54 protein-coding genes are annotated in these 55,747 nt (G+C 70.9%); 26 read left to right on the top strand and 28 right to left on the bottom strand.

The annotated features are described in order from the left end of the window. Positions 1–670: 670 nt before the first annotated feature. A complete protein-coding gene (locus ACIBKX_RS11760) occupies positions 671–1,252 on the bottom strand; it encodes a helix-turn-helix domain-containing protein (RefSeq protein WP_363277207.1) in 582 nt (193 codons plus the stop codon). 122 nt (positions 1,253–1,374) lie between these two features. On the opposite strand from ACIBKX_RS11760, the gene ACIBKX_RS11755 reads away from it, so the two are divergent. Beyond that, complete coding sequence (locus ACIBKX_RS11755; protein ID WP_363277208.1) at positions 1,375–1,809, top strand: VOC family protein; 435 nt, start codon at positions 1,375–1,377, stop codon at positions 1,807–1,809. A gap of 6 nt (positions 1,810–1,815) precedes the next feature. On the opposite strand, the gene ACIBKX_RS11750 is transcribed toward ACIBKX_RS11755, so the two are convergent. Together ACIBKX_RS11750 and ACIBKX_RS11745 are read right to left on the bottom strand one after the other, a co-directional pair. Beyond that, positions 1,816–3,297, bottom strand: a complete 1,482-nt coding sequence (locus ACIBKX_RS11750) for an FAD-dependent monooxygenase (protein ID WP_363277209.1) — start codon at positions 3,295–3,297, stop codon at positions 1,816–1,818. Between the two features lie 194 nt (positions 3,298–3,491). Continuing rightward, a complete protein-coding gene (locus ACIBKX_RS11745; RefSeq protein ID WP_363277210.1) occupies positions 3,492–4,058 on the bottom strand; it encodes a calcium-binding protein in 567 nt (188 codons plus the stop codon). Positions 4,059–4,317: 259 nt separating this feature from the next. On the opposite strand from ACIBKX_RS11745, the gene ACIBKX_RS11740 reads away from it, so the two are divergent. From ACIBKX_RS11740 to ACIBKX_RS11700, 9 genes are all read left to right on the top strand, one after another. Next, entirely contained in the window at positions 4,318–5,556 is a 1,239-nt protein-coding gene (locus tag ACIBKX_RS11740) for a M20 family metallopeptidase (protein WP_363277211.1), read from the top strand. A gap of 175 nt (positions 5,557–5,731) precedes the next feature. Continuing rightward, entirely contained in the window at positions 5,732–6,820 is a 1,089-nt protein-coding gene (locus ACIBKX_RS11735; protein ID WP_399375740.1) for a BMP family protein, read from the top strand. A 304-nt stretch (positions 6,821–7,124) separates the two neighbouring features. After that, entirely contained in the window at positions 7,125–8,180 is a 1,056-nt protein-coding gene (locus tag ACIBKX_RS11730) for a BMP family ABC transporter substrate-binding protein (protein ID WP_363277212.1), read from the top strand. 219 nt (positions 8,181–8,399) lie between these two features. Continuing rightward, entirely contained in the window at positions 8,400–10,001 is a 1,602-nt protein-coding gene (locus tag ACIBKX_RS11725; protein WP_363277248.1) for an ABC transporter ATP-binding protein, read from the top strand. Continuing rightward, on the top strand, positions 9,998–11,149 hold the full coding sequence (locus tag ACIBKX_RS11720; RefSeq protein ID WP_363277214.1) for an ABC transporter permease: 1,152 nt from the start codon (positions 9,998–10,000) through the stop codon (positions 11,147–11,149). The genes ACIBKX_RS11725 and ACIBKX_RS11720 overlap by 4 nt, the downstream gene beginning before the upstream one ends. After that, entirely contained in the window at positions 11,146–12,408 is a 1,263-nt protein-coding gene (locus ACIBKX_RS11715; protein WP_363277215.1) for an ABC transporter permease, read from the top strand. Before ACIBKX_RS11720 ends, ACIBKX_RS11715 begins: the two co-directional genes overlap by 4 nt. Further along, the gene (locus ACIBKX_RS11710; RefSeq protein ID WP_363277216.1) at positions 12,405–12,794 is read left to right on the top strand and encodes a cytidine deaminase; all 390 of its coding nucleotides are present in this window, start codon (positions 12,405–12,407) and stop codon (positions 12,792–12,794) included. Before ACIBKX_RS11715 ends, ACIBKX_RS11710 begins: the two co-directional genes overlap by 4 nt. A 109-nt stretch (positions 12,795–12,903) precedes the next feature. Then, a complete protein-coding gene (locus ACIBKX_RS11705; RefSeq protein ID WP_363277217.1) occupies positions 12,904–14,181 on the top strand; it encodes a thymidine phosphorylase in 1,278 nt (425 codons plus the stop codon). Positions 14,182–14,254: 73 nt separating this feature from the next. Beyond that, complete coding sequence (locus ACIBKX_RS11700; protein ID WP_363277218.1) at positions 14,255–14,614, top strand: STAS domain-containing protein; 360 nt, start codon at positions 14,255–14,257, stop codon at positions 14,612–14,614. Here ACIBKX_RS11700 and ACIBKX_RS11695 read toward each other — a convergent pair. Continuing rightward, the gene (locus tag ACIBKX_RS11695) at positions 14,501–15,508 is read right to left on the bottom strand and encodes a sigma-70 family RNA polymerase sigma factor (RefSeq protein ID WP_363277219.1); all 1,008 of its coding nucleotides are present in this window, start codon (positions 15,506–15,508) and stop codon (positions 14,501–14,503) included. The two genes, ACIBKX_RS11700 and ACIBKX_RS11695, sit on opposite strands and share 114 nt — an antisense overlap. A gap of 119 nt (positions 15,509–15,627) precedes the next feature. Next, positions 15,628–16,935 (bottom strand): MFS transporter, encoded by a 1,308-nt coding sequence (locus ACIBKX_RS11690; RefSeq protein ID WP_363277220.1) that lies wholly within the window; start codon positions 16,933–16,935, stop codon positions 15,628–15,630. A 62-nt stretch (positions 16,936–16,997) separates the two neighbouring features. On the opposite strand from ACIBKX_RS11690, the gene ACIBKX_RS11685 reads away from it, so the two are divergent. Continuing rightward, positions 16,998–17,996 carry a LysR family transcriptional regulator gene (locus ACIBKX_RS11685; RefSeq protein ID WP_363277221.1) on the top strand — a complete coding sequence of 333 codons (999 nt, stop codon included), beginning with the start codon at positions 16,998–17,000 and terminating at the stop codon, positions 17,994–17,996. Positions 17,997–18,032: 36 nt separating this feature from the next. On the opposite strand, the gene ACIBKX_RS11680 is transcribed toward ACIBKX_RS11685, so the two are convergent. Further along, a complete protein-coding gene (locus ACIBKX_RS11680) occupies positions 18,033–18,797 on the bottom strand; it encodes an alpha/beta hydrolase (RefSeq protein ID WP_363277222.1) in 765 nt (254 codons plus the stop codon). Between the two features lie 114 nt (positions 18,798–18,911). On the opposite strand from ACIBKX_RS11680, the gene ACIBKX_RS11675 reads away from it, so the two are divergent. Continuing rightward, positions 18,912–20,081, top strand: a complete 1,170-nt coding sequence (locus tag ACIBKX_RS11675; RefSeq protein ID WP_363277223.1) for an adenosine deaminase — start codon at positions 18,912–18,914, stop codon at positions 20,079–20,081. Between the two features lie 133 nt (positions 20,082–20,214). Next, positions 20,215–20,634, top strand: coding sequence for an ATP-binding protein (locus tag ACIBKX_RS11670; RefSeq protein ID WP_363277225.1), 420 nt, complete (start codon positions 20,215–20,217; stop codon positions 20,632–20,634). Positions 20,635–20,728: 94 nt separating this feature from the next. Here the strand turns inward: ACIBKX_RS11670 and ACIBKX_RS11665 are convergent, their stop codons facing one another. The 5 genes from ACIBKX_RS11665 to afsQ1 all read right to left on the bottom strand — a co-directional run bounded on the left by ACIBKX_RS11665 (position 20,729) and on the right by afsQ1 (position 24,597). Further along, positions 20,729–20,932: a PspC domain-containing protein gene (locus ACIBKX_RS11665; protein WP_363277226.1), complete on the bottom strand. Its 204-nt coding sequence runs from the start codon at positions 20,930–20,932 to the stop codon at positions 20,729–20,731. A gap of 102 nt (positions 20,933–21,034) precedes the next feature. Next, on the bottom strand, positions 21,035–21,583 hold the full coding sequence (locus tag ACIBKX_RS11660) for a VanZ family protein (RefSeq protein ID WP_363277227.1): 549 nt from the start codon (positions 21,581–21,583) through the stop codon (positions 21,035–21,037). A gap of 148 nt (positions 21,584–21,731) precedes the next feature. Beyond that, entirely contained in the window at positions 21,732–22,334 is a 603-nt protein-coding gene (locus ACIBKX_RS11655; RefSeq protein ID WP_363277228.1) for a hypothetical protein, read from the bottom strand. Then, complete coding sequence (locus ACIBKX_RS11650) at positions 22,331–23,923, bottom strand: HAMP domain-containing sensor histidine kinase (protein ID WP_363277229.1); 1,593 nt, start codon at positions 23,921–23,923, stop codon at positions 22,331–22,333. Before ACIBKX_RS11650 ends, ACIBKX_RS11655 begins: the two co-directional genes overlap by 4 nt. Further along, the gene (gene afsQ1, locus ACIBKX_RS11645; protein ID WP_030562528.1) at positions 23,920–24,597 is read right to left on the bottom strand and encodes a two-component system response regulator AfsQ1; all 678 of its coding nucleotides are present in this window, start codon (positions 24,595–24,597) and stop codon (positions 23,920–23,922) included. Before afsQ1 ends, ACIBKX_RS11650 begins: the two co-directional genes overlap by 4 nt. Positions 24,598–24,779: 182 nt before the next feature. On the opposite strand from afsQ1, the gene ACIBKX_RS11640 reads away from it, so the two are divergent. Further along, positions 24,780–25,559 carry a SigE family RNA polymerase sigma factor gene (locus tag ACIBKX_RS11640; RefSeq protein ID WP_363277230.1) on the top strand — a complete coding sequence of 260 codons (780 nt, stop codon included), beginning with the start codon at positions 24,780–24,782 and terminating at the stop codon, positions 25,557–25,559. 194 nt (positions 25,560–25,753) lie between these two features. On the opposite strand, the gene ACIBKX_RS11635 is transcribed toward ACIBKX_RS11640, so the two are convergent. Then, a complete protein-coding gene (locus tag ACIBKX_RS11635; RefSeq protein WP_363277231.1) occupies positions 25,754–26,392 on the bottom strand; it encodes an ATP-binding protein in 639 nt (212 codons plus the stop codon). A gap of 126 nt (positions 26,393–26,518) precedes the next feature. Between ACIBKX_RS11635 and ACIBKX_RS11630 the strand changes: the two genes are divergently transcribed. Then, complete coding sequence (locus ACIBKX_RS11630; RefSeq protein WP_363277232.1) at positions 26,519–26,923, top strand: hypothetical protein; 405 nt, start codon at positions 26,519–26,521, stop codon at positions 26,921–26,923. Between the two features lie 223 nt (positions 26,924–27,146). On the opposite strand, the gene ACIBKX_RS11625 is transcribed toward ACIBKX_RS11630, so the two are convergent. Together ACIBKX_RS11625 and ACIBKX_RS11620 are read right to left on the bottom strand one after the other, a co-directional pair. Continuing rightward, positions 27,147–28,604, bottom strand: coding sequence for an MDR family MFS transporter (locus ACIBKX_RS11625; protein ID WP_363277233.1), 1,458 nt, complete (start codon positions 28,602–28,604; stop codon positions 27,147–27,149). 26 nt (positions 28,605–28,630) lie between these two features. Beyond that, positions 28,631–29,233, bottom strand: coding sequence for an NAD(P)H-dependent oxidoreductase (locus ACIBKX_RS11620; RefSeq protein ID WP_363277234.1), 603 nt, complete (start codon positions 29,231–29,233; stop codon positions 28,631–28,633). Positions 29,234–29,413: 180 nt separating this feature from the next. Here ACIBKX_RS11620 and ACIBKX_RS11615 point away from each other — a divergent pair, with 180 nt between their 5' ends. Beyond that, positions 29,414–30,151, top strand: a complete 738-nt coding sequence (locus ACIBKX_RS11615) for a TetR/AcrR family transcriptional regulator (RefSeq protein WP_363277235.1) — start codon at positions 29,414–29,416, stop codon at positions 30,149–30,151. Between the two features lie 94 nt (positions 30,152–30,245). Here the strand turns inward: ACIBKX_RS11615 and ACIBKX_RS11610 are convergent, their stop codons facing one another. From ACIBKX_RS11610 to deoC, 3 genes are read right to left on the bottom strand one after another with little or no spacing between them, the layout of a single operon-like run. Then, on the bottom strand, positions 30,246–31,133 hold the full coding sequence (locus tag ACIBKX_RS11610) for an aldehyde dehydrogenase family protein (protein ID WP_363277236.1): 888 nt from the start codon (positions 31,131–31,133) through the stop codon (positions 30,246–30,248). After that, entirely contained in the window at positions 31,126–32,562 is a 1,437-nt protein-coding gene (locus tag ACIBKX_RS11605; protein ID WP_363277237.1) for an aldehyde dehydrogenase family protein, read from the bottom strand. Before ACIBKX_RS11605 ends, ACIBKX_RS11610 begins: the two co-directional genes overlap by 8 nt. A 5-nt stretch (positions 32,563–32,567) precedes the next feature. Continuing rightward, entirely contained in the window at positions 32,568–33,524 is a 957-nt protein-coding gene (gene deoC, locus ACIBKX_RS11600; protein ID WP_363277249.1) for a deoxyribose-phosphate aldolase, read from the bottom strand. A gap of 134 nt (positions 33,525–33,658) precedes the next feature. Between deoC and ACIBKX_RS11595 the strand changes: the two genes are divergently transcribed. After that, a complete protein-coding gene (locus ACIBKX_RS11595; protein ID WP_363277238.1) occupies positions 33,659–34,300 on the top strand; it encodes a PH domain-containing protein in 642 nt (213 codons plus the stop codon). An 82-nt stretch (positions 34,301–34,382) separates the two neighbouring features. Here ACIBKX_RS11595 and ACIBKX_RS11590 read toward each other — a convergent pair whose 3' ends face one another. The 5 genes from ACIBKX_RS11590 to ACIBKX_RS11570 form a co-directional block, all read right to left on the bottom strand. After that, positions 34,383–35,636 carry a glycosyltransferase family 39 protein gene (locus tag ACIBKX_RS11590; protein ID WP_399375739.1) on the bottom strand — a complete coding sequence of 418 codons (1,254 nt, stop codon included), beginning with the start codon at positions 35,634–35,636 and terminating at the stop codon, positions 34,383–34,385. A 166-nt stretch (positions 35,637–35,802) separates the two neighbouring features. Next, positions 35,803–37,440 (bottom strand): phospho-sugar mutase, encoded by a 1,638-nt coding sequence (locus ACIBKX_RS11585; protein ID WP_363277239.1) that lies wholly within the window; start codon positions 37,438–37,440, stop codon positions 35,803–35,805. A 91-nt stretch (positions 37,441–37,531) separates the two neighbouring features. Then, positions 37,532–38,356 (bottom strand): purine-nucleoside phosphorylase, encoded by an 825-nt coding sequence (locus ACIBKX_RS11580; protein ID WP_363277240.1) that lies wholly within the window; start codon positions 38,354–38,356, stop codon positions 37,532–37,534. Between the two features lie 105 nt (positions 38,357–38,461). Beyond that, positions 38,462–38,740: a hypothetical protein gene (locus ACIBKX_RS11575; protein WP_363277241.1), complete on the bottom strand. Its 279-nt coding sequence runs from the start codon at positions 38,738–38,740 to the stop codon at positions 38,462–38,464. 52 nt (positions 38,741–38,792) lie between these two features. Beyond that, entirely contained in the window at positions 38,793–39,230 is a 438-nt protein-coding gene (locus ACIBKX_RS11570) for a gamma-glutamylcyclotransferase (RefSeq protein WP_135334523.1), read from the bottom strand. Between the two features lie 137 nt (positions 39,231–39,367). Between ACIBKX_RS11570 and ACIBKX_RS11565 the strand changes: the two genes are divergently transcribed. Then, complete coding sequence (locus ACIBKX_RS11565) at positions 39,368–40,816, top strand: NAD(P)H-quinone dehydrogenase (protein WP_363277242.1); 1,449 nt, start codon at positions 39,368–39,370, stop codon at positions 40,814–40,816. Between the two features lie 208 nt (positions 40,817–41,024). Next, entirely contained in the window at positions 41,025–42,017 is a 993-nt protein-coding gene (locus ACIBKX_RS11560) for a DeoR/GlpR family DNA-binding transcription regulator (RefSeq protein ID WP_363277243.1), read from the top strand. On the opposite strand, the gene ACIBKX_RS11555 is transcribed toward ACIBKX_RS11560, so the two are convergent. Both ACIBKX_RS11555 and ACIBKX_RS11550 read right to left on the bottom strand, forming a co-directional pair. Further along, on the bottom strand, positions 42,003–42,596 hold the full coding sequence (locus tag ACIBKX_RS11555; protein ID WP_363277251.1) for a helix-turn-helix domain-containing protein: 594 nt from the start codon (positions 42,594–42,596) through the stop codon (positions 42,003–42,005). The two genes, ACIBKX_RS11560 and ACIBKX_RS11555, sit on opposite strands and share 15 nt — an antisense overlap. 185 nt (positions 42,597–42,781) lie before the next feature. Then, positions 42,782–44,554 (bottom strand): biotin carboxylase N-terminal domain-containing protein, encoded by a 1,773-nt coding sequence (locus tag ACIBKX_RS11550; protein WP_363277244.1) that lies wholly within the window; start codon positions 44,552–44,554, stop codon positions 42,782–42,784. Positions 44,555–44,904: 350 nt separating this feature from the next. Between ACIBKX_RS11550 and ACIBKX_RS11545 the strand changes: the two genes are divergently transcribed. After that, positions 44,905–45,381, top strand: a complete 477-nt coding sequence (locus tag ACIBKX_RS11545; RefSeq protein WP_363277245.1) for a hypothetical protein — start codon at positions 44,905–44,907, stop codon at positions 45,379–45,381. 9 nt (positions 45,382–45,390) lie between these two features. Here the strand turns inward: ACIBKX_RS11545 and ACIBKX_RS11540 are convergent, their stop codons facing one another. The 4 genes from ACIBKX_RS11540 to ACIBKX_RS11525 all read right to left on the bottom strand — a co-directional run bounded on the left by ACIBKX_RS11540 (position 45,391) and on the right by ACIBKX_RS11525 (position 48,152). Continuing rightward, positions 45,391–46,020, bottom strand: a complete 630-nt coding sequence (locus tag ACIBKX_RS11540; protein WP_363277246.1) for a nucleoside triphosphate pyrophosphatase — start codon at positions 46,018–46,020, stop codon at positions 45,391–45,393. 29 nt (positions 46,021–46,049) lie between these two features. Beyond that, positions 46,050–46,178, bottom strand: a complete 129-nt coding sequence (mmpB, locus tag ACIBKX_RS11535) for a morphogenic membrane protein MmpB (RefSeq protein ID WP_276314365.1) — start codon at positions 46,176–46,178, stop codon at positions 46,050–46,052. Between the two features lie 85 nt (positions 46,179–46,263). Beyond that, positions 46,264–46,470, bottom strand: coding sequence for an acyl-CoA carboxylase subunit epsilon (locus ACIBKX_RS11530; RefSeq protein WP_363275924.1), 207 nt, complete (start codon positions 46,468–46,470; stop codon positions 46,264–46,266). 26 nt (positions 46,471–46,496) lie between these two features. Further along, positions 46,497–48,152 (bottom strand): acyl-CoA carboxylase subunit beta, encoded by a 1,656-nt coding sequence (locus ACIBKX_RS11525; protein ID WP_363275925.1) that lies wholly within the window; start codon positions 48,150–48,152, stop codon positions 46,497–46,499. A 137-nt stretch (positions 48,153–48,289) separates the two neighbouring features. Here ACIBKX_RS11525 and ACIBKX_RS11520 point away from each other — a divergent pair, with 137 nt between their 5' ends. The 6 genes from ACIBKX_RS11520 (at position 48,290) to hutH (ending at position 55,473) form a co-directional block, all read left to right on the top strand. Continuing rightward, on the top strand, positions 48,290–49,204 hold the full coding sequence (locus ACIBKX_RS11520; RefSeq protein ID WP_363275926.1) for a biotin--[acetyl-CoA-carboxylase] ligase: 915 nt from the start codon (positions 48,290–48,292) through the stop codon (positions 49,202–49,204). A gap of 352 nt (positions 49,205–49,556) precedes the next feature. Beyond that, positions 49,557–50,630 (top strand): adenylate/guanylate cyclase domain-containing protein, encoded by a 1,074-nt coding sequence (locus ACIBKX_RS11515; protein ID WP_363276013.1) that lies wholly within the window; start codon positions 49,557–49,559, stop codon positions 50,628–50,630. A gap of 110 nt (positions 50,631–50,740) precedes the next feature. Continuing rightward, entirely contained in the window at positions 50,741–51,538 is a 798-nt protein-coding gene (locus ACIBKX_RS11510; protein WP_363275927.1) for an enoyl-CoA hydratase-related protein, read from the top strand. Between the two features lie 84 nt (positions 51,539–51,622). Continuing rightward, positions 51,623–52,774, top strand: coding sequence for a diguanylate cyclase domain-containing protein (locus ACIBKX_RS11505; protein WP_363275928.1), 1,152 nt, complete (start codon positions 51,623–51,625; stop codon positions 52,772–52,774). A gap of 107 nt (positions 52,775–52,881) precedes the next feature. Beyond that, a complete protein-coding gene (locus ACIBKX_RS11500) occupies positions 52,882–53,826 on the top strand; it encodes a hypothetical protein (protein WP_363275929.1) in 945 nt (314 codons plus the stop codon). Positions 53,827–53,928: 102 nt separating this feature from the next. After that, a complete protein-coding gene (gene hutH / locus ACIBKX_RS11495) occupies positions 53,929–55,473 on the top strand; it encodes a histidine ammonia-lyase (protein WP_363275930.1) in 1,545 nt (514 codons plus the stop codon). Positions 55,474–55,747: the final 274 nt, after the last annotated feature.

Genomic DNA, 55,747 nt, shown 5'->3' with positions numbered 1-55,747 from the left:
TGCCGGACCAGTCCGCAGACGGCGAGACCGCCCGGCCCATGCCCCGGAGCTGAGCCGGTCTGTCGGGCCGTGCCTCATCACGTGACCGAGCTGCACCGAACCAGTTCGCAGACGGCACGACGACCCGGCACCGCCACCGGGGCGGAGCCGGCCTGGCGGGCCCCGCCCTTCTGTGTGACCGAGACTGAAACGAACCAGTCCGCAGACGGCAGGGCGACCGGGCACCGGACCGGTCCTCCCCGTGAGCCCCACCCCCTGGGCCGCCCGGTCAAAAAGGTCTCTGCGGTGGAGGCGGGCCTGTCAAGGGTGGAGCGCAAGCGGAATCGGCGAAGCCGACGCGTAGCGCAGCGGAGCGCCCTTTACAGGGGCGCCGGAAGCGCCACACTCCGGAGCACCGGGCGGCCCCGGCAACCATCAACGACACCGGGCCACCCATAGCAGCCGCCCCTACCCAGCCCCACCCAGTGACCGAGCCCCAAACGAACTGGTCCGCAGACGGCACAACACCCGCCACCGCCACCGCCACCGCCACCGAAGCCAAGCCGGCCCTACCAGGCCCGGCAGTTCACTTCAGTTGCTCCAGGTGGGGCGGGTGGGTGGGGGACAGGCGGCCCCCCGGGCGTCCCGCGTGCGCCTGACGCCCGCGCCCCACCCCGCCTCCACCCCGCCCTCACCCCACCCGCAACCCCTCCAGCAGTCGCGTCAGTGCCGCCTGTGCGTCGGTGAGGTTCGTTGGGGTTGTGGAGGAGGCCAGCCAGAGGGCCGTTTCGTTCATGGCGCCGGAGAGGAGGCGGGTCAGGGGTTCCACCGGCTGGGGAGTGAGGACGCCGCCGTCGATGAGTGTGGACAGCGCCTCGGCGAGGTGGCGCGCCGAGGCTGCCTCGTCCAGCGCGCGCCATTCGTTCCAGCCCAGGACGGCCGGCCCGTCGATCAGCATGATCTGCTGGATGTCCGGGTCCGCGCCCGCCGCCAGGAACGCCCGGCAGCCCGCGAGAAGCTGCTCCCAGGAGTCGTCCTCCGCGTCCGCGGCAGCCGCCACCGTCCGGCCCACTTCCTGCTGGGCCTCCTCCAGGACGGCCCGGAAGAGCGCCGTCTTTCCGTCGAAGTGGTGGTACAGCGCCCCCTTGGTCACCCCGGCCGCGCGGACGATCTCCGCGAGGCCGACAGCGGCGTACCCCCGTGTCGCGAACAGTCGCCGGCTCTCACGCAGCAGCGTCCGGCGGGTGAGTTCGCGTTGCTCGGCCCGGGTCACTCTGGATCTCCCGTCCCCTCACTTCATTGACGTACCGATGGTATGTGAATACGCTGCCGATGGGAATTGACATACCGACGGTACGCGAATGTGAACCTGAACGTGAAGCAGGGAGTCCCCTCATGAAGCTCACCAGCCTGTATCCCGTGATCTGCACGCCCAAGCTCCAGGAGTCGCTGCACTTCTACACCGAACTCCTCGGCTTCGAGACCACCTTCGAAGCCGACTGGTACGTCAGCCTGCGGCGGCCCGGCACCCCCGCGTACGAGCTCGCCCTGCTCGACCCCACCCACCCCACCCTTCCCGAGGCCTACCGCGTCCCGGTCCAGGGGCTGCTGCTCAACTTCGAGGTCGAGGACGTCGACGCGGAGTGGGACCGGCTCGTCGTACGCGGTGGACTCCGCGCCGAACTGGAGCTCCGCAGCGAGGACTTCGGGCAGCGGCATTTCATCGTCGCCGACCCCAGCGGCGTACCGATCGACGTGATCACCCCCATCCCGCCCACCGGAGAGTTCGCCGAGCAGTTCACGGAGCAGGACGGCGCGCCCCAGGGCTAGAGGCGGTCAGCTTTCCGGGCCGAACCAGCGGCGGACGTGGGTGGTCAGGTCCTGTTGGTCCTCGCCCACCCAGGCCACGTGGCCGTCCGGGCGGAGGAGGATCGCCGGGACGGTCAGTTCCTCTGTCGTGTCGACTACGTGGTCGACACGGTCCGACCAGCCCGCCACCGAAAGGCTGCCCGTCTGGTCCAGGAGCAGGCCTCGGCCCCCATGCATCAGCTCATAGAGACGGCCCCGCTTCAGCTGTACGTCCTTGAGTCGGCGGCCCAGCAGTTCATCCCCCTCGCCGGAACCGGAACCGGAACCGGAGCCGGAACCGGTGTCGGTGTCGGTGTCGGAACCGAAGTCGTAGCGGACGTCCACCGCCGTAATCATTCCCGTCACATACCGATTCACCTCCTCGAAGTCCATCAGCCTCGAGAACAGCTCCCGCAGCGCCGTCGCCCCCGGAGACGTACCGAGCAGCGTGATCTGCGCGCGCGTGTTGGCGATGACCGCCGCGCCCACCGGGTGGCGTTCCGCCTCGTAGCTGTCCAGGAGGTCGTCCGGTGCCCAGCCCGCCACCGCCCCGGCCAGCTTCCAGCCCAGGTTGAACGCGTCCTGCACGCCCAGGTTCAGCCCCTGTCCGCCGGTCGGCGGGTGGATGTGCGCCGCATCGCCCACCAGGAACGCCCGGCCGACCCGGTACCGCTCCGCCTGGCGAGTGGCGTCGCCGAAACGGGACAGCCAGCGCGGCGAGTGCACCCCGAAGTCGGTGCCGGCGACCGCGCGCAGCTGCTGCTTGAAGTCGTCCAGGGTCGGCTCCGTCGCCCGGTCCTCGGCCACCCCGTCGGCAGGCACGACCACCCGGCACATCCCGTCCTCGTCGGGCGGCGCGACGCCGAACCGCAGCTGTGTCTTGTGGACTTCCTTGGTGACGGCGGCAATTCGCTCCGGGGTCTCGGTCACCTTCATCTCGCCGAGGAGCGTTTCCACCGTCGCCGCCTCGCCGGGGAAATTCACCCCGAGCAATTTCCGGACCGCGCTGCGGCCACCGTCGCAGCCGACCAGATAGCGCGAGCGCAGTCGCGTGCCGTCCGCGAGTTCGGCCGTCACCGAATCCTCGTCCTGGCTCAGGGCGACCACCTCGCAGCCGCGCCGGATCTCGGCGCCCAGCTCCACGGCGCGCTCGTCCAGGAGCCGTTCGGTCGCCGGCTGCGGCACGGCGACCCCGAACGGGTGCGCCGTGTCCAACAGTTCGGGCCACGGCTTCATGATGCCGCCGAAGAGGCCGCCGGCCTGGAACTTCTCGTGGTCCACGAGGAATCGGTCAAGGAGACCGCGCTGGTCCATCACCTCGACACTGCGCGCGTGCAGGCCCTGCCCGCGCGACTGCTTCGTCGGCTCGGCCGCCTTCTCCAGCACGACCACGTGTACGTCGTGCAGGCGCAGCTCGGCGGCCAGCATCAGGCCGGTCGGTCCGCCGCCCACCACGATCACGTCGATCATCAAGAAATCCCCCACCTGTAAACGCGCTCGTTCTGCTCGCGCTCGCTTCTCGCTTAGGTCGGTGATTCTGCGGTATCCACCGGGCCTTGCCGCAAGCCCCCCGGTGCGCTATAAGTTGAGAGTGGCAAGGAGTGGTCGTACCTCCTTGCCTTTCTCATTTCACCCGCGAGGCGGGACTCACGGATTCAACGGACTCACGGATCCAGCTGGCAGTTCACCTCACTCTCCGCCGCGCACCTGTTCGCCGTACCCGCGCCGCCGTCCGCCGTGTCCGTCCCCGTATTGCCCAGCAGCACGTCGTTCGCCCCCTCGCCGAAGACGCGGTCGTCGCCCGCCATGCCGCGCAGGTCGTCCGCCCCGTTGCCGCCCCTCAAGTCGTCCGCGCCGTCGCCGCCCTGGATGAAGTCCGCGCCGTCGAAGGCGAACACGGAGTCGTCGCCCGGGCCCGCGTCGACCGTGTCCGCGCCCGTGACGAAGGCGAAGTCCGACCCCATCTGGTCGTTGCCGGAGCCCAGGCAGACCAGGTCGTCGCCGCCCGCGTCCGCGTATGTGTCGCTGCCGCCGAGCAGGGCGATGACGTCGTTGCCGGGAGTGCCGGTCTCGAAGTCGCCGCCCTCGGTGCCGATCACCGTGGCCGGACGGCCCATGCAGTAGACCGTCGCGGTGGTGGCGGTGGCCGGTACGGCGACAGCGGACCCCGCGCCCGCTGCGACGAGGGCCAGCGCCGCGAGCGGCGGTCCGAATGATGAACGTATGCGCATGATGTTTCCCCTCCGTGGTAGCTCTGGAGTCGCCGGAACAGCCACTGGTTCGGGGAATCGCGCGGAATGGATTGCGGCGCGCCGGGAGCGGTGGGGGCGGAAGGTTGCGATCCGCTCGAAGAGCGGTGGAGTTTACCCAGCTCAACCAGCAGCCATGCGCCACGAGGCCACTTTTTCTTACCCTATCGGGCTGAACTTTTGTTGATCGTGGGTCAGTTGGCCCCCGTCTCGCCCTACCCTTCAAAGGGTGAACCAACTGATGTCACGAGAGTCCGAGCAGAGTTCCGAGGCTGATCTGCCCGGGGAAGCAGTACTCCCCGGCGCCCTGCCGGATGAGCTGCGTGCCGAACTCATCGCCTTCCGACGCGACTTGCACATGCACCCGGAGCTCGGCAACCAGGAGTTCCGTACCACCGCGGCCCTCAAGGCCCGGCTCGAGCGGGCCGGTCTCGAACCGCGCGTACTCGACATCGGTACGGGGCTCATCTGTGACATCGGCATCAGCGGGGCGGGCGACCGGCGGCCCATGCTCGCCCTGCGCGCCGACATCGACGCGCTGCCCATCCCGGACACCAAGCTCGGCGTCCCGTACCGCTCGACCGTGCCCGACCGCGCCCACGCCTGTGGCCATGATGTGCACACCACCGTCGTGCTCGGGGCCGGGCTCGTCCTCGCCGAGCTGGCGGGGAAGGGTGAACTGCCCCATCCGGTACGGCTGATCTTCCAGCCCGCGGAGGAAGTGTTGCCGGGGGGTGCCCCCGACGCCATCGAGTCGGGTGTGCTCGAAGGCGTCGGCCGCATCATCGGCGTGCACTGCGATCCTCGCGTCGACGCCGGGCGCATCGGGCTGCGGCACGGTGCCATCACCTCCGCCTGCGACCGGCTCGAGGTCTCGCTCGACGGGCCCGGCGGGCACACCGCCCGCCCGCATCTCACGACGGACCTGGTCACCGCCGCCGCGAAGATCGTCACGGATGTGCCGGCGCTGGTCGCCCGTCGCGTCGACGCCCGTTCCGGCCTCGCCGTGACCTGGGGCCGCATCGAGTCCGGCCACGCCTGCAACGTCATCCCGCAGCACGCGGAGCTCTCCGGCACCGTCCGCTGCCTCGACCTCGACGCCTGGCGGCACGCGCCCGACCTCGTGCACGGCGCCATCCAGGAGATCGCCGACCTCTACCGCGCCAAGTCCGAGGTCAACTACATCCGCGGGGTCCCGCCCGTCGTCAACGACCCGGACGTCACCGACCTGTTGCGGGACGCGATGACCCTGCGGCGCGGCGCGCACTCCGTCGAGGACACCGAACAGAGCCTGGGCGGCGAGGACTTCTCCTGGTACCTGGAGCATGTGCCGGGTGCCATGGCCCGCCTCGGCGTCCGCGTGCCCGGCGAGCGCACCGTCCGCGATCTCCATCAAGGGGACTTCGACGCGGACGAGTCGGCGATCACCGTGGGCGTCGAACTCTTCACCGCCGCCGCGCTGCTGGACGTGGAGCGCTAGCCGCGTACCGCTATGGGCCGGTTACGGCGTACCCGTTCACGGGGACGTAACCGGCCCTCGGCACGAATAGGTAACGGCAGCGCGAAACCCCGTTCCCCTCCCTTTCTACGCGCGTTACTGTGCGCCGCAATCAGCGCCGTAAGCGGCGCGTCGGGGAACGTAAGGGGTGCGTCCTATGCGTTTGCGTCGTGGATCAAGGATTTCCCAACTGGCCGTCGCCGTGGCCTCTCTCGCCCTCGCCGTATCGGCGTGCGGCAAGACCAGCAGCGAGGCCTCCCAGGACGAGGGTGACGACAAGGGCGGGTCGTCGTCCTCCGAGTACAAGGGCAAAGGCATAGGTCTCGCGTACGACATCGGCGGCCAGGGCGACCAGTCGTTCAATGACGCGGCGTACTCCGGCTACGCGAAGGCCCGCAAGGACTTCAAGATCGGCGGCGTCGACATGGAGCCGGGCGACGGCGAGTCCAGCGCGGACAAGACGCAGCGCCTTGAGCAGCTGGCCCGGCAGGGCTACAACCCCGTCATCGGCGTCGGATTCGTCTACGCGCCCGCCGTGAAGGAAGCCGCGAAGAAGTTCCCGAAGGTCACTTTCGGGATCATCGACGACAACACGGTGAAGGCCGACAACGTAGCCGACCTTGTTTTCCACGAGGAGCAGGGGTCCTATCTGGCCGGTGTCGCCGCCGCCAAGGCAACCAAGGTCGATCACGTCGGATTCATCGGCGGCGTCGACATTCCGCTCATCCACAAATTCGAGGCCGGCTTCGTGCAGGGCGTGAAGTCCGTCGACCCGAAGATCAAGATCGAGAAGCGGTATCTGACCGAGAAGCCGGAAGAAGGCGGCTTCGCCAGCCCCGACAAGGGGCAGAACGCGGCGAGCGGTCAGATCGAGGCGGGCGCCGATGTGCTCTACCACGCGGCGGGGCTCTCCGGGCAGGGCGTCATCCAGGAGGCCGGTTCGCAGAAGGTGTGGGCGATCGGCGTCGACTCCGACCAGTACAAGCAGAAGGCGCTCGCCAAGTACAAGCAGTACATCCTGGGGTCGGCGCTCAAGGACGTCGGCGGGGCCGTGTACGACCTGACGAAGTCGGTCGTCGAGGGCAAGCCGATCACCGGTGAGCAGCGCTACGACCTGAAGTCCGGGCGGGTCGGCTTCTCCGACTCGAACCCCAAGTACACGGCGATGAAGGACGTGGTCGACGCCGTGGAGAAGGCCAAGAAGGACATCGTCAGCGGGAAGGTCACGGTCAAGACCGTTCCGTAGCCACCGGTACGGCGATGTGACGACGCCATGAAGGGCGGGGAGTCCCGCGGGCCACGGCGGCCCGGGGCGCCCCGCCCTCTGTCATGCCCCCGCGACGCCCTGAGCCTCCCCCCCCCGCGACGCCCTGAGTCATGCCTCCGCAACACCCCGTGCACGTCGCCGCAACCTCGCGGCCACAGCTCGATAACGGACCGGACAGAAGGGTTCTTATGTCAGGTCTACGCGCGTTACGCTGCGGCGAAATCAGCGCCAGGTGAGGCGCTCGTACGTGCTTGTGCTTGCTTGTACAAAGGAGTTCCTCTCTATGCGCCGGGTTTCCAAGATCGCGACCGCGGGCATCGCCACTGCCGCCCTCGCCTTCACCGCCACCGCCTGCGGTGGCACGTCCAGCGACGCCGCCGGCTCCAAGGGCGACGGCAAGGGCAAGGGCGTCGCCATCGCGTACGACGTCGGCGGCAAGGGCGACCAGTCCTTCAACGACGCCGCGACCGCCGGCATGGACAAGGCCGCCAAGGACCTGAAGATCGGCAAGAAGGCCGTCGAGCCGACCGACGGCGAGTCCGACGCCGACAAGGTGCAGCGCCTCACCGAGCTGGCCAAGCAGGGCTACAACCCGGTGATCGGCGTCGGCTACGCCTACGCGCCCGCCGTGAAGGAGGTCGCCGAGAAGTTCCCGAAGGTCACCTTCGGCATCGTCGACGACGCCACCATCAAGGCGGACAACGTCTCCGACCTGGTCTTCAACGAGGAGCAGTCCTCGTACCTGGCGGGCGTCGCCGCGGCCAAGGCCACCAAGAGCAAGACCGTCGGCTTCATCGGCGGCGTGAACAACCCGCTGATCCGCAAGTTCGAGGCCGGCTTCGTCCAGGGCGTCCAGGACACCGACAAGTCGGTCAAGATCAAGCGCCAGTTCCTCACCGAGAAGGCCGAGGACGGCGGCTTCTCCAGCCCGGACAAGGGCAAGGAGGGCGCCAGCGGCCAGATCGAGGACGGCGCCGACGTGGTCTACCACGCGGCCGGCCTCTCGGGTCAGGGCGTGATCGAGCAGGCCGCCGCCGAGAAGGTCTGGGCAATCGGTGTCGACTCCGACCAGTACAAGCAGAAGGCGCTGGAGAAGTACAAGAAGTACATCCTCACCTCGGCGACCAAGGACGTCGCCGGAGCGGTGTACAACCTGACCAAGTCGGTCCAGGATGGCAACGCCAAGGGCGGCGTCGTCCGTGCGGACCTGGCGTCCGGCGGCGTCGCGCTCGCGGACTCGAACCCCGAGTTCACGAAGATGAAGGACCTCCAGGCCGCCCTGAAGAAGGCCGAGCAGGGCATCACCAGCGGCAAGATCAAGGTCAAGACCACGCTGTAAGCGTCAAGACCACGCTGTAAGGGTCGAGACCAGGCCGTAAACGGCAGATCACGCTGTAACGGCGAAGTCATCGCCGCGGAACGGGGTGTGGGGGACGATGGGTTCCCCCGCGCCCCGTTCGCGCGGCCGACACCTCAACTCCCGTTGAAACCAGGGGCGCTACGCGCGTAGGTGGCCCCTTTCCTTAAGACTCCCGAGGACTCCCGAGGAGAGTGCGCCATCGACGCGTCCACTAGTCCCGACAAGGGCACGACCACGGCCCAGGCCACCGCCGTCGAACTCGACGGCATCACCAAGCGCTTCCCGGGCGTGGTGGCCAACCACGACATCCGCCTGAGTGTCCGCAAGGGCACCGTGCACGCCCTCGTCGGTGAGAACGGCGCGGGCAAGTCGACCCTGATGAAGATCCTGTACGGCATGCAGAAGCCGGACGAGGGCACCATCACCGTCGACGGCACCCAGGTCAGCTTCTCCAGCCCCGCGGACGCCATCGCCCGCGGCATCGGCATGGTCCACCAGCACTTCATGCTCGCCGACCAGCTGACCGTCCTGGAGAACATCGTCCTCGGCAGCGAGAAGCTGCACGGCATCGGTGGCGCCGCCCGCCGCAAGATCGCCGAGATATCCGAGCGTTACGGCCTCGGGGTGCGTCCCGACGCGATGGTCGAGGACCTCGGCGTCGCCGACCGGCAGCGCGTGGAGATCCTCAAGGTCCTCTACCGCGGCGCCACCACGCTGATCCTCGACGAGCCCACGGCCGTACTCGTGCCGCAGGAGGTCGACGCGCTCTTCGACAACCTCCGCGAGCTCAAGTCCGAGGGCCTGTCCGTCATCTTCATCTCGCACAAGCTCGGTGAAGTCCTCTCCGTCGCCGACGACATCACCGTCATCCGGCGCGGTACGACCGTCGGCACCGCGATCCCGTCCGAGACGACGCCCCGTCAGCTCGCCGAGCTGATGGTCGGCAGCGAACTGCCCACCCCGGAGACCGCCGAGTCGACGGTCACGGACCGCCCGATGATCCAGGTGGAGAGCCTCAGGCTGCTCGCCGAGGGAGAGTCGGGCCGCGCGCTCCTCGACGACATCTCCTTCACCATCCACGAGGGCGAGGTCCTCGGCCTCGCGGGCGTCGAGGGCAACGGCCAGACCGAGCTGATCGACGCGCTCATCGGCCTCAAGCACGCCGACTCCGGAGTGATCCGGATGGCGGGCCAGGACATCACCGCCGAGCCGACGCGCAAGCGCCGCGAGGACGGCATCGGCTACATCCCCGAGGACCGCCACCGGCACGGCCTCCTCCTGGAGTCCCCGCTCTGGGAGAACCGCATCCTCGGCCACGTCACCGAGAAGCCCAATGCGAAGGGCTTCTGGCTGGACCCGAAGGGCGCCCAGGCCGACACCCGCCGCATCGTCGAGGAGTACGACGTCCGTACGCCCGGCATCGACGTGACGGCCGCCTCGCTGTCCGGCGGCAACCAGCAGAAGCTGATCGTCGGCCGCGAGATGAGCCACAAGCCGCGCTTCCTGATCGCCGCCCACCCCACGCGTGGTGTGGACGTCGGCGCGCAGGCCCAGATCTGGGACCAGATCCGCGAGGCCCGCCGCGAGGGTCTTGCCGTACTCCTGATCTCCGCGGACCTGGACGAGCTGATCGGCCTCTCCGACACCCTCCGCGTGATCTACCGCGGACGGCTCGTCGCCGACGCCGACCCGGCCACCATCACGCCGGAGGAGCTCGGTTCGGCGATGACGGGCGCGGCGTCCGGCCACCTCGAGCACGTAGAAGAAGGCCCGGAGACTCCGGAGGACGAGGCCCGATGAAGAAGTTCGACAAGGAGCGCATACTCCTCGCGGTGGCCGGACCGGTCATCGCGCTCATCGCGGCCGTGGCGCTGACCTCGGTCGTGCTGGTCGCATCGGGCAAGAACCCGATCGAGCCGTACACCCTGATGTTCGAGCAGGCCACCTACTCCGACATCCAGGTCCTGATCATCAACCAGGCCGGCATGTACTACCTGGCCGCGCTCGCGGTCGCCGTCGGCTTCCGGATGAACCTCTTCAACATCGGCGTCGACGGCCAGTACCGCCTCGCCGCGATGGTGACGGCGGTCGTCGGCGCGCACGTCGCGCTCCCGGCGCCCCTCCAGATCCCGCTCCTGATCCTGGTCGCCATGCTCACCGGCGCCTTCTGGGCCGGCATCGCGGGCATCCTGAAGACCACCCGCGGGGTCAGCGAGGTCGTCGCGACGATCATGCTCAACGCCATCGCGACGAGCGTCATCGGCTATCTCACCCTCACCGAGAACTTCGGCGTCCCGGTCGGCAACAACCAGACCACCGGCGAGATGCACGAGTCCGGCTGGTTCCCCGGCATCAGCATGGGCGAGTCCGGCGAGATCTACGGCTTCGTCGTCATCGCCGCGCTCGCCGGCGTCCTGTACTGGCTGATCCTCAACCGCACCCGCTTCGGCTTCGACCTGCGCGCCACCGGCGCCTCCGAGTCGGCCGCCGCGGCCTCCGGCGTCAACGCCAAGCGCATGGTGCTCAGCGCGATGCTGATCTCCGGCGCGGTCGCGGGCCTCGCGGGCATGCCGATCCTGCTCGGCGACGTCCACACCTACAGCCTCAGCTTCCCCACAGGACTCGGCTTCACCGGCATCACCATCGCTCTGCTCGGCCGGAACAACCCGGTCGGCATCGCCTTCGCCGCCCTGCTCATCGCCTTCCTCGACAAGGCCTCGCCCGCTCTCGACTACGCCCAGCCGGTGGCGTACGACAAGGAGATCGCGGTGATCATGCAGGGCCTCATCGTGATCGCGGTCGTCGTCTCCTACGAGGCCGTACGCCGCTGGGGGCTCCGCCGCCAGCAGCAGCGCGTCGGTGAGGAGCTGGCCGCAGCAGCCCGTGCCAAGGGCAAGGGCAACGGCAACGGCAACAACGACACCGTGAAGGAGGTGGCTGCCCGATGAGCTCGGCAACCGTAGCCAAGCCCACGGCCAAGCAGCCCGCGCCGGGCCGCCGCCGCATCTCGCTCCCCATACTCCTGCTGATCATCGCGGGCGTACTCGTCCTGACGTCCGTGGTCCGCATGATCACCGGCGCCGACGGCATCACCTCCACCGGCCAGATGTCCACGGCCCTGCGCCTCGCGGTGCCGATCGGCCTCGCGGGCCTCGGCGGTCTGTGGGCCGAGCGGGCGGGCGTCGTCAACATCGGCCTTGAGGGCATGCTCATCCTCGGCACCTGGTTCGGCGCGTTCGCCGGCTATCAGTGGGGCCCGTGGGTCGGCATCCTCTTCGGCGTACTCGGCGGCGCGCTCGGCGGTCTGCTGCACGCGATCGTCACGGTCACCTTCAACGTCAACCACATCGTCTCCGGTGTGGCCCTCAACATCCTCGCCCTGGGCGCGACCCGCTACCTCTCCACCTTCGCCTTCGAGGGCAAGGAGGGCGGTACGTCCAAGCAGTCGCCGCCGGTCGAATCGCTCGGCAGCTTCTCCGTCCCCGGTCTCTCCGACTGGCTGCAGGACCTCAACGACAAGCACTGGTTCCTCGTCTCGGACCTCGCGGGCCTGCTCGGCGGCCTGTTCACGGACCTCTCGCCGCTGACCGTCATCGCCGTCGCGATGGTGCCGCTGAGCTGGTGGGTCCTGTGGCGTACGTCGTTCGGCCTGCGCCTGCGGTCCTGCGGCGAGAACCCGGTGGCGGCCGAGTCCCTCGGCGTGAACGTCTACAAGTACAAGTACCTGGCCGTGGTCATCTCCGGTGGTCTGGCAGGCCTGGGCGGCGCGTTCCTGTCCCTGGTCGCCTCCAACATCTACCTGGAGGGCCAGACCGGCGGGCGCGGCTACATCGGCCTCGCCGCGATGATCTTCGGCAACTGGATGCCGGGCGGACTCGCGCTCGGCGCGGGCCTGTTCGGTTACACCGACAGCCTGAAGCTCCGGGGCGGCGGCACGAACGTCCACGCACTGCTCCTGCTCCTCGCGATCCTGCTGGTCATCGGCGCGATCTACCTCGTCTGGCGCAAGCGCTACATCCCCGCGGTGATCACCGCGGCCGTGTCGGCGCTGATGTTCGCGTGGTACGGCTTGACCGACGAGGTGCCGAACCAGGTCGTCACCGCTACGCCGTACGTCGTCACGCTGCTGGTGCTCTCGCTCTCCGCCCAGCGGTTGCGGATGCCGAAGGCGGACGGCCAGCCCTACCGAAAGGGACAAGGAAAGTGACCGATGCCGACTGGGACGCGCTGCGGGACGCGGCGCGCGAGGCGATGTCCCGTGCGTACGCGCCCTACTCGGGCTTCCCGGTCGGTGCGGCGGCCCTCGTGGACGACGGCCGCACGGTGACCGGCTGCAACGTGGAGAACGCCTCCTATGGCCTCGGCCTGTGCGCCGAGTGCGGTCTGGTCTCCCAGCTCCAGCTGTCCGGCGGCGGCCGCCTCACGCACTTCACCTGTGTGGACGGCAAGGGCGAGATCCTGATGCCGTGCGGCCGCTGCCGCCAGCTCCTGTACGAGTTCGGCGGCGCGAGCCTGCTCCTTGAGACGACTTCGGGGATCCGGACGCTGGGGGACATGCTCCCGGACGCGTTCGGCCCGCAGCACCTCAACTGACGTACGGCCCCCGCTTGTTGCTTGCCGACGGGCGGGGGCCGTCTTCACCTCGTGGCTCTATGCGCGTAGAGTCACGCTCACCGTTTTAGGCGCAAAGAGGGGTTATGCGATGGACGTCATCTCCGTCATCCGTACGAAGCGGGACCGCGGCGAGCTGAGTGACCAGCAGATCGACTGGGTCATCGACGCGTACACCCGCGGGGCGGTCGCCGACGAGCAGATGTCGGCCCTCGCCATGGCGATCCTCCTGAACGGCATGAACCGCCGTGAGATCGCCCGCTGGACGGCCGCGATGATCGCGAGCGGCGAGCGCATGGACTTCTCCTCGCTGTCCCGCCCGACGTCGGACAAGCACTCCACGGGCGGCGTCGGCGACAAGATCACGCTGCCGCTCGCGCCGCTGGTCGCGGCGTGCGGCGCGGCGGTGCCGCAGCTGTCGGGCCGCGGCCTCGGCCACACGGGCGGCACGCTCGACAAGCTGGAGTCGATCCCCGGCTGGCGGGCGCTGCTCTCGAACGAGGAGATGCTGTCGGTCCTGGACGGCGTGGGCTCGGTGATCTGCGCGGCGGGCGACGGTCTTGCCCCGGCCGACAAGAAGCTGTACGCGCTGCGGGACGTGACGGGAACGGTGGAGGCGATCCCGCTCATCGCCTCGTCGATCATGTCGAAGAAGATCGCGGAGGGTACGGGCTCGCTGGTCCTGGACGTGAAGGTGGGCACGGGCGCCTTCATGAAGAACCTGGAGGACGCCCGCGAGTTGGCGTCCACGATGGTCGGCCTCGGCACCGACAGCGGCGTCCGCACGGTGGCCCTCCTCACGGACATGTCCACCCCGCTCGGCCTGACGGCGGGCAACGCCCTTGAGGTCCGCGAGTCGGTGGAGGTCCTCGCGGGCGGCGGCCCCTCGGACGTCGTCGACCTGACGCTCGCCCTGGCGCGCGAGATGCTGGACGCGGCGGGACTGCCGGACGCGGACCCCGCGAAGGCGCTGGCGGACGGCTCGGCGATGGACGTATGGCGCCGGATGATCGCGGCACAGGGCGGCGACCCTGACGCGACCCTGCCGGTGGCCCGCGAGACCCACGTCGTGACGGCACCGTCGTCGGGCGTCCTGACCCGTCTCGACGCGTACGACGTCGGCGTGGCCGCCTGGCGACTCGGCGCCGGCCGCGCGCGCAAGGAGGACGTGGTGCAGGCGGGCGCGGGCGTGGAACTGCACGCCAAGCCGGGCGCGACGGTCACCGCGGGCCAGCCGCTCCTGACCCTGCACACGGACACTCCGGAGCGCTTCGAGTACGCGCTGGAGTCGCTGACGGCGGCGTACGACATCGCGCCCGAGGGCACGGACTTCACGGCGTCGCCGATCGTGCTGGACCGCATCGCCTGAGCGAGGGGCGGCCGGGAGAGGGCTGCCGCGGGTCTACCGATGAGTTCCGGGGCCCGCGGCAGTCCATCCCCACGTGGAAGCCATACAGCCGCCGGACCTGACCCTCACCGGCACCCTCGACCGCGAGGCGACGCAACGTCTCTGCGCAGCCGCCCACGCCACGCTGCAGGCGACCGGCGCGGACGTCCTCGTCTGCGATGTGGCGGGCGTCGGCCCGCCCGTCCTCGCCGCGGTGGACGCCCTCGCCAGACTCCAGCTCACCGCCCGCCGCGCCGGCGGCCGGATCCGGCTCAGGGATCCGGCCCCGCACCTCACCGAACTACTGGACCTCGTCGGCCTTCCCTTCGACGTCGAGGTGGGCCGGCAGGCCGAACAGCGGGAACCAACGGGGCGTGTCCAGGAAGCAGTGGAAGCCCGCGATCCGCCCGTCTGAGATCTCGATGACCTGCACCGCCCACGGCGCGTACCCACCGTTCTCCGGGTCGGGCTTGTAGTGGGCGAAGCCCGGCGTGCCGTTGACGTTGACCGGCAGCAGCCGGCTGTTGGCGCAGGACGCGCCGATGGTCGACATGAAGCCCGTGATGTCGGCCGTGCCGCGCAGCCAGAGGTCGAACGGGGGCATCGTCATGATGGCGTCTTCGTGCAGCAACGCCGTCAGCGCCGCCATGTCGTAGCCCTCGAAGGCCGCCACGTACCTCTCGAGCAGTTTCTGCTGTTCGTCGTCCAGGGGGTCGGAGACGGCCGTGTCGTCGGCCGGGCCCTCCGCCAGCGTCGCCCGCGCCCGCTGCAGCGCGCTGTTGACGGACGCGACCGACGTGTCGAGCAGCTCGGCGGCCTCGCTGGCCTTCCAGGCGAGGACCTCGCGCAGGATCAGCACCGCCCGCTGCTTGGGCGGCAGCTGCTGAAGGGCGGCGACGAAGGCGAGCCGCACCGACTCCTTCGCCACGGCGGCCTCGGCGGGGTCGCTGGTGGACGGCAGCACCCGCGCGTCCGGCATCGGCTCCAGCCATACGTTGTCCGGACGCGGGGTCAGCGCCGCCTGGGCCAGCGGGGCCGCCGCCGTCAGGTCCATGGGGCGGGCCCGGCGGTTGCCCGCGTTCAGCATGTCCAGGCAGACGTTCGTCGCGATCCGGTACAGCCACGAGCGGATGCTGGAGCGGCCCTCGAACTTCTCGAAGCTGCGCCAGGCGCGGACCATCGTGTCCTGCACCGCGTCCTCGGCCTCGAAGGACGAGCCCAGCATGCGATAGCAGTACCCGGTCAGCTCGACCCGGTGCTTCTCCAGTGTGACGTCCAGCTCGGTTGTCGTACCCGCCATGTTGCTCATCCCGACCCACCCCTGCGCCGCTCACGAATGTCCCAGCACTTCGTAAGCTACCGAAGGCCACTGACAATGGCCCCCGGAGTCGGAAAACCCGCAGGTGGGGAGGGTGCTTCCAGCGGCGCTCAGTGCGCCGCGACGAGCCCCCGGCCCTCCCGCGTCCGGCGCTCCTGCACCCGCGCAGCCCGCGATCCCCACACCGTGATCGACACGACGCCGAACACCGCGAGCAGACCCAGCGCCACCGTCCCGGCCCAGCCCCCGGAGTGGAAGGCGACCGCGCCGAGCGTGCCGCCCGCGCTGGAGCCGAGGTAGTACGCGGACTGGTAGAGCGCGGAAGCCTGCGCCCGGCCCGTGGTGGCCGTACGGCTCACGGACGAGGAGGCGACGGCGTGCCCCGCGAAGAAGCCGGCGGTGATGAGGACGAGCCCGAGCAGCACCATGACGATCGAGTCGGCCAGGGAGAGCAGCAGACCGCCCGCCGTCGTGCTCACCGCCAGGTACAGCGCCCCGCGCCGCCCGAGCCGGGCCACCAGCTTCCCGGCGGCCGCGGACGACACCGTACCGACGAGATAGACGAGGAAGATGGACCCGATGATGCCCTGGGGGAGTGAGAAGGGCGCCTCGGTGAGCCGGTAGCCGATGACGGTGTACACCGCGCCGAAGACCGTCATGAACAACGCGCCGATCGCGTACAGCCTGCACAGCAGCGGGTTCGACAGGTGCGAACGGATCGTCCTGCCAAGGGCCTTGGGGTTCAGCGAGCCCGGCGTGAAGTGGCGCGGCGCGGGCAGCAGCGCGCGGAAGGCGAGCGCGCAGAGCACGGCGACGACGCCGATGACGGCGAGCGCCGCGCGCCAGCCCCAGGCCTGCGCGACCCACCCGGTGATGATGCGCCCGCTCATGCCGCCGATGCTGTTGCCCGCCACGAACATGCCGATCGCGGCGACCAGCGCCTTGGGGCGGACCTCCTCGGCGAGGAAGGCCATCGCGGAGGCCGGGAGCCCGGCGAGCGCGGCCCCCTGGACGGCGCGCAGGGCGATGAGTACGCCGACGGAGGGCGCGAAGGGAATGAGCAGCCCGACCGTCACCGCGACGCTCAGGGACACCGTCATCAGGGTCCGCCGCCCGAAGCGCTCGCTGAGCGCGCTCAGCGGCAGGACGAAGAGGGCCAGTGCGCCCGTGGCCGCCGAGACCGTCCAGCTCGCCGCGCTCGCGCTGACGCCGAAGTCGGCGGAGACGAGGGGGAGCAGCGCCTGCGTGGAGTAGAGGAGGGCGAAGGTGGCGACACCCGCGAGGAAGAGGGCGAAGCTCATCCGGCGGTAGCCGGGGCCGCCGGGCGTGAGGCGCGTGTCGGTGGATTCGGTGGCGGGGGACGACGGGGTGAGGGCGACCGCATGGGTGGCGGACGCCCCGCTACTGGCAGGAGGCATACGTCGAACGTAGGCACAGGCGACTCATCCGTCCAATGCATGGATTGGCCATAATCATTCCCATGGTGCATGAGCGCAGCTCAGCGACGCGTCTGTCGCAGAGCAGTTACGTAAGAGACATGGGGGCGGCGGCGCCCGCGCCCGCCGAGCTGACGCCGGAGTCCTGGTCGGCGCTGCTTTCGCCGCGGCTCGCGTACTTCGCGGGGGTGGCGCGTACGGAGCATGTGACGCGGGCGGCGGTGGACATGCAGGTGCCGCAGTCGACGCTGTCCCGTGCGCTGGTACGTCTCGAACAGGACCTGGGGGTCGAGCTGTTCGCCCGGCACGGCCGCACGGTGTCGCTGACTCCGGCGGGGCGTACGTTCCTCGCCTCGGTGGAGCGGGCGCTGGGGGAGGTGGAGCGGGCCGCGGAGTCCGTCCGCGCGGACGCGGACCCGACGTCGGGGAAGGTGGCGTTCGGCTTCCTCCACACGATGGGCTCGGAAACGGTCCCCGGCCTGATCCGCGCCTTCCGCGCCGATCACCCCCGGATTCGCTTCAGCCTGGTCCAGAACTACGGGGAGGCGATGATCGAGCGCCTGCGGGCAGGGGAACTGGACCTCTGTCTGACCTCCCCCGTGCCGGACGCGCCGGACCTGGTGGCCCGCCGCCTGGACGAGCAGCGCCTGCGCCTGGTCGTCCCGGACGACCACCGCCTGGCGTCCCGCAAACGGGTCCGCCTCTCGGAAGCGTCAGAGGAAGCCTTCGTGACCCTCGAACCGGGCTACGGCCTGCGCCGCATCACCGACGACCTCTGCCAGGAGGCCGGCTTCAGGCCGCGGGTGGCGTTCGAGGGCGAGGAGGCGGAGACGCTGCGGGGCCTGGTGGCGGCGGGCCTCGGGGTGGCCCTCCTGCCCCCACCGGCGGTGCCGCGCCCCGGAGTCGTCGAACTGACGGTGACGGGTCAGCGGGCGGTCCGCGAGATCGGAGTGGCGTGGCTGAACGGACACCCGGACACGCCACCGGTGGCGGCGTTCAAGAAGTTCCTCTTGAGCCGAAGGGGCCGCCTGCTGCCGGAGTGACGGATCACCGGCTGCGCCGAGTCCGTCCGCCGGGCCCTACCGCCGTAACGACCTGCCGAAGCCCGAAGCCAGCGGCATCCGCAGACCCAGTGGCGGCGGGGCCGCGAGCGCGTCCTCCAAGGGGCGGGCGTACGCGTGGCCGAAGAGGGAGCCGAGGACGAAGTCCGAGGAGAGGGCCAGGACTTCGTCCTGGTGCTGGTGCAAGCGGTGGCCGTCCGAGTGGACTTCGAACCGGCACACCTCCCGGTTCGCCTTCTTCGCCCGCGCCGCCAGCCGGAACGAAAGCTCGGGATCCGTCCGCTCGTCGTTCGTGCCGTGCACGATCAGCACCCGCCGCCCCGCCAACTGCTTCACCGGTTCGGGCGAAGCCGCCACATCGTCCTCCGGCAGCCAAGGGGCAAGCGCCAGAACGGAGTTCACCGCTTCGTGTCCGCCCGCCCGCAGCGCCGCCCGACCGCCCATGTCGACTCCGACCAGGCAGACGGAGACATCTCCGTACCGACGGATGATCTCGTCCGCCGCCCATGTCGCATCCGCGGCGAGCTCCGCCTGCGCCCCGTTCCACCCCCGGTACCGGTAGTGGACGACATGCACCGCGAGCCCCTCGTCGCGCCCGTCACGGGCCAGCCTGCGGCCGAGCGCGCGCACGGCGGTCGCGGCCAGCGGAGAGGGTTTGCGGGCCGAGGTCTCGTGGCCGCCGGGAAGGAGCAGCACCGCGCCGCTCACCGCCGCGGGGCGCGCGCCGATCACCCGCCCGAGCCTCGCCGCGCGCGCGGAATCGGGCGTCGCTTGCTGTGCCATGACAGAACAGTGTCAGAAGCGATGGTGTACGCGACCCGTCCGCGGGGTCACTGTTACGTATCGACCCGTGAGATCCACCCGGCGATCTACGCGCGTAGGCGCTACAGTGCCGAGATGACGAGCCAGACCACCAAAGCCGGTCAGACGGACCGCGAAACGCCCAGCGCCGACCAGATCCGCCGCGCCCCCAAGGTGCTCCTGCACGACCACCTCGACGGCGGCCTGCGCCCCGGCACGATCGTCGACCTCGCCCGCGATGCCGGGTACGAGTCCCTTCCCGAGACCGACCCGGACAAGCTCGGGATCTGGTTCCGCGAGGCCGCCGACTCCGGTTCGCTGCCGCGGTACCTGGAGACCTTCGCCCACACCTGCGCTGTCATGCAGACGAAGGACGCCCTCAAGCGCGTCGCCGCCGAGTGCGCCGAGGACCTCGCCGAGGACGGCGTGGTCTACGCCGAGATCCGGTACGCGCCCGAGCAGCACCTGGAGCGCGGCCTCACGCTCGAAGAGGTCGTCGAGGCCGTCAACGAAGGCTTCCGGGAAGGCGAGCGGCGCGCGAAGGCGGCCGGCCACCGCATCCGTGTGGGTGCGCTCCTGACCGCCATGCGGCACGCCGCCCGCGCCCTGGAGATCGCCGAACTGGCCAACCGCTACCGCGATCTGGGCGTCGTCGGCTTCGACATCGCCGGCGCCGAGGCCGGCTTCCCGCCCACCCGGCACCTCGACGCGTTCGAGTACCTGAAGCGCGAGAACAACCACTTCACCATCCACGCCGGTGAGGCCTTCGGCCTGCCCTCCATCTGGCAGGCCCTGCAGTGGTGCGGCGCCGACCGGCTCGGTCACGGCGTACGGATCATCGACGACATCAAGGTCGAGGACGACGGCACGGTCAAGCTCGGCCGCCTCGCCAGCTACGTACGCGACAAGCGCATTCCCCTGGAGATGTGCCCCAGCTCCAACCTCCAGACGGGCGCGGCCGACTCCTACGAGGGCCACCCCATCGGGCTGCTGCGCAAGCTGCACTTCCGGGCGACGGTGAACACCGACAACCGCCTCATGTCCGGCACCAGCATGAGCCGGGAATTCGAGCACCTGGTCGGCGCATTCGGCTACACGCTCGACGACATGCAGTGGTTCACAGTCAATGCGATGAAATCAGCGTTCATTCCTTTCGATGAACGCCTGGCGATGATCAATGACGTGATCAAGCCCGGATATGCCGAGCTGAAGTCCGAATGGCTGTTCCGGCAGACCGCCTCCACCAGCGCTTCTGTCGGGGTCTAGCAGTAATTCAAGCATTGCGGGCGCGACCGGGAACATTAATTCCCGGTCGCGTTTTGCTGTTTGCGGAGCGCCCCTTCACATGTTTACGGTCGTGGGCCGCTCAAAAGTCCCCGTCATCAAGGACGCATTGAAGATGAAGCAGTCTGCCGCCAAGACCCTCGGTGTCGCCGCCCTCGGTGCCGCCTTCGCCGCCGCCGGTGCCGGTGTCGCGAACGCCGCCCCGGCGGTGCCGGACCCGACCGCCGCCCTGGGTTCCGCCACCTCGACCCTGCCCGTCGGCCAGGTCGCCGAGACGCTGCCCGCCGGTGGCCCCGAGGCCCTGGCCGCCGGCCAGAACGCGCTCGGCAGCACCACGCAGGCCCTCACGCCCACCGTCGACAAGCTCGCAGCCGGCGATGTCACCAAGGCCGCCGAGCACGGCGACGAGGCCACCAAGCCCGCCGCCGCCGACCCCGTCTCCGGCCTCCTCGGCGGTCTCCCGGTGGCCGGCGCCCTGCCCGCGACGGGTCTGCCCGTGCAGGGCCTGCCCGTCCAGGGTCTGCCGATCGGCTGACCTTCGCGCGCATTCGTGTACGCCGATGGGGCGCACCCTTTCGCAGGGGGCGCCCCATCGGCGTACGTACAAGTCGGTGCGGGAAACGGTCACATCACCAGGCGGCCTGGCGGGTCTTGCTCTCCGCGGGAAGGAAGATCCACAGCGCTATGTAGAGCAGGAACTGCGGGCCGGGCAGCAGGCACGAGAGCACGAAGATCACGCGCATCGTCGTGGCCGACGTGCCGAAGCGCTTGGCGAGGGCGGCGCAGACTCCGCCGATCATCCGGCCGTTCGTGGGGCGGGCAAGGGCGGTCATGGCGGGCTCCTTCGTGAAGCGTCGGTACGGTGTCCGAATGAGGTCCGGGGGCGTTTCCCCGATGACTCAAAGCTACGTTCACGAAGCGGGCAAAGCGTCGCTCTAGGGTGCGATACCGACCCTGGGAATCGTCGGGGTCGACCCCTGAGACGCATCCCCCCGCAGGAGGGCGGCACGCTCCACCCCGTCGGTACGGCGGCGGAGTCTGGCCCTGGCCGCGGGCACCACGGCGAGATGCACGAGGGCCACGCCCAGACTGTTCAGGAACAGCGAGTCGATGTCGACGACCTGCCCCGGAACGCCGGTCTGCAGCAGTTCGATGCCCAGCGAGAGCAGCGCCCCCGCCGCGACCGTACGCACCAGCGAACCCAGCGGCGAGACATGGACCCGCCCACCGGCCAGCGGCAGCAGCAAGCCGAGCGGAGCCAGCAGCAGCAGACTGCCGCCGATCTGCCGGACGGCCTGCGCGGGACCGAGCGCGAGATCCGCCTTGATGCCGGCGAACGGCTGCAGATTCGCCGCGCTGACCCAGGGCACGTCCAGTGGACGCAGCGTGAACCATCCGACGAACAGAAGATGCGCGACGAGGAGGAGTCCTCCCGCCGCGCGGAAGCGGATGGCGGCCCCGTGGCCGCCCGAGCCTTGACGCACGTCCCCCTAGACGCCCCGAGCGGCAGGATCGGTTCCGCGTATCTCATCCCGGTACGGGGCGCTGTCCTGTTCGCATGTGGTGGCTGTCTTGTTCGAACACGGTGTGACTCTCCGTGACCGCTTCGGAGCCTTCGTGCTCACTTCGACGTCACTTCACGGTCTCCGCGGGCGGTGCCTCCGTGCCCGGACGCTGCCTGACCGCCTGCGTGCACTCGTAGCGCCGCAGCGGGGAGTCGTCGGGGCCGCCGAGGATCACCGAGCCGTTGTCGGCCGCCGCCGCGCTGTCCGCGTAGGTGCAGACGATCTGCGCGAGCGCGAACGCCGACAGCTCCTCGGGCCGCGTACTGAACCGCAGCGCGTCCTCCGGGTCGCCCGCGTCGGGACCGCTGACGACCGTGCCGCCGCGTACGTCCGTGGCGAAGCCCGCCTGTTTCTCCGGGTCCGAGGGCGGCTGCGCCAGCTCGTCGAGGAGGGCCTGCGCGATGCGCACCCGGTCGGTCGTCGCCTTCTCGGTGGGGATGCGCACCGTACGGTCGACGGTCACCAGCTGGGCCGCGCACACCAGGAAGACCTGCACCGGGACCCCGCTGGAGGACTGCGAGGCGATGCTCGACCCGGACATCACGCACGGCACCCGCGAGGGGCCGGGGCCGAAGTCCGTCGGCACCTCCGTCGACCGGATCCCGCACCCGGCGAGCGTCGTGGTCAGCGCGGCGGCGACGAGCGCCGCGCGCAGCCGTCGCCGGTTCATCGCTGCTCTCCCTTGCCGCCGTCGTCGTCCGTCTTGCCGTCCGCGCGGTCCGCGTCGGAGGTCTCGTCCTCCACCAGCGGCCCCGGGTCACGCGGCAGCCACAGCGTGAACACCGCGCCGCCGTCGGGGGAGTTGGCGGCGGTGATCTCGCCGCCGTGGATGTGCGCGTTCTCCAGGGCGATGGAGAGCCCGAGCCCGCTGCCCTCCGAGCGCGGCCGTGACGCGCTCGCCTTGTAGAAGCGGTCGAAGACGTGCGGCAGTACGTCCTGGGGGATGCCGGGACCGCCGTCGCGCACCGCGATGACCAGCTTCTCGCCCGCGATCCGCACCGAGACCTTCACCGGGGAGCCGCCGTGCTTGAGCGCGTTGCCGATCAGGTTCGCCAGGATCACGTCGAGGCGGCGCGGGTCGAGCCGTACGGTGATGCCGCGCTCCGCGTCGAGTTCGACCGCGTCGAGCCAGGCGCGGGCGTCGATGCACGCCGTGATCTGATCGGCGATGTCGACGTCGTCCAGGACGAGCCGGGCCGTGCCCGCGTCGAAGCGGGTGACCTCCATCAGGTTCTCCACCAGGTCGTTGAGCCGGCGGGTCTCGCTGACGACGAGCCGTACGGCGGGTTCGATCATCGGGTCCACGGACCCGGTCTCGGCGTCCAGCTCCTCTTCCAGGACCTCCGTCACCGCGGTGATCGCGGTCAGCGGCGTACGCAGCTCGTGCGACATGTCGGCGACGAAGCGGCGCGAGGCCTCCTCGCGGGCGCTCATGTCGTCGACCTTCTTCTCCAGGCTCGCCGCGGTCCGGTTGAACGTCCGTGACAGATCGGCCAGTTCATCCGTCCCCGACACCCGCAGCCGGGTGTCGAGCTTGCCCTCGCCGAGCCGCCGCGCGGCCACGCCGAGCCGGTGCACCGGCTTGAGCACGGTGGTCGCCGCGGCCTGCGCGAGCAGCGCGGAACCGATCAGCGCGAGCCCCGTCGCGATGGCGAGCGACCAGCCGAGCGAACTCAGGTCCTTCGCCTCCGGCTCCAGGGACTTGAGCATGTAACCCGTCGGCCCGCCGCCGATGACCTTGGCGCCGCCCACCAGATACGGCGTGCCGTCGTCGACGGTCCGCTGCCAGTACAGGTGGTACGGGCTCTTGTTGCCGGCGGTGAGCGGCTGCTCCTTGTTCACCGCCTCGCGCAGCGACTTCGGTACGTCGGCGAGCGTGAAGGCGTCCAGGTCGGAGTAGCCCACGACGGTGTCGCCCTCAGCGTTCTGCCCGATCAGGAGCACGCTGTAGCGCTGGCTGCTGTTCGCCATCGTTCCGGCGGCCTGCTGCAGTTCGTCCTGGGTCGGATTGGGCGGCAGCGCGCCCGCGCGGGTCTGCATCTCCTGCTGGAAGTCCTTCAGCGCCGCGTCCTGCGCGCGCGTCAGCACCGCCTCGCGGTTCAGCCAGTACGCGATTCCCGACGCCGTCACGGCGGCGGTCAGCGCCACCAGGCCGAACACGACGACGAGCCGCAGCCGCAGGCTGGTGAAGCGCAGTCCCGCCAGTATCGCCTTGCGCGCCGCGGCCCAACCGCGGAGCTTGTCCTGCGGTTTGGTCACTGAGGAGTGTCCAGCCGGTAGCCGACGCCACGCACCGTACGGATCAGGGTCGGCGAGGACGGCACGTCCTCCACCTTCGCGCGAAGCCGCTGCACACACGCGTCGACGAGCCGGGAGTCGCCGAGGTAGTCGTGCTCCCACACCAGGCGCAGCAACTGCTGGCGCGACAGGGCCTGTCCGGGCCTGCGGCTCAGCTCCAGGAGCAGCCGCAGCTCGGTCGGTGTGAGCTGCAGGTCCTCGCCGTTCTTCGTGACGGTCATCGCGGCGCGGTCGATGACGAGCGAACCGAACGTCGCCGCGTCATTGGCCTCGCGCTCGCCACGCCGCAGGACCGCGCGGATCCGGGCGTCAAGGACCCGTCCCTGCACGGGTTTGACGACATAGTCGTCGGCGCCGGACTCCAGCCCGACCACCACGTCGATGTCGTCACTGCGGGCGGTCAGCAGGATGATCGGCAACTGGTCGGTGCGCCGGATGCGACGGCACACCTCGAATCCGTCGATGCCCGGCAGCATCACATCCAGCACGATCAGGTCCGGCCGCTGCTCACTGAGCAGCTTCAGGCCGTCCTCGCCGGTGGCAGCAGTGGCCACCCGATGCCCTTGGCGGGTGAGCGAAAGCTCAAGGGCCGTACGGATGGCGTCGTCGTCCTCGATCAGCAACAGGGAAGGCACGGACGTCATTCTGTCCCATGGTGCGGCCACAGTTCGACTGTTGGGATCGCTCCCACACTTCTCCCCTACACACAGGGGGCCTGTTGCAGGGCTGTGACAGTCGGCGGACACCGTCATGAAGTGGCTCGGGCAGAGTTTTGGTCACACGGAAGAAGCCAGACTCCACCGACGGGGGGCGCGAGATGAACACGCTGCACAGCACCAGCTCAAGCGCAGTTGTCACGCGTCTCCACGACGTGGCGCGGACTGCCGAGAGGCACGAGAAGTCCGGTGCCGTGAGCGGGCGGGGGTGCGCTCGCGGCACCGGGCGTCAGCACACCGGGTTCATGACGGTGGTCGACGTACTCCCGGGTGTGATCGGGGGAACGGACGGGGGAACGAGCGGGGGAGCTCACGGGGGAGCCGCGTACAGGGAGGACACGGGGGAGCGGGCATCCGCGTCGGAGGCGGAGTTCACCGCCTACGTCCAGGAGCGCCGCGCCTCCCTGTACGCAACCGCCTACCACCTGACCGGTGACCGTTTCGAGGCCGAGGACCTGCTGCAGAGCGCCCTCTTCTCGACGTACCGGGCCTGGGACAGGATCAGCGACAAGGCCGCGGTCGGCGGATACCTCCGGCGCACCATGACCAATCTGCACATCAGCGCGTGGCGCCGCCGCAAGCTGAACGAATACCCGACCGAGGAGCTGCCGGAGACGGCGGGCGACACGGACGCGATGCGGGGCACGGAACTCCGCGCGGTTCTCTGGCAGGCCCTGGCCCGCCTTCCCGAACTGCAGCGGACGATGCTGGTCCTGCGCTACTACGAGGGCCGCACGGACCCCGAGATCGCGGACATCCTCGACATCAGCGTGGGCACGGTGAAGTCCAGCATCTGGCGCTCCCTGCGCCGGCTGCGCGAGGACGAGGTCCTCAGCTTCGGCCGTGACCAGGAGGAGTCCTTCGGCGAGTTGGTCGCCTGAGGGATCACGGGGGCCGCCGCTCCTAGGGGGGAAGCGGCGGGAAGTACCGGGGGGACCACGGGGGAAAACGGGGATCCACGGGGGAAACGGGATCCACGGGGGAAACGGGGATCACGGGGGAATGAAGCAGCGGGACCGGAAGGCCGGGGGGTCTTTCCGGTCCTTCTGTTTTTGCGTACGGGGATCCGCTGGGCCTAGAGCGCGAGCCCGCGCGCCTTGACGCACCGCCCCGCCGCAGCGTCCGCGACCCGCCCCAGCGCCTCGTCGCGCCCGCAGGGATGCGCGCCCAGCGCCGTCTGCCGGGAGACGATCGCCCGCTCGGCCCGCATCAGCCGCCACCCGCGCCGCAGCAGGAACGGCACGGACTTGCGCCCCTCGCGCAGGTCCCGCAGGAGCCGGCGCCGGAACGTGGTGGACGGCCGCCCCCGCAGACAGATCGCGTCGGCGAGTACGCCGATCTCCCGGCAGCGCTCCACGATGTCCGCCGCGAAGATCCCCTCGGCGATGAACAGCGGTGTGCGCTCGATGTCCAGCGCGGTCTCGCCCGTGCGGGAGCTGGTGGAGATGTCGTACACAGGAACGTTCGTACGTCCCGTGCGGCACAGCCGCTCGATCGCGGCGACGGCGACATCGGCGTCCCAGGACAACGGGGAGTCCCAGTCGATGTCCGAGCTGCCCGGCACCTGCGGCAGCGTCGGGTCGTCGCACTCCTTGTAGAAGTCGTCGAGGCAGAGGACCGGCAGTCCGGAGCGGGCGGCGAAGGACGACTTGCCCGAGCCGGACGGGCCCGTGAGCAGCACGACTCGGGTGGGTATCGGGGGATGGGAACTCACGAGAGACCAGTGTGCGGCATTGAGCCGCTCAGGCGACCCCGTGGGTCGGGCTTTGGTGCCCGCGTCACACCTCAACTACGCTACGTGCGCATCTGATTACCCAACATGGATATGGGCGGTAGACCGATGGCACGACACACAGCAGGCCCCAAGTCGCTCACGCGCGCGTTGGTGCGGGTGGGGCTGACCGTCACCGTCGCGGGGGCGGCGCTCGGGGCCGGCGGTGCGGGTTCCGCCGGTGCGGCGCCGGAGCCGGCCGCCCCGTCGGCCACCGATGACGTCTCGGCGGCCGGGGCGGGGCTGCTCCAGGCGGTGCAGGGCGCCACGGCGAGCGGTCTCGGCCCCGCCAAGGACCTGAAGCTCAACCCGCTGGCCGGCACGGGCGTCGACCCGCTGGACAACGCGGTGGGCACCAGGATCGCGGACTTCAAGCCGATCTCGACGGCGGCCGTGACGGGGCCGCTGGCCGGTGGGGACTCCCTCGACGAGCTGCCCCTGGTGGGGCCGGCCACGGGGCTGCTGCCGGGTTAGGGCCTGTCCGGCGGATCTTGCCCGGGACGCGGCGGCCCGGAACGCGCATCTGCGGCGTTGTCGTCCATCACCATCGCTGTCGTCCATCGCCATCGCTCCGCGATGCCTCGATCCTCCGCCTTGCAGCTGCACGCACCAGACCACCGCTCACCGGCACAGACAAGGCACCGTCCACAGGAGCCGGCCAGATCCGCCGGACAGGCCCTGGGGCCTGTCCGGCGGATCACCCCTTCCGCAGCGGCGCCTCCCTGACCAGCCACGCCACCGCGAACGCCGCGGCCCCCAAGAGCGCGGCGCCCAGCATGACTCCGTGCGTTCCGGCGGTGACGGACGTGCGCACCGTCTCGCGTACGCCCTCCGGCAGCTTCCGGACCGCCTCGGGTGTCCGGGTCGTGCCGCCGTCCGGCATGCCGCCCGAGGCGAGCCGCGCGGAGTAGACGGCGCCGAGCACCGCGACGCCGAGCGAGCCGCCGATCGTACGCAGCAGCGTCGCGGTGCCGGTGGCGGCGCCCATGTCGCGCGGCTCGGCGCTGTTGATGGTGATCAGCAGGGTGCTCTGGAGCAGGAACCCCATGCCGGTGCCGAGCGGCAGCGTCAGCGCGGAGGCCACGGCGGTCGGGGTGTCCGCGCCGACCGTGAGGAGGGCGAGCCCGCCGGCGGTCGTCAGGGCGCCGCCGAGGATGAGGTAGGCGCGGTAGCCGCCGCCGTTGGCCGTGATCCGGCCCAGCAGGAGCTGCGCCCCGAACATCCCCGCCATCAGCGGAAGCAGCAGCAGGCCGCTGGCCGTCGACGAAGCGCCGCGCGCGAACTGCATGTACTGCGGCAGATAGCTGGATGCCCCGAGCATGGCCGCGCCCACCAGGAAGGTGAGGACCTGGGCGAGCGTGAAGTTGCGGTCGGCGAAGAGCCTGGGCGGGATGACGGGCTCGGCGGCCCGCCGCTCGACCCGGGCGAACCAGACCAGGGCGCCGATGCCGAGCGCGCCGAGCCCGAGGATCTGCGGAGACGCGAAGGCGTACGTCGTGCCGCCCCAGCTGCCGAGCAGGGTCAGGGCGAGGATGCCGGCGGAGAGCAGCGCGGCCCCTCGGTAGTCGATCCGTGCGTCGATGCGCTCGGAGCGCAGTCGCAGCCGCAGGGCGATGACGAGCAGGGCGAGCGTGCCGATGGGCACGTTGACGTAGAAGACCCAGCGCCAGTCGAGCCGGTCGGTGAGGAAGCCGCCGAGCAGCGGACCGCCGACGAGCGCGACGGGCATCATCGCGCCGATCATCGACTGCGAGCGGCCCGCCTGCGACGGCGGCAGCATGACGCCGATGATCGAGATGGCGCCGACCATGAGGCCGCCCGCGCCGAGCCCCTGTACGGCGCGGAAGGTGATGAGCTGCCCCATGTCCTGGGCGAGCCCGGAGAGCACGGAGCCCGCGAGGAACACCGAGATCGACCAGACGAAGCTGCCCTTGCGCCCGTACAGGTCGCCGAGCTTGCCCCAGATGGGGGTGGAGACGGACGCGGTGAGCAGATAGGCCGTGACGACCCAGGAGAGGTGGTCGAGTCCGCCCAGGTCGCCGACGATCGTGGGCAGGGCGGTGCCCACGATCGTGCCGTCCAGCAGGCCGAGCATCAGGCCCAGGAGCAGCCCGAAGAGGACGAGTCTGGACGGGCTTTCCCGTTGGTGATTCATGATCCCCCTGTTGGTGTGATGTGACGTCAGGCGGCGTACGGGCGTACCGACTTGGCGTCTCGCAGGGCGTGCGCCCACCAGGCGAGCTGGTCGAGCAGGGCCTCGGCCGCGGCGTCCACGGCCGGGTCGTCGACGGCGCCGTCCTCGCCGAACAGGCCGTACGCGTTGTGGAAGCTGACCGTGTTGCGGATGGTCGTGGCGTTCAACTCGGCCATGACCACACGGAGTTGTTCGACGGCCCGCAGTCCGCCGGACAGGCCGCCGTAGGAGACGAAGGCGACCGGCTTGCCGTGCCACTGCGTGTTGTGCCAGTCGATGGCGTTCTTCAGGGAGGCCGGGAAGCTGTGGTTGTACTCCGGTGTGACGAAGACGAACGCGTCGGCGGCGTCGAGGCGCGGTGAGACCAGGGCGAGGGCCTCCTCGGCGCCGGGCGGGAGCGGGCCGCCGAAGGCGGGCAGCGCGGTGGGGAGTTCCGTCTCCGCGAGGTCGACGACGTCGGCCTTCATGTCGTCGCGCCGGTCGAGCCGCCCCGTCAGCCAGCGTGTGACGACGGGCGCGAAGCGGCCCTCGCGGGTGCTGCCGACGACGACGGCGATCTGGAGCGGCCGGCTGGTGCTGCTGCTGGTCATGGATCCCCCTGGCTGGGTGCGTTTGGACGCGGTGGGTGTGTACGGCGCGGATGTGCAGGCGTGGATGTGTACGGCGTATCTCTGGGCGTACAACGTACACATTGGTGTGTACGGCGTCTACTCGGGGATACGTTGTACGCTGGCCGTTCGCACGCCTCGTCGGTGGAGAGGAGCCCTGTTGTGGCAGGTCAGAAGAAGGGCGGCAAGGCGGCGCAGGACATGTCGCTCTGGCAGCGCCTGGAGCAGCCGCCTGCCACGCCCCGCGCCTCACTGACCCCGGAGCGGATCGCGGCCGTCGCGGTGGAGGTCGCCGACGCGGAGGGCTTCGCCGCCGTCACCATGCGACGGCTCGCCACGGAACTGGGGGTCGCGCCGATGGCCGCGTACCGCCATGTCTCGGGCAAGGACGATCTGTGGGCGCTGATGGCCGAGCGGGTGGCGGCCGAGATCGTGATCCCCGAGGAGCTGACCGGCTGGCGCGAGGTGCTGCGGGAATTCGCCCTGCTGACCCGCGATTCGATGCGGCGGCATCCGTGGGTGGGCAAGCTTCCCACGGCGACCTTCGTCCTCACTCCGGGCCGGCTGGCCATCGCCGAGCGGCAGTTGGCCGCGCTCGACGGGCTCGGCCTCGACGAGGACACGATGATGGTGGCGTTCCGCACCGTCAGCGCCTACGCGCACGGCGCGGCCTCGTCCGAAGTGGCCCTGCAGGAGTGGACCCGGGCCGAGGGCTGGGAGTCCGGCGCCGAGGTCCGGACCGGCCTCGCGCCGCAGATGACGTACCTCATGGAGACCGGCCGCTACCCCACGTACCGGCGTCACGCTCTGCGGGCGACCCGCAAGGACGATCCGACCTGGGCGTTCGAGACGGGCCTCGACTGCGTGCTCGACGGGATCGCGGCGCGGTTCGGCATCTGACCGCGCCCGCACATGGGCGAAGCCCCGCTCTCCCGGACGGAGGAGAGGCGGGGCTTCGCCGTGTGAGGGGTGGTCCTGAGTGGCTCTGCGCGGCTCAGTAGGAGGAGCCGGAGGCGCCCAGCGAACCCGTGGGGTGCCAGACCGTCTTCGTCTCCAGGAAGGCCGTCAGGCGGGTCGTGCCGGGGTCCGCCGACCAGTCCACAGGCTGTGGACGGACGACGCGCTTGAGGTTGTCGGCCGCCGCGACCTCGAGCTCCTTCGCCAGTACGTCGTCCCCGACGCCCGCCAGGTCGATCGCGTTGACGTCCTGGTGCGCGGCGAGCGACGGGGTGATCTCCGCCGTACGGCCGGACAGGATGTTGACCACGCCGCCGGGGAGGTCGGAGGTGGCGAGCACCTCGCCCAGGGAGAGCGCCGGGAGCGGGGCGTTCTCGCTCGCGATCACCACGGCCGTGTTGCCCGTCGCGATCACCGGGGCGATCACGGAGACCAGGCCCAGGAACGACGACTGCTGCGGGGCGACGACCGTCACCACGCCCGTCGGCTCCGGCGAGGAGAGGTTGAAGAAGGGGCCCGCGACCGGGTTGCCGCCGCCCGCGAGCTGGGCGATCTTGTCGGTCCAGCCCGCGTACCAGACCCAGCGGTCGATCGCCGCGTCCACGACCGCGGCGGCCTTCGACTTGGAGATCCCCTCCGCGTCGGCGACCTCGCGGACGAACTGGTCCTTGCGGCCCTCCAGCATCTCCGCGACGCGGTAGAGGATCTGGCCGCGCAGATACGCCGTCTTGCCCGCCCAGCCGCCCTGCGCCTTGCGCGCGGCCACGACCGCGTCACGGGCGTCCTTGCGGGAGGAGAGCGGGGCGTTGGCCAGCCACTTGCCCTTTGAGTCGGTCACCTCGTACACCCGGCCGCTCTCGGAACGCGGGAACTTCCCGCCGACGTACAGCTTGTAGGTCTTGAGCACGCTCAAACGGTCAGACATTGAGGTACGCCTCCAGGCCGTGGCGGCCGCCCTCGCGGCCGTAACCCGATTCCTTGTAGCCGCCGAACGGCGAGGTCGGGTCGAACTTGTTGAACGTGTTGGCCCAGATGACGCCCGCGCGCAGCCGCTCGGCGACCGCGAGGATGCGGGAGCCCTTCTCCGTCCAGATGCCGGCGGAGAGGCCGTACTGGGTGTTGTTGGCCTTGGCGACGGCCTCTTCCGGCGTACGGAAGGAGAGCACCGAGAGCACCGGGCCGAAGATCTCGTCGCGGGCGACGGTGTGCGCCTGTGTGACGTTCGTGAAGAGCGTCGGCGCGAACCAGTAGCCGGAGGACGGCAGTTCGCACGGGGCGGACCAGCGCTCGGCGCCCTCCGCCTCGCCCGTCTCGGTCAGGGCCGTGATGCGGGCGAGCTGCTCGGCGGAGTTGATCGCGCCGATGTCGGTGTTCTTGTCGAGCGGGTCGCCGAGCCGGAGGGTCGACAGGCGGCGCTTGAGCGAGTCGAGCAGCTCCTCCTGGACCGACTCCTGGACCAGGAGACGCGAGCCCGCGCAGCAGACCTGGCCCTGGTTGAAGAAGATGCCGGTGACGATGCCCTCGACGGCCTGGTCGATGGGGGCGTCGTCGAAGACGATGTTCGCGCCCTTGCCGCCCAGTTCGAGCGTGACCTTCTTGTCGGTGCCCGCGACCTGGCGGGCGATGGCCTTGCCGACGGCGGTCGAGCCGGTGAAGGCGACCTTGTCGACGTCCGGGTGGGCGGTCAGGGCCGCGCCCGCGTCGCCGTATCCCGGAAGGATGTTGACGACGCCCTTGGGCAGGCCCGCCTGGCGGCAGATGTCCGCGAAGAAGAGGGCACTCAGGGGCGTCGTCTCGGCGGGCTTCAGGACGACCGTGTTGCCGGTCGCCAGGGCCGGGGCGATCTTCCAGGCCAGCATCAGGAGCGGGAAGTTCCAGGGGATGACCTGGCCCGCGACACCGAGCGGCGCGGGGTTGGGGCCGTACCCGGCGTGGTCGAGCTTGTCGGCCCAGCCCGCGTAGTAGAAGAAGTGCGCGGCGACCAGCGGGAGGTCCGCGTCGCGCGTCTCCTTGATGGGCTTTCCGTTGTCGAGGGTCTCCAGGACGGCCAGTTCGCGGCTGCGCTCCTGGATGATCCGGGCGATGCGGAAGAGGTACTTGGCGCGCTCGGCGCCCGGCAGCGCCGACCACCTCTCGAAGGCCTTGCGCGCGGCCTTCACCGCGCGGTCGACGTCTTCGGAGGAGGCCTGCGCGACTTCGGAGAGGACCTCTTCGGTCGACGGGGAGACCGTCTTGAAGACCTTGCCGTCGGCGGCGTCGACGAACTCGCCGTCGATGAACAGGCCGTACGACGGCGCGATGTCGACGACGGAGCGGGACTCGGGCGCCGGTGCGTACTCGAAGCGGGAAGTCATTGTGGTCAGTCCACCGTCACGTAGTCGGGGCCGGAGTAGCGGCCCGTGGCCAGCTTCTGGCGCTGCATCAGCAGGTCGTTGAGGAGCGAGGAGGCGCCGAAGCGGAACCAGTGGTTGTCCAGCCAGTCCTCGCCCGCCGTCTCGTTCACCAGGACGAGGAACTTGATCGCGTCCTTGGAGGTGCGGATGCCGCCCGCGGGCTTCACCCCGACCTGCACCCCGGTCTGCTCGCGGAAGTCGCGCACGGCCTCCAGCATCAGGAGGGTGTTGGCGGGGGTCGCGTTGACACCGACCTTGCCGGTCGAGGTCTTGATGAAGTCGGCGCCCGCGAGCATGCCGATCCAGGAGGCGCGACGGATGTTGTCGTACGTCGACAGCTCACCGGTCTCGAAGATGACCTTGAGGCGGGCCGTGCCGCAGGCCTCCTTCACGGTGCGGATCTGCTCGAAGACCGTCATGTAGTCGCCCGACAGGAAGGCGCCGCGGTCGATGACCATGTCGATCTCGTCGGCACCCGCGGCCACGGCCTCGCGCACGTCACCGAGCTTCACGTCGATGGCGGCGCGGCCCGCGGGGAACGCGGTCGCCACGGAGGCGACCTTCACGCCGCTGCCGGCGACGGTCTCCTTGGCGACGGCCACCATGTCCGGATAGACGCAGACCGCGGCGGTCCTCGGCGTGCCCCGGTCGGTCGGGTCCGGGTTGACCGCCTTCGCGCCGAGCGCCCGGACCTTGCCCGGGGTGTCGGCGCCCTCCAGGGTCGTCAGGTCGATCATCGAGATGGCCAGGTCGATGGCGTACGCCTTCGCCGTGGTCTTGATCGAACGGGTGCCGAGCGAGGCGGCACGCGCCTCCAGGCCGACCGCGTCGACGCCGGGCAGCCCGTGGAGGAAGCGGCGCAACGTGCGGTCCGACGCTGTGGCGTCGGTCAGTTCGTGTGCGGATGCGGGTGCAGTGGGCATGGTCACGAGGGGAGCATATCTACGCGCGTAGCGGCTGTACAGAGGGGCGGCTCAGGACGGCTGTTCGGCGGCCTGTGGCTCCCGGCCGGCCGCCCGATGCCCCGTACGGAAATCGCTCAGGCAGAATCGAGGCCATGAGTGAGCCCCAGCACCCCGTGGCTGAGCCCGAGTACAAGGACCGCACCTTCCGGTCGTCCGGCGGTATCGCCGGTGGCGTCCTGCTGCTCGCCCTCGGCGGCTGGCTCGGCGTCGACGCCGTGATCAGGGGCGAAGGCCGCACTCCGTGGCTCTCGCTCGCCGGTCTCATCCTCGCGGTGCCGATCGTCGTCGCCTTCACCGTGCGCCCCGCCGTGTACGCCAACGAGGACCGGCTGCGCATCCGCAACCCGTTCCGGACGATCACTCTGCCGTGGGCGTCCGTCTCGGGGCTGCGCTCCGGGTACTCGAACGAGGTCTTCACCCAGTCCGGAACCAAGTACCAGCTCTGGGCCATCCCGGTGTCCCTGCGCGGCCGCAAGAAGGCCGCGCGGCGCCAGGCGCAGGGCGCGGCCGCGGGCGACCCGAGCGTGGGGACCGGCGTCAACCGCCGCCCCGGCCACTCCGACCCGCTGCGTGCCGCAGGCGACCAGATCATGGACGACCTGCGCGAGATCTCCGAGCGCAGGGCCTCCGCGGAGTCGGCGCAGGGGGAGCCCGTGGTCCGCTGGAGCTACGAGATCCTCGCTCCGGCTGTCGCGGGGGCGGTGCTGCTCGTGGTGCTGCTGATCATCGGCTAGAGGCCGTCTGCGGAGAGTCCCTCAACCGAGAGCCCGTCTACGGAGGAGCTGTTTGCGGAGGGCACTCCTACGGAGTGCGTCTCTACGGAGGGCCCATCCACGCCAGCAGCATGTGGCCGCCGAATGCCGCCGACGTCACGGCCGCTGCCGCAAGCGCCGTCACGGCGACATGCGTGCGGGCGCGGGCCAGTGCCGCCGCTACCGGGAGGAGCAGCGGGAAGCCGGGGAGCAGGAAGCGGGCGCGCGGGAAGTAGACGCCCTTGCTGCCGAGCACGATGGCCAGCAGCAGCCCCGTGAAGATCAGCAGCGGCAGCGGCTGGCGGTCGCCCACGGACAGGACGAACAGCGCCGCCGACGCGAGCAGCGTCGCCGTCACCATCGCCAGGAACAGCTGGGGCCGTTCGACGGCGAGGAGGTCGTGCATCGTGCGCAGGGTGCCGACGCCGCCGTCCCACTCGTTGTGCCACAGCTTCTGTACGGCGAAATAGCCGTCCCAGCGCCCCAGCCTGGCCCCCACCCAGCCGACGTACGCCAGCCAGCCCAGCGGCGCCACAAGGGCGCCCAGAAGGACGCGGCGGGGGATGCGGCCGCCGGCTCTGCCGCGGCGGTACAGGGCGAGCAGCGCCGTCAGCGAGACGGCCGCCGCGACGGCCGCTCCGGTGGGCCGGGTGAGCCCCGCGAGCGCGGCCAGGGCGCCGGCCCACAGCCAGCGGCCGGTCAGCACGGCGTACAGCGCCCAGGCGGTGAGCGCCGTGAACAGGGACTCCGTGTAGCCCATCCACTGCACGAGCGCCACGGGCAGCGAGCCCCAGAGGGCGGCCAGCAGGACGCCGGTCCTGCGGCCGTACAGGTGGTCGCCCACCGCGAAGATCCCCCACGCGGCGAGGAACGAGCACACTACGGAGATCGCGAGTCCGACCGCGCCGCGCGGTTCGGGGGCAAGGACCTCGCCCGCGCGGACGAGCAGCGGGTAGAGCGGGAAGAACGCCATGTTGTTGGCGTCGAACTGGGTACCCAGGGTGTGCGCGTACCCGTTCTCGGCGATCTTCAGGTACCAGTCGCAGTCCCAGGACTCGGCCAGCAGATGCCAGATGCCCCGGTGCTCGCGGCGGGCCCAGAGGGCGAAGACGACGGCACCGAGAAGGCGTACGGAGCCGTAGGCGAGGAGCGCGGGGGAGGCGTGGCGCAGGGCGCGGGCCGCGCTGGGGGCGGGGCGTCCCGTGGTGCGGCGGCTCCGGGATGCGGTGGCCGCCGGGGCGATGGGCGCCGGGGCGGTGGGCGCCGGGGCGGTGGGCGCCGGGGCGGTCGGGGTCTCGGGGGTCGGTCCGTACGGCACTGCGGCAGCTCCGGGAACGAGAAAGTGCGCTACCGGTCGACCCTTCCTGGGGCGACCGGCAGCGCACCGGAACGCTGCGTCAACTGCCGTACGGGAACCACTCGGACGAATGGCCCCGGGTGGTTCAGATGCCGGCGGCCACCGATCAGATGCCGGCGGCCACCGATCAGATGCCCGCGGCCACCGAAAGGTCCCGCTTGATCGCGGCGAGCAGGTCGGCCGCCTTCGTGCGGGCGTCCGGCAGCGCGGACCTGTCCGCCACCGGGACCACGACCTCCAGGTAGCACTTGAGCTTGGGCTCGGTGCCGCTGGGGCGGACGATGACGCGCGCGCCGTCCAGCGTGTAGCGCAGTCCGTCGGTCGGCGGCAGCTTGTCCGTGCCCTGCGTGAGGTCCTCCGCCTTCGTCACGGCCAGACCCGCTAGCGCCGTCGGCGGCTGCTCGCGCAGCCTGCGCATCGCGTTCGCGATCACGGAGAGGTCCTCCACGCGCACCGACAGCTGGTCCGTGGCGTGCAGACCGTGCTCCACGGCCAGGTCGTCCAGGAGGTCGAGCAGCGTGCGGCCCGCCTCCTTGAGCTCGGACGCCAGCTCCGTCAGGAGCAGCGCCGCCGTGATGCCGTCCTTGTCGCGTACGCCCTCGGGGTCGACGCAGTAGCCGAGCGCCTCTTCGTAGCCGTACCGCAGGCCGTCCACGCGGGCGATCCACTTGAAGCCGGTGAGGGTCTCCTCGTACGGAAGACCCGCCTTCTCGGCGATACGGCCCAGGAGCGACGAGGACACGATCGACTCGGCGAACGTGCCGCGCGCGCCGCGCCGCACGAGGTGCGCCGCCAGGAGCGCGCCCACCTCGTCGCCCCGGAGCATGCGCCAGTCCGCGCCGTCCTTGACGGCGGCGGCGCAGCGGTCCGCGTCCGGGTCGTTGGCGATGATCAGGTCCGGCTCCGCCTCGCGTGCCGTCGCGAAGGCCAGGTCCATCGCGCCCGGCTCCTCCGGGTTGGGGAACGCGACCGTGGGGAAGTCCGGGTCGGGCTCCGCCTGCTCGGCGACGAGGACGGGGGCGGGGAAGCCGGCCCGCGCGAACGCCGCGAGGAGGGTCTCCTTGCCGACGCCGTGCATGGCCGTGTAGACGGTCCGGGCGGTCCGGGGGGACCCCTCGGCCAGGACGGCGCCCGTACGGGCCAGATAGGCGTCCAGGACGGCGTCGGTGAGGGTGTCCCAGCCGGCGTCGGGGCGGGGCACGTCGTCGAGGCCCGCGACCGCGTCGATCTCCGCCGCGATCTCCGCGTCGGCGGGCGGCACGATCTGGGAGCCGTCGCCCAGGTAGACCTTGTAGCCGTTGTCGCGCGGCGGGTTGTGGCTGGCCGTGACCTCCACGCCCGCGACCGCGCCGAGGTGCCGTATGGCGAAGGCGAGCACGGGGGTGGGCAGAGGACGGTTGAGCACCGCGGCGCGGAGGCCCGCGCCGGTCATCACGGCCGCGGTGTCGCGCGCGAAGTCCGCGGACTTGTAGCGGGCGTCATAGCCGACCACTACGGGGCCGTCGGTTTGATTCTTGGACTTGAGATACGCGGCGAGGCCGGCTGCCGCGCGGATGACGACCGCCCGGTTCATCCGCATGGGACCCGCGCCCAGTTCGCCGCGGAGGCCTGCCGTGCCGAACTGCAGGGTGCCGCCGAAGCGCGCCGCCAGTTCGTCGGTGTCCCCGGAGTCGATGAGCTTGGCGAGCTCCTCGCGGGTGTCGGGGTCCGGGTCCTCGGCCAGCCAGGCCTGGGCCCGCGCGATGAGTTCCGAGCTGTCCTGCACGTCTCTTCAGCCTCTCGTGTGCGGCGTCGCTGTCGCTGGTCCTCGGGTACCCCTGCCCCGGCGCTTCGAGCGCCGGGGCGGGAGTTCCGTGTCAGATGCGGCCCAGCACCTGGCCGAGGAGCTCGCCCATGCGGGTGGCGCTGTCGCGGCCCGCCTGGAGGACCTCCTCGTGGTTGAGGGGCTCGCCCGTCATGCCGGCGGCGAGGTTCGTCACCAGGGAGATGCCGAGCACCTCGGCGCCCGCCTCGCGGGCGGCGATCGCCTCGAGGACGGTGGACATGCCCACCAGGTCCGCACCGATCGTGCGGGCCATGTGGATCTCCGCCGGCGTCTCGTAGTGCGGGCCGGGGAACTGGGCGTAGACACCCTCTTCGAGGGAGGGGTCGATCTCCTTGCACAGGGCGCGCAGACGCGGCGAGTACAGGTCCGTGAGGTCGACGAAGTTCGCGCCGACGATCGGGGACGTCGCCGTGAGGTTGAGGTGGTCGCTGATCAGGACCGGCTGGCCGGGGCGCATGCCCTCGCGCAGACCGCCGCAGCCGTTGGTCAGCACGATGGTCTTGCAGCCCGCCGCCACGGCCGTACGCACGCCGTGCGCGACGGCTGCGACACCGCGGCCCTCGTAGTAGTGGGTGCGGCCCAGGAAGACCAGCGCGCGCTTGTCGCCGACCTTGAAGGAGCGGATGCGGCCGCCGTGCCCCGCCACCGCCGGCGGCGGGAAGCCGGGCAGCTCGGTGACCGGGAACTCGGCCTCGGGGGTGCCGAGCGCGTCCACGGCCGGCGCCCAGCCGGAGCCCATCACAAGGGCTACGTCGTGGGTCTCGGCGCCCGTCAGCTCACGCAGGCGCGCGGCGGCGGCGTCGGCGGCGGCGTAGGGGTCGCCCTGGATGTCGTCCGGAATAACTGAAGCGTTCACGCGGACGAGAGTAGCCGCTCGGAGCCTACGCGCGTAGATGACGATGCTCACGGGATTCGGATCGTTGCCTTGTCGTTTCCGACGAAGAGGCTCCGTGGAGGGCGGTCAGGCGTCCGTGACCAGGATGTCCTTGTCGTTGAAGACCTCGACGATGAAGATCAGCAGGCGACCACGACTGACTGTGTACTCCACCAGGATGTTCTGCGTGAGCCGGATCGTGCGGTCGTCTCCGGTGGAACCTATGGGCCGCGACACGGAAAGGAACGGGTCGCGGGCCAGCAAGGCGATGCCCTTGTCGAACGCGGTGCGCTGCTCGTCGTCCAGCCTGTCGCGGGCCGCGGCGGCCTGCACCGTGTAGTAGACGTCGTACGTTGTGGGCACCATGCGCTCTCCCGGTGGTGCGGCGGACTCCCTCAAGTCTAGAAGCCCGGAGGGCTCAGCACGGCCGCTTGCGCAACTCCATCACGTAGTCATGAGGCGCCCCCGCCGACTCCGCCGCGTCGGCCAGCTCGCCCAGATATCGCGCCGACGGAAGGCCGCCCTCGTACCCGTTGAGGACGTACACCCACGCGGGCTCCTCGCCGTCCAGCGTGTGCACGCGCACCCGCATCCGGCGGTAGATGTCCAGGCCCACGCCCTCCCACCGGTCCATGGAGTCCTCGTCCATGGGCGCGATGTCGTACAGGGCGACGAAGACCTGGGAACGGGGGGCCTCCACGATCGTGGCCAGGGCACCCTCCCAGCCCATGTGCTCCCCGCCGAAGGTCAGCCGCCAGCCGTTCAGCCAGCCGGTCTGGCGCAGCGGCGAGTGCGGGGCGCGGCGTGACATGAGCCGCGGATCCAGATTGCCGGCGTACGCGGCGTAGAGCGACATGTGGTCGAGGGTACGGCAGCGGCGCGGTGTGTCTCTCCGGGACGGAAGTGGCCCCGCTGTCGCGGAAGTGCCTCCTCGCGCGGGGTGCCCCACGTTCGGAGGGCCCCGGGGCGAAGCGGCTTGAAGCGTGCGGGACAATGGAGTACGTGACTCGGATCGTGATCATTGGTGGCGGACCCGGCGGATATGAGGCGGCCCTCGTGGCGGCCCAGCTCGGCGCGGAGGTGACCGTCGTCGACTGCGACGGTCTGGGCGGGGCGTCGGTGCTGACCGACTGCGTGCCGTCGAAGACTCTGATCGCGACGGCCGAGGTGATGACCACCTTCGACTCGTCGTACGAAGAGCTGGGGATCATCGTCGCGGACGACACCCCGCACATCGACACCCCCGCGCGCGTGGTGGGCGTCGACCTCGGCAAGGTCAACCGTCGTGTGAAGCGCCTCGCGCTCGCCCAGTCGCACGACATCACCGCGTCCGTCACGCGTGCGGGCGCGCGCGTGCTGCGCGGCCGGGGCCGCCTTGAGGGCCAGCAGGACATCGACGGCTCGCGCAAGGTCGTCGTCCGCGCGGCGGACGGCAGCGAGGAGACCCTCGTCGCGGACGCCGTGCTCATCGCCACCGGCGGTCACCCGCGCGAGGTCCCGGACGCGCTGCCCGACGGCGAGCGCATCCTGAACTGGACCCAGGTCTACGACCTGGACGAGCTCCCCGAGGAGCTCATCGTGGTCGGTTCCGGTGTCACCGGCGCCGAGTTCGCCGGCGCCTACCAGGCCCTCGGATCCAATGTCACCCTCGTGTCGTCCCGTGACCGCGTGCTGCCCGGCGAGGACCCGGACGCCGCCGCCGTCCTGGAGGACGTCTTCCGCCGCCGCGGCATGAACGTCATGTCCCGCTCCCGCGCCGCTTCCGCCAAGCGCGTGGGCGACCGCGTCGAGGTCACCCTCGCCGACGGCCGTGTCATCTCCGGTACGCACTGTCTGATGGCCGTCGGTGCCATCCCGAACAGCAGCGGAATGGGCCTGGAGGAGGCCGGGGTCCGCCTGAAGGACTCGGGGCACATCTGGACCGACAAGGTCTCGCGCACCTCCGCCCCCGGTGTGTACGCCGCGGGTGACGTCACCGGCGTCTTCGCGCTGGCCTCCGTCGCCGCCATGCAGGGCCGCATCGCGATGTACCACTTCCTGGGCGACGCGGTGACGCCGCTGAACCTGAAGACCGTCTCCGCGAACGTCTTCACCGACCCCGAGATCGCCACCGTCGGCTACAGCCAGGCCGACGTCGACGCCGGCAAGATCGACGCCCGCGTGGTCAAGCTGCCGCTGCTGCGCAACCCGCGCGCGAAGATGCAGGGCATCCGCGACGGCTTCGTCAAGATCTTCTGCCGTCCGGGTACGGGCATCGTGGTCGGCGGAGTGGTCGTCGCCCCGCGCGCCTCGGAACTGATCCACCCCATCTCGATCGCGGTCGACAACAATCTGACGGTGGAACAGATCGCGAACGCGTTCACTGTGTACCCGTCACTTTCGGGCTCGATCGCCGAAGTCGCGCGTCAACTTCACACGCGCAAGACGGCCGGCGAGGCCTGAGCACACTCCCGGAGCGGCCCGCCACGTATGGGGCGGGCCGCTCCGGGGTATCAACTCCCCGCAGGTCACAGCCTGTTGTGGAGCATTCTCGGGGCATAGGCGGGGCGGGTAGGCGCGTATACCACTTCCGGTGTTGCCGTGCGAACAACTTCTGTAATTCGGCGCAAACTGCTGAAAGCAGACGGTCGTTGGGGTTACTGTCAGTTTCGTGTTCGCTGCAGAACGTCGCCAATTGATCCTCGAAATGGTGCGGGCCAACGGAGCGGTATCGCTCCGCGAGCTCGCCCGCGTCGTCCAGACCTCCGAAGTGACCGTACGGCGGGACGTGCGCGCGCTGGAGGCAGAAGGACTCCTCGACCGCAGACATGGCGGTGCGGTATTGCCGGGCGGATTCACGCGGGAGTCCGGCTTTCCGCAGAAATCACATCTCGCGACCGCCGAGAAGACGGCCATCGCCGATCTCGCGGCGGGTCTCGTCGAAGAGGGCGAAGCCATCGTCGTCGGGGCGGGTACGACCACGCAGGAGCTGGCCCGCCGGCTCGCGCGGGTGCCCGGCCTGACCGTCGTCACCAACTCCCTGTTGGTGGCACAGGCGTTGGCGCACGCCAACAGGGTGGAAGTCGTCATGACGGGCGGCACCCTGCGCGGGTCCAACTACGCACTGGTGGGCAGCGGGGCCGAACAGTCCCTGCAGGGGCTGCGGGTGTCCCGTGCCTTCCTGTCGGGCAGTGGACTGACCGCCGAACGCGGTCTGTCCACGTCCAACATGCTCTCGGCGAGCGTGGACCGCGCGCTCGTCCAGGCGGCGGCCGAGGTGGTGGTCCTCGCCGACCACACCAAGCTCGGCACCGACACGATGTTCCAGACGGTGCCGACGGACGTCATCACCCGCCTGGTCACCGACGAGCCGCCCAGCCACGACGACCGCGCGGCAACGGAGTTGCAGGCCCTGGCCGACCAGGGCGTGCAGATCGCCGTGGCGGGCGGGAGCGCCGGTCCCACCTCCGGCAATGGGGCGGATCCCGTCCCGGCGCGACAGCCGCGCCGGGACGTGCCCCTGCCGGGCCAGCGCCGCACCCACGGCGGTCACGGCACGGGGTCTCACGGCACGGGGTCCGGTCCGCAGCTGCGCAGCGCCGTCCTCGGGGAGCAGCCGCCCGGAGAGCGGCCCGCGCGGGTCGCCGACCTACGCCGCCGCTGAGTCCGCCGCCGCGGTCCCGGAGTTCGCCGATCCGTCGGGCTTCAGGCCGCGCAGCGTCAGCATCAGCAGGCGGTCGGCCAACTCCGGTTCCTCCGGGGTCTCTTCGGCCGCCAGCGCGATCGCGTTGGTCAGCTGCATGAGGTCGCCGATCGAGACACCGTCGCGTACGGCACCGGCCTGCTGCGCGCGGGTCAGCAGGGCCGAGCCCGCCTCGCGCATCGGTTTGCTGCACCGCGCGAGGGCCGAACTGTCGTCGTGCGACGCGGACATGAGGGCGCGGGACAGGCCGCGGTACTCACCCGCATGAGTGATGATGGCGCGCAGCCACGTCACCAGGGCGGCGCAGGGCTGCGGATCGTCGAGCAGCGCGCGGGAGCGGTCGAGGAGGTCGCTCACCGCCTCTTCGAAGACGGCGCTCATCAGGGCGTGCCGGTTGGGGAAGTGGCGGTAGAGGGTGCCGATGCCCACGTTCGCGTGGCGGGCGATGTCCTCCAGCGAGGCGCTGGTGCCGTGCTCCGCGAAGGCGGCGCGGGCCTCGGTGAGGAGGCGGTCGTAATTGCGGCGCGCGTCGGCTCGCATCGAGCGGGGGCGCGTCTCCTTGGCTGGGGCCATGCCGGTCACTCCCTGAACGTTACGCGTGCCTCAAGGATGCCTGATGGGCGCGGCCCCGCATCGTGCGCACCGTCATCACCGGCTGCGCCGAGTTCGTCCTCAAACGCCGGACGGGCTGAGACTTCCAGCCCGTCCGCCGTCTGCCGGACCGGTCAGTCCTTGATCTCGCAGATCACCGCACCGGAGGTCAGGCTCGCGCCCACCTCCGCCGTCAGGCCCTTGATCGTGCCCGAGCGGTGCGCGTTCAGCGGCTGCTCCATCTTCATGGCCTCAAGGACGACGACGAGGTCGCCCTCCTTGACCTCCTGGCCCTCCTCGACAGCGATCTTGACGATCGTGCCCTGCATCGGGGAGGCCAGCGTGTCGCCGGACGCCGCGGGGCCCGACTTCTTCGCCGCACGGCGCTTGGGACGGGCGCCGCCCGCCGCCGCCGTGCGGGCGATGGTCATGCCGAGGGAGGACGGCAGGGAGACCTCGAGGCGCTTGCCGCCGACCTCGACGACGACCGTCTCGCGGCCCGGCTCCTCGTCCGTCTCGGTGTCCGCGGCGGCGGAGAACGCCGGGATCTCGTTGACGAACTCGGTCTCGATCCAGCGCGTGAAGATCGTGAACGGGTCGTCGGAGCCGGTCAGTTCGGGGGCGAACGCCGGGTCCTTGACGACGGCACGGTGGAACGGGATGGCCGTGGCCATGCCCTCCACGTTGAACTCCGCGAGCGCGCGGGCGGCCCGCTCCAGGGCCTGCTTGCGGGTCGCGCCGGTGACGATCAGCTTGGCGAGGAGCGAGTCCCACGCCGGGCCGATGACCGAGCCGGACTCGACACCCGCGTCCAGGCGGACGCCGGGGCCCGAGGGCGGCGCGAAGGTGGTGACGGTGCCGGGCGCGGGCAGGAAGTTGCGGCCCGGGTCCTCGCCGTTGATGCGGAACTCGAAGGAGTGACCGCGCAGTTCGGGGTCGCCGTAACCCAGCTCCTCGCCGTCGGCGATGCGGAACATCTCGCGTACGAGGTCGATCCCCGTCACCTCTTCGGTGACCGGGTGCTCCACCTGGAGACGGGTGTTGACCTCCAGGAAGGAGATCGTGCCGTCGACGCCGACGAGGAACTCGACGGTGCCCGCGCCCTCGTAGCCGGCTTCCTTGAGGATCGCCTTCGACGCCGCGTACAGCTCGGCGTTCTGCTCGGGCGTCAGGAACGGCGCGGGGGCCTCCTCGACGAGCTTCTGGTGGCGTCGCTGCAGCGAGCAGTCACGGGTCGAGACGACGACCACGTTGCCGTGCTTGTCGGCCAGGCACTGGGTCTCCACGTGCCGCGGCTTGTCCAGGTAGCGCTCCACGAAGCACTCGCCGCGGCCGAACGCGGCCACCGCCTCGCGCACCGCGGAGTCGTACAGCTCCGGGACCTCTTCGAGCGTGCGGGCGACCTTCAGGCCGCGGCCGCCGCCGCCGAACGCGGCCTTGATCGCGATCGGCAGGCCGTGCTCCTCGGCGAAGGCGACGACCTCGTCGGCGCCGGACACCGGGTCGGGCGTGCCGGCCACCAGCGGGGCACCCGCGCGCTGCGCGATGTGCCGGGCGGCGACCTTGTCGCCCAGGTCGCGGATGGCCTGCGGCGGCGGGCCGATCCAGATCAGGCCCGCGTCGAGTACGGCCTGCGCGAAGTCGGCGTTCTCCGAAAGGAAGCCATAACCGGGGTGGACCGCGTCCGCCCCCGCGTCCTTGGCCGCGGCCAGCACCTTGGAGATGTCCAGGTAGCTGGTGGCCGGAGTGTCACCGCCCAGCGCGAACGCCTCATCTGCCGCGCGGACGTGCAGAGCGTCCCGGTCAGGATCTGCGTAGACGGCTACGCTCGCGATCCCAGCGTCCCGGCATGCCCGGGCAACGCGGACAGCGATTTCGCCACGGTTGGCGATGAGCACCTTGCGCACGATGGCTCCCTCCTTGAAACAAGCCGAGTTTAGGGACTGCCGACACGGGCTTACGACCCGTCCCCAATGGTGAGCTTGCCCACACGGAGTGTGATTCGAGGCTCGCTCGCGCCGTGAAATCCCTTGTCGCACCACGGTACGCAGGGTTCCTCTCCGGCAGGCTAACCCCCGGATGTGGTCTAGGTCTCTGTGAGGCAGTGCTGCGGCGGGGCGGCAATCTTTGTGGAGTCCCTACGAATGGCCCAATGATTCTTTGCCTTCGGTACGACCCTTGTCCCGCGGTTTACCCGTTAGTAGCGTTCGCGATGTCTCGCACGTACTAGCGGTAACAGTGGAAGAGGGTGGGCGCCGTGGCGCGTAGACCGGTGGCCTGGGTGGGCGCGATCGTGCTCTTTGCGGAGGCGGTCGGCATCGCACTCCTCAACTGGTTCCTCGGGCTCGTCGTGGACAAGCAGGACATGTCCCTCGCGGGCCTGGACCCGCGCGCCATGACCGTCTCGACCTGGATCGCGGGCGGTCTCTTCGGTCTCTACCTCGCGCTGTGCGGCGTCATCCTGCTGCGCGCCGCGATCGGCGACCGCGCACCCGGCCGCTTCGGGCGGCTGCTCCTGATCAGCGCCGCCGTGGTGCACGGACTGCTGGGGGCGTTCTCCGTCGGCCTGGTCGGCTGGCCCGCGTTCGTCTTCATGATGGTCGTACTCGGACTGATCGTGCTCACCTTGGTCGCGTACGACAAGAAGGAGCGCGGCGAGGCGGACGGGCCGCAGGACGCGAAGGGGCCCGCGGGCAACGGGGCGCCGGAGAACGGGGCCCCGCAGCCCGCCTGAGGGCCGCTGCTAGGCCTTGTCCGGGGCCGTCCACAACTCCGTGATGCCGACGCCGAGTTCGCCCAGCAGACGGCGGAACAGGGGCAGCGAGAGGCCGATCACGTTGCCGTGGTCGCCCTCGATGCCGTCGATGAACGGTGCGGAGCGGCCGTCCAGCGTGAACGCGCCCGCCACATGCAGCGGTTCGCCGCTCGCGACGTACGCGGCGATCTCCGCGTCCGTGGGGTCGCCGAAGCGTACGACGGTGGACGCGACCGCCGACGCGTGCCGCCCGGACACCGTGTCGTACACGCTGTGTCCGGTCTGCAGTACACCCGCGCGCCCGCGCATGGACTTCCAGCGGGCGGTGGCCTCCTCGGCGTCCGCGGGCTTGCCGAGGGCCTCGCCGTCCAGCTCCAGGACGGAGTCGCACCCGACGACGAGCGCGCCCTTCGCGTCCGGCCGCGCGGAGACGACCGACGCCTTGGCCTCGGCCAGGGCGAGCGCGAGGGCGGCGGGGGTCGGTGCGTGGACGGCGTCCTCGTCGACACCGCTGACGATCACCTCGGGGGTGAGACCGGCCTGACGCAGCAGACCGAGCCGTGCGGGCGACTTGGAGGCGAGGACGAGCCGGCGGGGGGCTCGGGACTGATCACTCATGCCGTCAGGTTAGCGAGGCCGCGTGGCCCTCAGTGGATGCCCAGGACGAACATGGCGATGACCATCGCCAGGGCTAGGACTAGCCCCGCACGGCGCATCTTCGCCTGCATGTCCCGCATGTCCTTGGGCGGGTTGTTCTCCGGGTCGGACCACAGCATGCACTGATAGTGCTGGCGGTGACGCCGGGGCGCCTGAGTACGCGTACTCAGGCGCCCCGGCCCGTACCGCTCATTTCTGTGGTGTCTACACGGGCCAGTACGTGCGGCCCCATGCCGTCGGCCCCGGCGCGGGCAGCCGGTCGCGGGCCACCCGTGCGGGATCGGCCCAGGCGTCGAGGACCGCGGGCGCGCCGGACGGCTGGTTCGCGACCGCCGCGGCGCGCGCCTGGACCACCGCCAGCGCGGCGGCCAGCTCCTCCGGGGTCGGATTGCCCCGTACGACCTTGATCATGAGTGGTCTCCTTGCCGGGACGCGGCCTACAGGGGGATGTTGCCGTGCTTCTTCGGGGGAAGGCTTTCCCGCTTCGTACGCAGCTGACGCAGCCCGCGGACGAGGTGCGAGCGGGTCTCCGACGGCATGACCACGGCGTCGATGTAACCGCGCTCGGCGGCCGTGTACGGGTTGAGGAGGGTGTCCTCGTACTCCTGGATCAGGCGCGCGCGGGTCTCCTCGGCGTCTCCGGCGGCCTCGGCGGCGGCCAGCGTCTTGCGGTGCAGGATGTTCACCGCGCCCTGCGCGCCCATCACCGCGATCTGCGCGGTCGGCCAGGCCAGGTTGATGTCGGCGCCCAGGTGCTTGGAGCCCATGACGTCGTACGCGCCGCCGAACGCCTTGCGGGTGATCACCGTGATCAGCGGAACCGTCGCCTCCGCGTACGCGTAGATCAGCTTCGCGCCGCGCCGGATGATGCCCGTGTGCTCCTGCTCGACGCCCGGCAGGAAGCCCGGCACGTCGACGAAGGTGATCACCGGGACGTTGAACGCGTCGCAGGTGCGGACGAACCGGGCGCCCTTCTCGGACGCGTCGATGTTCAGGCAACCCGCGAACTGCGTCGGCTGGTTGGCGACGATGCCGACCGGGCGGCCCTCGATCCGGCCGAAGCCGGTGAGGATGTTCGGCGCGAACAGCGGCTGCGTCTCGAAGAACTCGGCGTCGTCCAGGACGTGTTCGATCACCGTGTGCATGTCGTACGGCTGGTTCGCGCTGTCCGGGATCAGCGTGTCGAGCTCGCGGTCCTCGTCCGTGAGCTCCAGGTCCGCCTCCTCGGGGAAGGCGGGCGGCTCGCTGAGGTTGTTCGAAGGCAGGTAGGAGAGAAGGGACTTGACGTACTCGATCGCGTCCTTCTCGTCGCCCGCCATGTGGTGCGCGACACCGGACGTGGCGTTGTGGGTGCGGGCGCCGCCCAGCTCCTCGAAGCCGACGTCCTCGCCCGTGACCGTCTTGATGACGTCAGGGCCGGTGATGAACATGTGGCTGGTCTGGTCGACCATGACCGTGAAGTCGGTGATCGCGGGGGAGTAGACCGCACCGCCCGCGCAGGGACCGACGACCAGGCTGATCTGCGGGATCACACCGGAGGCATGCGTGTTCCTGCGGAAGATCTCCCCGTACATCCCGAGGGCCATGACGCCCTCCTGGATGCGGGCGCCGCCGGAGTCGTTGATGCCGATGACCGGGCAGCCGGTCTTCAGCGCGAAGTCCATGACCTTGACGATCTTCTGCCCGAAGACCTCGCCGAGCGCGCCGCCGAAGACGGTGAAGTCCTGCGAGAACACGGCCACCGGACGGCCGTCGACGGTGCCGTAACCGGTCACCACGCCGTCGCCGTAAGGGCGGTTGCTCTCCAGGCCGAAGTTGGTCGAGCGGTGCTGCGCGAACTCGTCGAACTCGACGAAGGAGCCCTCGTCCAGAAGCAGGTCGATCCGCTCACGGGCCGTCAACTTGCCCTTCGCGTGCTGCTTCTCGACCGCGCGCGCGGAGCCGGCGTGCTTGGCCTCCTCGATACGGCGCTGCAAATCGGCGAGTTTGCCCGCAGTCGTATGGATGTCGATACCGGCGGTGGCGGCGGTGGTGTTCTCGGTATCGCTTGCGGCGCTGGGCACGGGCACGTTGGGCTCTTCCGGCTCGGACATAGGGATGCGGCTCCCTGCCTGCTCAAAGGGGCGACTGGCGGCTTGCGGCTGCGGTGACTCGCTGGCTACTGACTCGTAGGGTATCGGCGCGCATACAGATCGGCAGTGCGGCGTTTACCACACCTAAGGTGGCTTGCATGACGCCGCGAGATGCAGCAGACGACGCTTCCGACACTCCTGATGGCACCCCCGATGGCACCCCTGATGGCGCCCCCGACGACAACCGCTGGTCGGACCTCGAACGGCCACCGCTGAACGCCGCGTCGCTGCGGCGGGCGCTGGTACGGGAGGGGGGCCTGTGGACGTCCCTGGACGTGGTGCCCGCCACCGGGTCCACCAACACCGACCTCGCCGCCCGCGCGGACGAGCTGCCCGAGGGCGCGGTCCTCGTCGCCGAGGAGCAGAGCTCGGGGCGCGGCCGCCTCGACCGCCACTGGTCGGCGCCGCCCCGTTCCGGGCTCTTCTTCTCCGTCCTCCTGAAGCCGGGGGACGCGGTGCCGGCCGAGCGCTGGGGGTGGCTGCCGCTGCTCACCGGGGTGGCCGTCGCCACCGGGCTCTCGCGCGCCGCCGGCGTGGACACGGCCCTCAAGTGGCCGAACGACCTGCTCGTGACCGTGGACGGGGAGGAGCGCAAGGCGGGCGGCATCCTCGCGGAGCGTGCGGGCCACGGCGGTGTCGTGGTGGGCGTAGGAATCAACGTCACGCTGCGGGCGGACGAGCTGCCGGTCCCCGGAGCGGGCTCGCTGGCACTGGCCGGGGCGGGGGCGACGGACCGTGATCCGCTGCTGCGGGCCGTGCTGCGGTCCCTGGAGCAGTGGTACGGCGACTGGACCGCCGCCGGTGGCGACCCCGCGGCCTCCCGCCTCCAGGAGACCTACGCCGCGGGCTGCGCGACGCTGGGCCGCAAGGTCAGGGCGGAACTGCCGGGCGACCGCTCGATCACGGGGGAGGCGGTGGCAGTGGACGGCGACGGCCGCCTGGTGCTGGCGACGGGGGAGGGCGTGCAGCAGCCGGTGGGGGCGGGGGACATCGTGCATTTGCGGGGCGTGTAGGGGATTCGGCGCGCCCCCACCCTTGCCTTCGCTGTGGGCAGGCGTTCCGCAGGGCGGAACGGGTGGGCACAGCCCAAAGCGCCGGGCCAGCGATTCAGTCGGGGGAGGGGTCAGGGGGAGGCGGAGGGACCCAGCCCTTCAGCCTCCCCCCGCAGACACACGGTCCAAGGCGCCCCCGCCAGGCGTGAGCTGGGGCACACCTGCCGTAAAGTTGACGCCGGTCGATACCTGACCGCGGCAGATCGGAAGGGCAGCAGGCGTGACCGTCGACGAGGGCTCCGAGCCGCCCGAGCCGCCTCCCACGGCGTCCGGGGTCGGCGACGTCGGCAACGGCAACGTCGGCAACGTCGACGTGGACGTGGACGAGAAGTCCGACCCGGAGAAGGATCCGCTCGCCCTGCGCCTCGAAGGCCTCATCCTCGGCGCCGACCGCCGCTACACCCCGTTCCAGGCGGCCCGCAGCGCCGGTGTCTCCATGGAGCTGGCCTCCCGCTTCTGGCGGGCCATGGGCTTCCCGGACATCGGCCAGGCCAAGGCACTCACCGAGGCGGACGTGCTCGCCCTGCGCCGCCTCGCGGGACTCGTCGAGGCGGGGCTGCTCAGCGAGGCGATGGCGGTCCAGGTGGCCCGGTCCACCGGGCAGACCACCGCCCGCCTGGCCGAATGGCAGATCGACTCCTTCCTGGAGGGCCTGACGGAGCCGCCCGAGCCGGGCATGACGCGTACCGAAGTGACGTACCCGTTGATAGAGCTTCTCCTGCCCGAGCTGGAGGAGTTCCTCGTCTACGTGTGGCGGCGCCAGCTCGCCGCCGCCACCGGACGCGTCGTGCAGGCCGCCGACGACGAGGAGATGGTCGACCGGCGGCTCGCCGTCGGATTCGCCGATCTCGTCGGCTTCACGCGGCTCACCCGCCGCATGGAGGAAGAGGAACTCGGCGAACTCGTCGAGGCCTTCGAGACCACCGCCGCCGACCTCGTCGCCGCGCACGGCGGACGGCTCATCAAGACCCTGGGCGACGAAGTCCTGTACGCGGCCGACGACGCGGGCACCGCCGCCGAGATCGCCCTGCGTCTCATCGAGACCATGGCCAACGACGAGACCATGCCCGAACTGCGCGTGGGCATCGCCTTCGGGACCGTCACGACGCGCATGGGCGATGTCTTCGGTACGACGGTGAACCTCGCGAGCCGGCTGACGTCGATAGCGCCTCGGGACGCCGTTCTCGTGGACGGCGCCTTCGCCGAGGAGCTGACCAGGACCGGGGAAGCGCCCGCCTCCGAGACGGAGGCGGCGGAGGCCGCTGCCGCCGCCGAGAAGGAGGGGGCCGAGCCGCCTTCCTACCGTTTCGCGCTGCAGCCCATGTGGCAGCGGCCGGTGCGCGGACTCGGCGTCGTCGAGCCCTGGCTCCTTGCCCGACGGGGCTGAGGCCGCCTTCCGCGCGGGCCGGAAATCCGGAGCGCCTTCCCGGCGGCCGGACGCGGTGGCATGATCGGCGCGTGCTCGGTAACGAGCGTTAACCGGACGTGGAGGAACGCATGGGCGGCGAGCAGCGGTACGGGGAATTCGTCGGGGTCAGGCGGCACGCCCACGTCGCCGAGCTCGTCCTTGACCGGCCCAAGGCCATGAACGCGGTCTCCACGGAGATGGCCCGCTCCATCGGCTCCGCCTGCGCCGCCCTGGGGGAGGACCGTGACGTACGCGTCGTCGTGCTCACCTCCACCCACGAGCGGGCCTTCTGTGTCGGCGCCGACCTGAAGGAGCGCAACTCGTTCTCGGACGCGGAGCTGGTGCGGCAGCGCCCCACCGCGCGGGGCGCCTACACCGGCGTACTCGAACTGCCCGTGCCGACCGTCGCCGCCGTGCACGGCTTCGCGCTCGGCGGCGGCTTCGAGCTCGCGCTCGCCTGCGACATCATCGTCGCCGACCCGACCGCCGTGGTCGGCCTCCCCGAGGTGTCGGTGGGCGTCATTCCGGGCGGTGGCGGTACGCAGCTGCTGCCGCGCCGGGTGGGGGCGGCCAGGGCCGCCGAGCTGGTGTTCACCGCGCGGCGCGTGGAGGCGGGCGAGGCGCGGGAGTTGGGCCTCGTCGACCAGCTGGTGGGCGAGGGCGACGACCGTACCGAAGCGCTGGCGCTCGCCGCGCGGATCGCGGGCAACTCGCCCGTCGGCCTGCGCGCCGCCAAGCGCGCCCTGCGCCTGGGGCACGGTCTCGACCTGCGGGCGGGTCTGGAGGTCGAGGACGCAGCCTGGCGGTCGGTGGCCTTCTCCGGTGACCGGGCCGAGGGTGTCGCCGCGTTCAACGAGAAGCGGAAGCCGGAGTGGCCGGGGGAGTGAGGCGGGGCGGTCCGGCCGGGCGGCTCTGTACTCTGCGTAACGTTTCGATCGCCCAAAATGTCCCGAATCTCCTAGCCTAGGGAGATGGGAGAGGAAGTCCGGCTGCGGGCCGTGGTCGAGCTTGCGCAGGGGATGGCCGCCGCGCACACGCCGCGCGAGTCCTGGCGGGCGGCGGCCGTCGGTGCCCGCCGCGCGCTGTCCGGCAGTTTCGCGGCGCTGTCCGTCTGGGAGCGGGACCTGGGGCGGCTGCGGGTCCTCGTGAACGTCGGCGAACGCGCCGAGGGCGAGGAAGAGTTCCCGGAGGGCGAGTCCTATCCGGTGCACGAGTTCCCCGAGATCACCGAGTTCCTGCACGAGCGCTGGGCGGGCGGCGGCGCGCCGCACGCCTGGGTCGAGACGGCGGTCGGGCCCGCGGACGAGGGCTCGCCCGGCTACTGCCATCAGCGCGTCGCCGCCCTGCGCAGGCGCGGCCGCGGCTGCTGCGTCGTCGCGCCGATCGTGCTGCACGGGCGGGCCTGGGGCGAGCTGTATGTGGCGCGACCGGTGGGAGCGCCGGTCTTCGACCGCGCGGACGCGGACTTCGCGACCGTCCTCGCTTCGGTCGTGGCCGCGGGCATCGCGCAGACCGAGCGCCTTGAGGAGGCCCGCCGGCTCGCCTTCACCGACTCGCTGACCGGCCTCGCCAACCGGCGCGCGGTCGACCTCCGGCTCGACGAGGCGGTGGCGCGGCACCGGGCGGAGGGCGTCGTGGTGAGCCTGGTCGTCTGCGACGTCAACGGCCTCAAGCGGGTCAACGACACCCTGGGGCACGCCGTCGGCGACCGGCTGCTCGAACGTTTCGGCTCGGTGCTCTCGCTGTGCGGGGCGATGCTGCCGGGGACGCTGTCGGCGCGGCTCGGCGGCGACGAGTTCTGCCTCCTCTCGGTGGGTCCGACCGCCGATGAGGTGGTGCGGGTCGCGGATGAACTCTGCGTACGGGCCGCCGAGTTGGAGCTCGGTGACGGTGTCGCCTGCGGGGTCGCCTCGACGGAGGACCGCATCGGCGAGGTCCGCACGGGCCGCCGCCTGTTCCGCCTCGCGGACGCCGCCCAGTACCGCGCGAAGGCGGCACGCTCGGCGAAGCCCGTGGTGGCGGGCCGTGAGGGCGCGGACGACCCGGTGGTCCGGCTGGCGGACTCGCAGGGGGCGCTTCCCGCGGGGGAGCGGCGGAGGTTCCGCGGGCGCGGGGGGTCCTGAGGACTTCCGGCCCCTGGTCGTGTCCATGATCGGGTTAGGGTGTGGCGCCCGAGATGCGGGTTGCGCGAGGCCTCGCGAGTGCGTAAGGCCCTACAGGGGAGCGGACGTTGAGCGATCAGAGGTATGGGTATCCGGTGGGTGGGGCGGATGCTTATGGGGGGCAGTACGGGGAGCCGTACGGGGATCCCCATGGGGGTGCGTATGGGGATCCGGGTTCGTACGGAGGCCACCCGCCCCAGCCCGGCCACCCCGCACCCCCGACGCCGCCGGCGGCCCCCCGCACCGCCCGTGACGCCGCCGCCCAACCCCTCGGCCTCGCCCGCCGGTTCGGCACCCCGAACCGGCCCGGTGCCATCGAGGACCGGACCATCGGCGCGCTGCAGACGGGGCGGACGCTGCTCGGTCTCGTCGCGACCGTGTGGCTGGTGTTCGCCTATCCGCTGCGGCAGGGGCGGGAGGAGTTCGTGATGGGCAAGATCGAGGACCTGCTCATCGCCGCCGCGTTCGCGGTCGTCGCGATCCTCGTGGCCAGCGCCCTCTTCATAGGCTTCGCCCACTCCTCCCTGCGCCGCGTCTATCTGCGCCGCACCACGCAGCCGCTGGGCACGCTGCTCGCCCTCGCGGCCGGCATCGGCGTGCTGTGGGTGTGCTGGTACGTGCTCCGCGAGGGGCTCGGGCTCACCGACAACCAGGGGCCGTGGTTGCTGATCCTCTTCTACTACCTGCTCTCGTTCGCCGCGGGCCTGGCCGCGATCGTCGGCATCCTGGTCGGCCTGCTCTACACCATCGCGCTCCTCGTCTACGCCGTGAACAGCTGCTTCCGCGCGGGCGCCATCCATGAACTCCTGCCGCCCGTGCTCTCTCCCGTACTGCTGTGGGGCCTGGCCGCGCTCCAGTTCTTCGACGACGCGGCCGTGGCCGCGCCGCCCGCCGTCCTGTACGCGTTCATGCTCGGGGCGCCGGTGTCGGTGACCGCGCTCTCGGTGTGGGAGGTGGTCAGGCTGCGCGGGCGGCACGGGATCACGTTGCGGGGGGCCTTGGGGCGGGGCTGAGGCGGGGGCGGCGGGGAAGTCGGGGCGGCCCCGAGCTGCGGTAAGAGGCTGAGACCGCACTCACCCGTGACATGTGGCGATTCAATCCGTACGCTGCTGAATATGGATATGCACACCGTGGTCCTGGGGACGTCCGGGACAACCGCAGCGGACGTCATCGCCGTCGCGCGCGGCAACGCCCGTATCGAGCTGTCGGCCGAGGCCGTCTCCGCCCTGGAGACGGCCCGCGAGATCGTCGACGCCCTCGCGGCCAAGCCGGAGCCCGTCTACGGCGTATCGACCGGCTTCGGCGCCCTCGCCAGCCGGCACATCGGCCCGGACCTCCGCGCCCAGCTGCAGCGCAACATCGTCCGCTCGCACGCGGCCGGGATGGGCCCGCGCGTCGAGCGCGAGGTGGTCCGCGCCCTGATGTTCCTGCGCCTGAAGACGGTCTGCTCCGGGCACACCGGGGTGCGCCCCGAAGTGGCCCAGACGATGGCCGACGTACTGAACGCGGGCATCACGCCCGTCGTCCACGAGTACGGCTCGCTCGGCTGCTCCGGCGACCTGGCCCCGCTCAGCCACTGTGCGCTCGCGCTGATGGGCGAGGGCGACGTCGAGGGCCCCGACGGTGAGCTGAGGCCGGCGGGCGAGCTGCTCGCCGCGCACGGCATCACGCCGGTCGAGCTGCGCGAGAAGGAGGGCCTTGCCCTCCTGAACGGCACGGACGGCATGCTCGGCATGCTGCTCATGGCGCTCGCCGACCTCGACGCCCTCTACAAGTCCGCCGACGTCACGGCCGCGCTGACCCTGGAGGCGCTGCTCGGCACCGACAAGGTCCTCGCGCCCGAGCTGCACGCCATCCGCCCGCACCCGGGCCAGGCCGCGTCCGCCGCCAACATGCTTGCCGTACTTGCCGGTTCGGGCCTCACCGGCCACCACCAGGACGACGCGCCGCGCGTCCAGGACGCGTACTCGGTGCGGTGTGCTCCGCAGGTCGCGGGCGCGGGCCGGGACACGATGGCGCACGCGCGCCTCGTCGCCGAGCGCGAGCTGGCTTCGGCGGTCGACAACCCCGTCGTGCTGCCGGACGGGCGGGTGGAATCCAACGGCAACTTCCATGGCGCCCCGGTCGCGTACGTCCTGGACTTCCTCGCCATCGCGGCGGCGGACCTGGGCTCGATCGCGGAGCGGCGGACGGACCGGTTGCTGGACAAGAACCGCTCGCACGGCCTGCCGCCGTTCCTCGCGGACGACGCGGGTGTCGACTCGGGCCTGATGATCGCCCAGTACACGCAGGCCGCGCTGGTCAGCGAGCTGAAGCGGCTGGCGGTGCCCGCCTCCGCCGACTCCATCCCGTCCTCCGCGATGCAGGAGGACCATGTGTCGATGGGCTGGTCGGCGGCGCGGAAACTCCGTACGGCCGTCGACAACCTGACCCGCATCGTCGCCATCGAGCTGTACGCGGCCACCCGCGCGATCGAACTCCGCGAGGGCCTCACTCCAGCTCCCGCGAGCCGCGCGGTCATCGAGGCGGTCCGCAAGGCGGGCGTCCAGGGCCCGGGCCCGGACCGTTTCCTCGCGCCGGATCTGGCGGCGGCGGACGAGTTCGTGCGGACGGGGGCGCTGGTGGCGGCTGTTGAGGGGGTCGTGGGGGAGCTGGCGTAGCGGCGTCGAGAGGGGCGCTGTCACAGCGGAGGGGGGGGGGGGGCCCCCCGGACCCCCCCCCCCCCCCCCAAAAAGCCCCCCCCCCCCCGGGCCGCGCCCCCCCCCCCCCCCCCCCCCCCCCCCAACCCCCCCCCCCCCCCCCGGGGCGGGCCCCCCCCCCCCCCCCCCCGGCCCCCCCCCCCGCGGGCGGGCCCCCCCCCGCTCCGGGGTATCAACTCCCCGCAGGTCACAGCCTGTTGTGGAGCATTCTCGGGGCATAGGCGGGGCGGGTAGG

The sequence above is a fragment of the Streptomyces sp. NPDC050658 genome (assembly GCF_044457025.1).
Lineage (GTDB): Bacteria > Actinomycetota > Actinomycetes > Streptomycetales > Streptomycetaceae > Streptomyces.
Note: the sequence above shows the minus strand (reverse complement) of the source record. Positions and strands in the feature narration are given on the sequence as shown.

Excerpts from the sequence above, each read along its gene's own strand:
- ACIBKX_RS11680 (WP_363277222.1), bottom strand. The coding sequence starts at position 18,797 with ATGGCACAGCAAGCGACGCCCGATTCCGCGCGCGCGGCGAGGCTCGGG.
- ACIBKX_RS11565 (WP_363277242.1), top strand. The coding sequence starts at position 39,368 with ATGGAGTACGTGACTCGGATCGTGATCATTGGTGGCGGACCCGGCGGA.
- ACIBKX_RS11755 (WP_363277208.1), top strand. The coding sequence starts at position 1,375 with ATGAAGCTCACCAGCCTGTATCCCGTGATCTGCACGCCCAAGCTCCAG.
- hutH (WP_363275930.1), top strand. The coding sequence starts at position 53,929 with ATGGATATGCACACCGTGGTCCTGGGGACGTCCGGGACAACCGCAGCG.
- ACIBKX_RS11605 (WP_363277237.1), bottom strand. The coding sequence starts at position 32,562 with ATGACTTCCCGCTTCGAGTACGCACCGGCGCCCGAGTCCCGCTCCGTC.
- ACIBKX_RS11620 (WP_363277234.1), bottom strand. The coding sequence starts at position 29,233 with ATGACCAGCAGCAGCACCAGCCGGCCGCTCCAGATCGCCGTCGTCGTC.
- ACIBKX_RS11655 (WP_363277228.1), bottom strand. The coding sequence starts at position 22,334 with ATGAACCGGCGACGGCTGCGCGCGGCGCTCGTCGCCGCCGCGCTGACC.
- ACIBKX_RS11735 (WP_399375740.1), top strand. The coding sequence starts at position 5,732 with ATGCGTTTGCGTCGTGGATCAAGGATTTCCCAACTGGCCGTCGCCGTG.
- ACIBKX_RS11750 (WP_363277209.1), bottom strand. The coding sequence starts at position 3,297 with ATGATCGACGTGATCGTGGTGGGCGGCGGACCGACCGGCCTGATGCTG.
- ACIBKX_RS11555 (WP_363277251.1), bottom strand. The coding sequence starts at position 42,596 with ATGCGAGCCGACGCGCGCCGCAATTACGACCGCCTCCTCACCGAGGCC.
- ACIBKX_RS11625 (WP_363277233.1), bottom strand. The coding sequence starts at position 28,604 with ATGAATCACCAACGGGAAAGCCCGTCCAGACTCGTCCTCTTCGGGCTG.
- ACIBKX_RS11640 (WP_363277230.1), top strand. The coding sequence starts at position 24,780 with ATGAACACGCTGCACAGCACCAGCTCAAGCGCAGTTGTCACGCGTCTC.
- ACIBKX_RS11720 (WP_363277214.1), top strand. The coding sequence starts at position 9,998 with ATGAAGAAGTTCGACAAGGAGCGCATACTCCTCGCGGTGGCCGGACCG.
- ACIBKX_RS11690 (WP_363277220.1), bottom strand. The coding sequence starts at position 16,935 with ATGCCTCCTGCCAGTAGCGGGGCGTCCGCCACCCATGCGGTCGCCCTC.
- ACIBKX_RS11740 (WP_363277211.1), top strand. The coding sequence starts at position 4,318 with ATGTCACGAGAGTCCGAGCAGAGTTCCGAGGCTGATCTGCCCGGGGAA.
- ACIBKX_RS11695 (WP_363277219.1), bottom strand. The coding sequence starts at position 15,508 with ATGAGCAACATGGCGGGTACGACAACCGAGCTGGACGTCACACTGGAG.
- ACIBKX_RS11520 (WP_363275926.1), top strand. The coding sequence starts at position 48,290 with ATGACGCCGCGAGATGCAGCAGACGACGCTTCCGACACTCCTGATGGC.
- ACIBKX_RS11540 (WP_363277246.1), bottom strand. The coding sequence starts at position 46,020 with ATGAGTGATCAGTCCCGAGCCCCCCGCCGGCTCGTCCTCGCCTCCAAG.
- ACIBKX_RS11630 (WP_363277232.1), top strand. The coding sequence starts at position 26,519 with ATGGCACGACACACAGCAGGCCCCAAGTCGCTCACGCGCGCGTTGGTG.
- ACIBKX_RS11745 (WP_363277210.1), bottom strand. The coding sequence starts at position 4,058 with ATGCGCATACGTTCATCATTCGGACCGCCGCTCGCGGCGCTGGCCCTC.
- ACIBKX_RS11670 (WP_363277225.1), top strand. The coding sequence starts at position 20,215 with ATGAAGCAGTCTGCCGCCAAGACCCTCGGTGTCGCCGCCCTCGGTGCC.
- ACIBKX_RS11705 (WP_363277217.1), top strand. The coding sequence starts at position 12,904 with ATGGACGTCATCTCCGTCATCCGTACGAAGCGGGACCGCGGCGAGCTG.
- ACIBKX_RS11665 (WP_363277226.1), bottom strand. The coding sequence starts at position 20,932 with ATGACCGCCCTTGCCCGCCCCACGAACGGCCGGATGATCGGCGGAGTC.
- ACIBKX_RS11570 (WP_135334523.1), bottom strand. The coding sequence starts at position 39,230 with ATGTCGCTCTACGCCGCGTACGCCGGCAATCTGGATCCGCGGCTCATG.
- deoC (WP_363277249.1), bottom strand. The coding sequence starts at position 33,524 with ATGCCCACTGCACCCGCATCCGCACACGAACTGACCGACGCCACAGCG.
- mmpB (WP_276314365.1), bottom strand. The coding sequence starts at position 46,178 with ATGCTGTGGTCCGACCCGGAGAACAACCCGCCCAAGGACATGCGGGAC.
- ACIBKX_RS11610 (WP_363277236.1), bottom strand. The coding sequence starts at position 31,133 with ATGTCTGACCGTTTGAGCGTGCTCAAGACCTACAAGCTGTACGTCGGC.
- ACIBKX_RS11575 (WP_363277241.1), bottom strand. The coding sequence starts at position 38,740 with ATGGTGCCCACAACGTACGACGTCTACTACACGGTGCAGGCCGCCGCG.
- ACIBKX_RS11715 (WP_363277215.1), top strand. The coding sequence starts at position 11,146 with ATGAGCTCGGCAACCGTAGCCAAGCCCACGGCCAAGCAGCCCGCGCCG.
- ACIBKX_RS11685 (WP_363277221.1), top strand. The coding sequence starts at position 16,998 with ATGGTGCATGAGCGCAGCTCAGCGACGCGTCTGTCGCAGAGCAGTTAC.
- ACIBKX_RS11675 (WP_363277223.1), top strand. The coding sequence starts at position 18,912 with ATGACGAGCCAGACCACCAAAGCCGGTCAGACGGACCGCGAAACGCCC.
- ACIBKX_RS11510 (WP_363275927.1), top strand. The coding sequence starts at position 50,741 with ATGGGCGGCGAGCAGCGGTACGGGGAATTCGTCGGGGTCAGGCGGCAC.
- ACIBKX_RS11730 (WP_363277212.1), top strand. The coding sequence starts at position 7,125 with ATGCGCCGGGTTTCCAAGATCGCGACCGCGGGCATCGCCACTGCCGCC.
- ACIBKX_RS11595 (WP_363277238.1), top strand. The coding sequence starts at position 33,659 with ATGAGTGAGCCCCAGCACCCCGTGGCTGAGCCCGAGTACAAGGACCGC.
- ACIBKX_RS11525 (WP_363275925.1), bottom strand. The coding sequence starts at position 48,152 with ATGTCCGAGCCGGAAGAGCCCAACGTGCCCGTGCCCAGCGCCGCAAGC.
- ACIBKX_RS11505 (WP_363275928.1), top strand. The coding sequence starts at position 51,623 with ATGGGAGAGGAAGTCCGGCTGCGGGCCGTGGTCGAGCTTGCGCAGGGG.
- ACIBKX_RS11530 (WP_363275924.1), bottom strand. The coding sequence starts at position 46,470 with ATGATCAAGGTCGTACGGGGCAATCCGACCCCGGAGGAGCTGGCCGCC.